General features: G+C 71.9%; 40 protein-coding genes, 1 pseudogene and 1 riboswitch (1 of these 42 running past the window's edge). Of the genes and pseudogenes, 14 read left to right on the top strand and 27 right to left on the bottom strand.

All coding sequences use genetic code 11. The features are described 5' to 3' along the window. Positions 1-509, bottom strand: the beginning of a protein-coding gene (locus ACIBJB_RS37290) for a DUF6350 family protein (protein ID WP_398937562.1). Its footprint begins 1,396 nt before the window's first position; only the first 509 of its 1,905 coding nucleotides appear in the window; the start codon lies at positions 507-509; its stop codon lies off the left edge, out of view. Between the two features lie 45 nt (positions 510-554). On the opposite strand from ACIBJB_RS37290, the gene ACIBJB_RS37285 reads away from it, so the two are divergent. Continuing rightward, entirely contained in the window at positions 555-1,445 is an 891-nt protein-coding gene (locus tag ACIBJB_RS37285) for a sigma factor-like helix-turn-helix DNA-binding protein (protein WP_398937560.1), read from the top strand. 189 nt (positions 1,446-1,634) lie between these two features. Here ACIBJB_RS37285 and sucD read toward each other — a convergent pair whose 3' ends face one another. The 7 genes from sucD to ACIBJB_RS37250 all read right to left on the bottom strand — a co-directional run bounded on the left by sucD (position 1,635) and on the right by ACIBJB_RS37250 (position 13,362). Next, positions 1,635-2,519 carry a succinate--CoA ligase subunit alpha gene (gene sucD, locus ACIBJB_RS37280; protein ID WP_046261564.1) on the bottom strand — a complete coding sequence of 295 codons (885 nt, stop codon included), beginning with the start codon at positions 2,517-2,519 and terminating at the stop codon, positions 1,635-1,637. A 21-nt stretch (positions 2,520-2,540) separates the two neighbouring features. Next, complete coding sequence (gene sucC, locus ACIBJB_RS37275; RefSeq protein ID WP_398937558.1) at positions 2,541-3,719, bottom strand: ADP-forming succinate--CoA ligase subunit beta; 1,179 nt, start codon at positions 3,717-3,719, stop codon at positions 2,541-2,543. Positions 3,720-4,177: 458 nt separating this feature from the next. Continuing rightward, positions 4,178-6,106, bottom strand: a complete 1,929-nt coding sequence (locus tag ACIBJB_RS37270) for a hypothetical protein (protein ID WP_398937556.1) — start codon at positions 6,104-6,106, stop codon at positions 4,178-4,180. A 187-nt stretch (positions 6,107-6,293) separates the two neighbouring features. Then, positions 6,294-7,322, bottom strand: a complete 1,029-nt coding sequence (locus ACIBJB_RS37265) for a hypothetical protein (protein ID WP_398937554.1) — start codon at positions 7,320-7,322, stop codon at positions 6,294-6,296. Positions 7,323-7,551: 229 nt separating this feature from the next. After that, on the bottom strand, positions 7,552-8,739 hold the full coding sequence (locus tag ACIBJB_RS37260) for a VWA domain-containing protein (protein WP_398937552.1): 1,188 nt from the start codon (positions 8,737-8,739) through the stop codon (positions 7,552-7,554). Between the two features lie 172 nt (positions 8,740-8,911). Continuing rightward, the gene (locus ACIBJB_RS37255) at positions 8,912-11,683 is read right to left on the bottom strand and encodes a DUF5682 family protein (protein WP_398937550.1); all 2,772 of its coding nucleotides are present in this window, start codon (positions 11,681-11,683) and stop codon (positions 8,912-8,914) included. A gap of 548 nt (positions 11,684-12,231) precedes the next feature. Further along, positions 12,232-13,362 (bottom strand): AAA family ATPase, encoded by a 1,131-nt coding sequence (locus ACIBJB_RS37250; protein WP_398937548.1) that lies wholly within the window; start codon positions 13,360-13,362, stop codon positions 12,232-12,234. A 157-nt stretch (positions 13,363-13,519) separates the two neighbouring features. Between ACIBJB_RS37250 and ACIBJB_RS37245 the strand changes: the two genes are divergently transcribed. Both ACIBJB_RS37245 and ACIBJB_RS37240 read left to right on the top strand, forming a co-directional pair. Further along, complete coding sequence (locus ACIBJB_RS37245) at positions 13,520-14,875, top strand: SWIM zinc finger family protein (RefSeq protein ID WP_398937546.1); 1,356 nt, start codon at positions 13,520-13,522, stop codon at positions 14,873-14,875. 41 nt (positions 14,876-14,916) lie between these two features. Further along, positions 14,917-16,527: a DUF5691 domain-containing protein gene (locus ACIBJB_RS37240; RefSeq protein ID WP_398937544.1), complete on the top strand. Its 1,611-nt coding sequence runs from the start codon at positions 14,917-14,919 to the stop codon at positions 16,525-16,527. 196 nt (positions 16,528-16,723) lie between these two features. Here the strand turns inward: ACIBJB_RS37240 and ACIBJB_RS37235 are convergent, their stop codons facing one another. Further along, positions 16,724-17,134 (bottom strand): cobalamin B12-binding domain-containing protein, encoded by a 411-nt coding sequence (locus tag ACIBJB_RS37235; protein ID WP_398937542.1) that lies wholly within the window; start codon positions 17,132-17,134, stop codon positions 16,724-16,726. Between the two features lie 554 nt (positions 17,135-17,688). Between ACIBJB_RS37235 and ACIBJB_RS37230 the strand changes: the two genes are divergently transcribed. Both ACIBJB_RS37230 and ACIBJB_RS37225 read left to right on the top strand, forming a co-directional pair. Further along, on the top strand, positions 17,689-18,558 hold the full coding sequence (locus ACIBJB_RS37230; protein WP_398937540.1) for a lipase family alpha/beta hydrolase: 870 nt from the start codon (positions 17,689-17,691) through the stop codon (positions 18,556-18,558). A gap of 269 nt (positions 18,559-18,827) precedes the next feature. After that, positions 18,828-20,381, top strand: coding sequence for a M23 family metallopeptidase (locus ACIBJB_RS37225; protein WP_398937822.1), 1,554 nt, complete (start codon positions 18,828-18,830; stop codon positions 20,379-20,381). A 27-nt stretch (positions 20,382-20,408) separates the two neighbouring features. On the opposite strand, the gene pcrA is transcribed toward ACIBJB_RS37225, so the two are convergent. Then, positions 20,409-22,889, bottom strand: a complete 2,481-nt coding sequence (gene pcrA, locus ACIBJB_RS37220; protein WP_398937538.1) for a DNA helicase PcrA — start codon at positions 22,887-22,889, stop codon at positions 20,409-20,411. Positions 22,890-23,144: 255 nt separating this feature from the next. After that, a riboswitch (cyclic di-AMP (ydaO/yuaA leader) is annotated at positions 23,145-23,306 on the top strand. 7 nt (positions 23,307-23,313) lie between these two features. On the opposite strand from pcrA, the gene ACIBJB_RS37215 reads away from it, so the two are divergent. Continuing rightward, complete coding sequence (locus tag ACIBJB_RS37215; protein WP_398937536.1) at positions 23,314-24,459, top strand: NlpC/P60 family protein; 1,146 nt, start codon at positions 23,314-23,316, stop codon at positions 24,457-24,459. A gap of 129 nt (positions 24,460-24,588) precedes the next feature. Next, positions 24,589-25,571, top strand: a pseudogene (locus ACIBJB_RS37210) (tellurite resistance/C4-dicarboxylate transporter family protein). On the opposite strand, the gene ACIBJB_RS37205 reads toward ACIBJB_RS37210, so the two are convergent. Then, entirely contained in the window at positions 25,549-25,902 is a 354-nt protein-coding gene (locus ACIBJB_RS37205) for a hypothetical protein (protein WP_398937534.1), read from the bottom strand. The pseudogene ACIBJB_RS37210 and the gene ACIBJB_RS37205 overlap by 23 nt on opposite strands. Positions 25,903-26,361: 459 nt before the next feature. Here ACIBJB_RS37205 and ACIBJB_RS37200 point away from each other — a divergent pair, with 459 nt between their 5' ends. Continuing rightward, positions 26,362-27,423, top strand: coding sequence for an NlpC/P60 family protein (locus tag ACIBJB_RS37200; RefSeq protein ID WP_398937820.1), 1,062 nt, complete (start codon positions 26,362-26,364; stop codon positions 27,421-27,423). An 18-nt stretch (positions 27,424-27,441) separates the two neighbouring features. Here the strand turns inward: ACIBJB_RS37200 and ACIBJB_RS37195 are convergent, their stop codons facing one another. Next, positions 27,442-28,167 (bottom strand): response regulator transcription factor, encoded by a 726-nt coding sequence (locus tag ACIBJB_RS37195; RefSeq protein WP_328640460.1) that lies wholly within the window; start codon positions 28,165-28,167, stop codon positions 27,442-27,444. After that, positions 28,164-29,456, bottom strand: a complete 1,293-nt coding sequence (locus ACIBJB_RS37190) for a PspC domain-containing protein (RefSeq protein ID WP_398937532.1) — start codon at positions 29,454-29,456, stop codon at positions 28,164-28,166. Before ACIBJB_RS37190 ends, ACIBJB_RS37195 begins: the two co-directional genes overlap by 4 nt. Before the next feature lie 179 nt (positions 29,457-29,635). On the opposite strand from ACIBJB_RS37190, the gene ACIBJB_RS37185 reads away from it, so the two are divergent. After that, positions 29,636-31,120 (top strand): PspC domain-containing protein, encoded by a 1,485-nt coding sequence (locus tag ACIBJB_RS37185; protein ID WP_398937530.1) that lies wholly within the window; start codon positions 29,636-29,638, stop codon positions 31,118-31,120. Further along, positions 31,107-31,364, top strand: a complete 258-nt coding sequence (locus tag ACIBJB_RS37180; protein WP_398937528.1) for a hypothetical protein — start codon at positions 31,107-31,109, stop codon at positions 31,362-31,364. The genes ACIBJB_RS37185 and ACIBJB_RS37180 overlap by 14 nt, the downstream gene beginning before the upstream one ends. Positions 31,365-31,526: 162 nt before the next feature. On the opposite strand, the gene ACIBJB_RS37175 is transcribed toward ACIBJB_RS37180, so the two are convergent. Both ACIBJB_RS37175 and ACIBJB_RS37170 read right to left on the bottom strand, forming a co-directional pair. Further along, entirely contained in the window at positions 31,527-32,057 is a 531-nt protein-coding gene (locus ACIBJB_RS37175) for a DoxX family protein (protein WP_398937526.1), read from the bottom strand. A 124-nt stretch (positions 32,058-32,181) separates the two neighbouring features. Next, positions 32,182-33,471 (bottom strand): hypothetical protein, encoded by a 1,290-nt coding sequence (locus ACIBJB_RS37170; RefSeq protein WP_398937524.1) that lies wholly within the window; start codon positions 33,469-33,471, stop codon positions 32,182-32,184. Between the two features lie 230 nt (positions 33,472-33,701). On the opposite strand from ACIBJB_RS37170, the gene ACIBJB_RS37165 reads away from it, so the two are divergent. Then, positions 33,702-34,604 (top strand): DUF4429 domain-containing protein, encoded by a 903-nt coding sequence (locus ACIBJB_RS37165; RefSeq protein ID WP_398937522.1) that lies wholly within the window; start codon positions 33,702-33,704, stop codon positions 34,602-34,604. Between the two features lie 68 nt (positions 34,605-34,672). On the opposite strand, the gene ACIBJB_RS37160 is transcribed toward ACIBJB_RS37165, so the two are convergent. Further along, positions 34,673-35,479, bottom strand: coding sequence for a class II aldolase/adducin family protein (locus ACIBJB_RS37160; RefSeq protein WP_398937520.1), 807 nt, complete (start codon positions 35,477-35,479; stop codon positions 34,673-34,675). Positions 35,480-35,619: 140 nt separating this feature from the next. Here ACIBJB_RS37160 and ACIBJB_RS37155 point away from each other — a divergent pair, with 140 nt between their 5' ends. Then, positions 35,620-36,087 carry a pyridoxamine 5'-phosphate oxidase family protein gene (locus tag ACIBJB_RS37155; protein ID WP_398937518.1) on the top strand — a complete coding sequence of 156 codons (468 nt, stop codon included), beginning with the start codon at positions 35,620-35,622 and terminating at the stop codon, positions 36,085-36,087. 18 nt (positions 36,088-36,105) lie between these two features. On the opposite strand, the gene guaA is transcribed toward ACIBJB_RS37155, so the two are convergent. Continuing rightward, on the bottom strand, positions 36,106-37,683 hold the full coding sequence (gene guaA, locus ACIBJB_RS37150; protein WP_398937515.1) for a glutamine-hydrolyzing GMP synthase: 1,578 nt from the start codon (positions 37,681-37,683) through the stop codon (positions 36,106-36,108). A 313-nt stretch (positions 37,684-37,996) separates the two neighbouring features. Between guaA and ACIBJB_RS37145 the strand changes: the two genes are divergently transcribed. Further along, on the top strand, positions 37,997-38,251 hold the full coding sequence (locus ACIBJB_RS37145) for a chorismate mutase (RefSeq protein ID WP_398937513.1): 255 nt from the start codon (positions 37,997-37,999) through the stop codon (positions 38,249-38,251). A 575-nt stretch (positions 38,252-38,826) separates the two neighbouring features. Here the strand turns inward: ACIBJB_RS37145 and ACIBJB_RS37140 are convergent. Continuing rightward, complete coding sequence (locus tag ACIBJB_RS37140; protein ID WP_398937511.1) at positions 38,827-39,930, bottom strand: hypothetical protein; 1,104 nt, start codon at positions 39,928-39,930, stop codon at positions 38,827-38,829. A 214-nt stretch (positions 39,931-40,144) separates the two neighbouring features. Here ACIBJB_RS37140 and ACIBJB_RS37135 point away from each other — a divergent pair, with 214 nt between their 5' ends. Then, the gene (locus ACIBJB_RS37135) at positions 40,145-41,179 is read left to right on the top strand and encodes an LPXTG cell wall anchor domain-containing protein (protein WP_398937508.1); all 1,035 of its coding nucleotides are present in this window, start codon (positions 40,145-40,147) and stop codon (positions 41,177-41,179) included. Positions 41,180-41,283: 104 nt separating this feature from the next. Here ACIBJB_RS37135 and ACIBJB_RS37130 read toward each other — a convergent pair whose 3' ends face one another. From ACIBJB_RS37130 to ACIBJB_RS37090, 9 genes are all read right to left on the bottom strand, one after another. Further along, positions 41,284-43,062 (bottom strand): GMC family oxidoreductase N-terminal domain-containing protein, encoded by a 1,779-nt coding sequence (locus tag ACIBJB_RS37130; RefSeq protein ID WP_398937506.1) that lies wholly within the window; start codon positions 43,060-43,062, stop codon positions 41,284-41,286. 73 nt (positions 43,063-43,135) lie between these two features. Next, the gene (locus tag ACIBJB_RS37125) at positions 43,136-44,749 is read right to left on the bottom strand and encodes a succinic semialdehyde dehydrogenase (RefSeq protein WP_398937504.1); all 1,614 of its coding nucleotides are present in this window, start codon (positions 44,747-44,749) and stop codon (positions 43,136-43,138) included. A 126-nt stretch (positions 44,750-44,875) separates the two neighbouring features. Then, on the bottom strand, positions 44,876-45,814 hold the full coding sequence (locus tag ACIBJB_RS37120; protein WP_398937502.1) for a serine/threonine-protein kinase: 939 nt from the start codon (positions 45,812-45,814) through the stop codon (positions 44,876-44,878). Between the two features lie 46 nt (positions 45,815-45,860). Further along, positions 45,861-46,793, bottom strand: coding sequence for a DUF3710 domain-containing protein (locus ACIBJB_RS37115; protein ID WP_398937500.1), 933 nt, complete (start codon positions 46,791-46,793; stop codon positions 45,861-45,863). Positions 46,794-46,852: 59 nt separating this feature from the next. Further along, on the bottom strand, positions 46,853-48,436 hold the full coding sequence (locus ACIBJB_RS37110; protein ID WP_398937498.1) for a serine/threonine-protein kinase: 1,584 nt from the start codon (positions 48,434-48,436) through the stop codon (positions 46,853-46,855). Positions 48,437-48,511: 75 nt separating this feature from the next. After that, positions 48,512-50,128, bottom strand: a complete 1,617-nt coding sequence (locus ACIBJB_RS37105; protein ID WP_398937496.1) for a protein kinase — start codon at positions 50,126-50,128, stop codon at positions 48,512-48,514. 58 nt (positions 50,129-50,186) lie between these two features. Beyond that, positions 50,187-51,944 (bottom strand): protein kinase, encoded by a 1,758-nt coding sequence (locus ACIBJB_RS37100; protein ID WP_398937818.1) that lies wholly within the window; start codon positions 51,942-51,944, stop codon positions 50,187-50,189. 152 nt (positions 51,945-52,096) lie between these two features. Next, a complete protein-coding gene (locus ACIBJB_RS37095; protein ID WP_398937494.1) occupies positions 52,097-54,886 on the bottom strand; it encodes a protein kinase in 2,790 nt (929 codons plus the stop codon). A gap of 173 nt (positions 54,887-55,059) precedes the next feature. Continuing rightward, a complete protein-coding gene (locus ACIBJB_RS37090; RefSeq protein WP_398937492.1) occupies positions 55,060-57,144 on the bottom strand; it encodes a serine/threonine-protein kinase in 2,085 nt (694 codons plus the stop codon). Positions 57,145-57,671: the final 527 nt, after the last annotated feature.

The raw sequence follows: 57,671 nt of genomic DNA, 5'->3' as shown, positions 1-57,671 counted from the left end.
ACCGGCAGGCACGCGCAGGTCCACACCCAGGAGGGCCGCAGCGCCCCGCCGGACGCGTAGAGCGCGGCGGCCGCGGCGACCGGGAGGTACCCGAGCACGACCCCCGCCCACGCGGTCCGCCCGGAAGCCGCCGGCGACTCCTCGTCCTCCGAGGCCGCGTCCCGCGCCGCCCGGTGCACCAGCCACAACGGCAGCGCCAGCAGCAGCAACGGGGTGACGCCCACAGGCGCCGGAGCCCCGGAGAGGGTGCCCGTCCGGACCAGCTCGACCCCGTGCGCGAACAGCCACAGGGCCGCGGCCACGTGCAGCGCGCCACCCGGTCCACTGTCGGGATAGGGCGAGCTGATCCACAGCATGATCACGAGCACGGCGAACGAACCGAGCCCCAGTCCGGCGGCCACCGCACCACCCAGGAGACCGGCGGCCAAGCCGGGCGTTCGATCGCGCAGACGGGCGAGCAGGGGCGGCAACGAGGTTCGGCGAGCGGTCGTCTGGATCACGACCGCCATGCTCCCAACGACACGCGCTTTCCCGTCGTAACAGGCGAAGCTCCGATGTGTCGCTCAATATACATCTATGTACTTTTTCGTACGAAGGGGCGCCTTGTGACGGTTCCTCAGCAGGAGCACGAGGAGCTCCCTGCCACCCCCCTGACACCCGCTCAGGCCTTCGACGCGCTGTACGCCTTCTGCGCTCCGGCACTCGTCCGGCAGGCCTACCTGCTCACCGGGCGCCGTGAGCTCGCCCGCGAGTCGGTCGAGCGGGCCTTTCAACTCGCCTGGCAGCGCTGGCCCGAGGTGGCGGTGGACCGGGATCCGGCGGGCTGGGTACGGATCATGACGTACGAGTACGCCCTCTCTCCCTGGCACCGTTTCCGCCCCCGCCACCGCGGCCCCGAGACACCCGTCACCGACCCGTCCGACCGCGCGCTGATGACCGTACTCATGCAACTCCCGCCGTCACAGCGGCGCACCCTCCTGCTGTACGACGGCGTAGGCCTCGATCTTCCGGAGACGGCGGCGGAGACGGAGGCGAGCACCCCGGCGACGGCGAACCGGCTGATGAACGCGCGCGCGGCGATCGCGGCACGGCTTCCCGACCTGGCGGACCCGTCCGACCTGCACGACCGCCTGGTCTCGCTGGCCTCCAGGGAGCGGTTGCGTGCCGCGCAGCCGCCCGCGGTGCGGACCGGAAGTGAACGCCGGGCACGCTTGTGGACCAGGGCCGCGATCGCGTTCACGGTCGCCCTGATCGGCACGACAGCGCTCACGGTGCGGACGGCTCCGACGCATTACGAGCCGCCGATCGCGCCGGGGGCGGAGGTGCAGGGAGTGCCGGCGCGGGTGGCGCCGGGGCCGCTGTCGGAGGCGGAGACGAAACTGCGGAAGAAGCTGCGGGAGGAGACGGCGAGCGGTCCGGAGAGGCTGGTACCGGTCGGTCGTTGACTGGGGGCACCCCTAGGTGGGTACAGCTGGACATGCGTTGACCGCACCCACCCAGGGGCGCGGGGCTGTGACATCAGCGGCTCCGCCGCGGGGCGCGACCAGCCACAACGCACCCGCACCCGCCCCCAGACGTGCTGATGGGCCCGCCCCAACCCACGGAGCGAGCCCATCAACGTACGGCTGGGTAACTCAGCCGGCCAGGATCTCCCGCGCCAGCTTCGCCGTCTCCGTCGGCGTCTTGCCGACCTTGACGCCCGCGGCCTCGAGGGCCTCCTTCTTCGCGGCGGCCGTGCCGGAGGAACCGGAGACGATGGCGCCGGCGTGGCCCATGGTCTTGCCCTCGGGCGCGGTGAAGCCCGCGACGTAGCCGACGACCGGCTTCTTCACGTTCTCCGCGATGAACGCGGCCGCACGCTCCTCGGCGTCGCCACCGATCTCACCGATCATGACGATCAGGTCGGTGTCGGGGTCGGCCTCGAACGCGGCGAGCGCGTCGATGTGCGTCGTACCGATGATCGGGTCGCCACCGATGCCGACGGCGGACGAGAAGCCGATGTCCCGCAGCTCGTACATCATCTGGTACGTCAGCGTGCCGGACTTCGAGACCAGGCCGATGCGGCCCGGCTTGGTGATGTCGCCGGGGATGATGCCGGCGTTCGACTGGCCCGGGGTGATGAGACCGGGGCAGTTCGGGCCGATGATCCGGGTCTTGTTGCCCTGCGACACGGCGTACGCGTAGAACGCCGCCGAGTCGTGGACCGCGATGCCCTCGGTGATGACGACCGCGAGGGGGATCTCGGCGTCGATGGCCTCGACGACGGCGGCCTTGGCGAAGGCCGGCGGTACGAAGAGGACGGACACGTTCGCGCCCGTCTTCTCGATCGCCTCGGCGACCGTGCCGAAGACCGGGATCTCGTTGCCGTCGATGTCGACGGACGTGCCCGCCTTACGGGGGTTCACACCGCCGACGATGTTCGTGCCGTCGGCCAGCATGAGCTTGGTGTGCTTCATGCCCGTGGCACCGGTCATGCCCTGGACGATGACCTTGCTGTCCTTGTTGAGGAAGATAGCCATGGCTGTGTCTGTCCCTCTTCCTTACTTCGCAGCCGCGAGCTCGGCGGCCTTGTCGGCCGCGCCGTCCATGGTGTCCACGCGCTGCACCAGCGGGTGGTTGGCGTCGGAGAGGATCTTGCGACCCAGCTCGGCGTTGTTGCCGTCGAGGCGGACGACGAGGGGCTTGGTGACGTCCTCGCCCTTGTCCTTGAGCAGCTGCAGCGCCTGCACGATGCCGTTGGCGACCTCGTCGCACGCGGTGATGCCGCCGAAGACGTTGACGAAGACCGACTTGACGTCGGGGTCGCCCAGGATGATCTCCAGGCCGTTCGCCATCACGGCCGCGGACGCGCCGCCGCCGATGTCGAGGAAGTTGGCGGGCTTGACGCCGCCGTGGGCCTCACCGGCGTACGCGACGACGTCCAGGGTGCTCATGACGAGACCCGCGCCGTTGCCGATGATGCCGACCTCGCCGTCGAGCTTGACGTAGTTGAGGTTCTTCTCCTTGGCGGCGGCCTCGAGCGGGTTGGCCGCGGCCTTGTCCTGGAGCACCTCGTGGTCGGGGTGGCGGAACTCGGCGTTCTCGTCCAGCGACACCTTGCCGTCGAGGGCGAGGATGTCACCGGAGGCGACCTTGGCCAGCGGGTTGACCTCGACGAGGAGCGCGTCCTCTTCGATGAAGGTCTTCCAGAGCTTGACCAGCACGTCGGCGACCTTGTCGGCGACCTCGGCCGGGAACTTCGCGGCCTCGACGATCTGGCGGGCGACGTCGGGGGTCACGCCCACGTTGGCGTCGATCGGCGTCTTGGCGACGGCCTCGGGGCGGGTCTCCGCCACCTCCTCGATCTCCATGCCGCCCTCGACGGACGCGATGGAGAGGAAGGTGCGGTTGGCACGGTCGAGGAGGAAGGAGACGTAGTACTCCTCCACGATCTCCGGAGCCATCTCGGCGAGCATCACCTTGTGGACCGTGTGGCCCTTGATGTCCATGCCGAGGATGTCCGTCGCCCGGGCGACGGCCTCGTCCGGGGTGGCGGCGAGCTTGACGCCGCCGGCCTTGCCACGGCCGCCGACCTTCACCTGGGCCTTGACGACGGACTTGCCACCGAGGCGCTCGGTGGCTGCGCGGGCCGCCTCAGGCGTGTCGATGACTTCACCGGCCAGCACCGGTACATCGTGCTTGGCGAAGAGGTCCCTCGCCTGGTACTCGAACAGGTCCACGCGCTTCCGTCCCTATCAGTGATCTCGCGGTTCGTTGTCTGCGTGGGCGTGCCGCGAGGGCAACGTGACGTCCGACCGTGTCTGTCACAAGGGAGGCGCACACGGTGTCCGAGCGCGCGGCATGTCCGTCTCGCAGGTTATCGCTGCTTGCGGGAGGCCCCTAAATCGAGGGTCACACCTGAGCGGTGATACCTGTCACATGATGCCGCGCTCACTGGCACGGCGTGCCGCGTGTGAGGGTGCCGGGACGCTTCCACGAGGCATGGGGAAGGGCCTCACCGGGTTGGGGTCGACCCGGTGAGGCCCTTTGTACAGCCCCTTTTCCAAGGGGCCTGGGCGGTCGATCCCCACCCCAATGGGGACCGCTGCGCCCCGTCCGTGAGGTTCCGGCGGGACAGACCGACGGCTTTCGGCCGTCCGGGGTCCGTCACCTCACGGAGTCGTTCGGCGGGTGACGCTCAGGCGCGGTACTGGATGTCCTGCGCGTAACCCGGCGTGAAGGACTCGGCCACGCCCTGGACGCCGGTGACGGCGTGCCCGGCGAGCGGTCCGGCGGTGTCCTGGACGGTCCCGGTCAGATTCCCGGCGAAGGGGCCGACCTGCCCGACGACGGGAGCGGCCTCCCCGACGACGCCGTACGCGAAGGGCGTGACGTCGCCCGTGACGCCGTACGCCAGCGCCGTGGCACTGTCGGCGACCGGCTCGACCGTCCGGGTCACGGTGTCGACGACCGGTTGGACGGCCCCGGTGACACCGTGCGCGAAGGACGGGACCTCACCCGTGACGCCGTACGCCAGGTCGGTGGTGTGTCCGGCGACGCCGTACGCGAGCGGCGCGACGTCGCCGACGACTCCGGTCGCGAAGGGGTGGACGTCCCCCGTGACGCCGTACGCCAGGGTGGTCGCGTCCGCGACGGCCTGCCCGGCGACCGGCACCACGCCGTGCACGGCGGTGTTCACGACCGGGGGCAGCACGGCGTCGGTGGTGTCCTGGGCGACCTGCCCGACGAGACCGGTGGCGTAGGGCGGCACGTCGGCGACGACCCCGTCGACGACCGGGAGCACGCCCGCGACCGTGCCGGTGGCGTACGCGGCCACGCCGTGCTGGATCCCCCCGACTCCGGTGACCGCGCCGCCGACGACGGGCCGCACGCCCTGCACGGCGGCGTCCACGACCGGGGACACGTCCCCGACGACTCCGTACGCCAGCGCGGTCGCGGCACCCACGGCGTGCCCGGCGCTCTGCGCGACCCCGTCCACAGCCCCTTCGGCTACCGGCGTCACGCCGCCCACCGCGCCGGTGGCGACCGGGGTCACCCCGCCCACGGTCCGTCCGACGGCGGGTGCCACCCCTTCGGCGACCGGCACGACGCCGTCCACCGCCTGCGTGGCGACGGGCACCACTCCGTGCACGGCGGCGGTCACGACGGGCGGCACGACCGCGGCGACCGTCTGGTCGACTACGGGGGTGACGGTTCCGGGGACGCCCGCGACGGTGCCGACGGCCTGCCGACGGACGCCGTCCACCGTGCCGGTGAGGTGGCTCGGGACGGAGGAGGCCGTGGCCTCGGCGGTGGCCGTGACGGCGGTGGCCTCGGCCCCGGTCGTGGCGGAGACGCCGGCGATCCGGCCCTGCGCTCCGGCGAGCGTGGCGTGCGTGGCGCCGGTCGCGCCCGCCGCGGTGCGACCCGCACCCGCGACGGTGTGCTGCTTCTTCGTCCGTACGACGCCGTCGACGCCCTGCGCGTGCGAACGGGCCGCCGACTGGACGCCCTGCAGCTTCGTCTGGGCGCCGGCCAGGGCCCGCTCCACTTCGGGGGCGAAGGCCGAGAGGGGGCCGAAGAGGTAGTCGACGCCGTGCTGGGGTGCGGTGGGTGCGCTCGGCGCGGTGGGCGCGGCGACGTCGGAGGCCTTGACGGCGGCGGCCTGCGCGGCGTTGGCCTTCGCCTCGGCCTGCGCGGCCCGGGCCGCCTTCGCGCCCTGGATGGCCGCGGCGCCCTTCACCTTGGACGCCTTGGCCCCAGCGGTCTGGGACACCTCCGGGACCGTGACCTTCGTGTCCATGTGACGGTGGGCCTGCTCGGTGGTGTCGGCGGTCGCCTTCCGCGCGGTGCCGGTGGTGTCGGCGACGGTGGTGGTGACGTCGGAGAGGACGCCGTCGACCGTGCCGTCGAGGGTGTCGGTGACGGTGGCGAGGGTGCCGGTGACGGTGGTGTTCGTGTCGGACGCGGTGTCGGTCGCGGTGTCCGTCGCCGTGTCCGTCGCCGTGTCCGTCGCGGAGAGGGAGGTGGCCGGGAGTTCGTCAGCGCTGGCCACGGCGGAACCGAGTGCCCACGCACCGGTGACACCGGCGGCTATGACGATGGAACGGCGGATGTTCTTGTTCATGAGTGCGTCAGATCCCTGGATCTTGGGGTGCTTGGGTGCCTGGAGAGGCAGGGGACATCCGGAGCCACGAGCCACGAGGCTCCAGGGGGATCCGTCCGGAGATCTAAGGAGAACTGGGGGGTCCGAACGGCTGGGGCAGACCTGTTCCGCCCCCGCGCGGCAGGTCAGCGGCGGGGGAAGGTCTGCCCTAGCCGGGGAAGACGGGGATGTCCCGGTGCCTGTCCCGGGTCCCGGCCGCGTCGACGCTCGCGGCAGCACCGGGCACGAGCCGCAGCGGCGCCCGGTTGTCGAGGGTGACGGCATGCGCGTCGCCGTGTCGCGACGAGCCGTTGTCCACTGCCGACTTGCCGCCCAGGGCTCCGCCGTGGTTGTCGGAGGGCACCTGGTGCGCGGGCGCGTGGCTGGTGGAGGGGGTGGTGCGGTGGGTGGAGGGGTGCGCGGCGGCCTCGGTCACGGTGCCGTGACCGGCGAACCGCGGCCCGTAGACGGCGCCGTCGCCCACGGAACCCTCGTCGTCGGCCGGATGCGTCGCCGCGCGATCACCTGGCTGGGGCTGCGGCGCAGAGGTGACCGGCGCGGGCGCGGGCAGAGTCCCACCCGGGATCCCGGGCAGGCCCGGCATCGTCGGGAGACCCGGCACCGTGGGCAGGGTCGGCCACGACGGGGACTCCGGGAACGACGGCAGTGTCGGCCACCCCGGCGGGGTGGACCCCGCCGGTATCCCGACTGTCTCGGTCAACCCCGTGGTCACCGTCTCGACCAGATCACCGACCGGCCGCACGACACCGCCGACCACGGCCCCGACCACGTCCTCGGCCACCGGACGGAGAACCTTGTCGCCGGCCGGGTGGATGAGGGCGTCGGCGTCGGGCTCGGGGGCAACCGGCTGCGGAGAGCTGCCCTTTGCCGTGTCCGTGAACGTGGGTGTGGCGGCGTCCTTGGGTGTGGGTGTGACGGTGTCCTTGGGTGTAGGTGTGGCGGTGTCCTTCGGTGTGGCCGTGTGCTCGGCCATCGGCTCGGCCGACGGTTTCACCAGCTGACCGGCCGCCTTCCCCGGCAACGCCCCGATGCCGTCGGCCGCATGTGCCTGCTCCCCGCAGAGGAAGCCGAGCACGAACAACCCACCCACCAGCAAGCCCACTTGCAGCGCACGCCGCCCGATCGCCGCGCGCAGCACGCGCACCGCGGCACCGGGAAAGGCTGCTGACCAGGTCAAGAGGGGGCGGGTCCTTCCGTGCGACGGAACGAAGCGAAGGGAAACGGAATGGAGCGGAACGGAGGCGAAAGGGAAAGGTCGGGAAGGGTGAAGACTATGGGGAAGCCGATCCTTGCACGGGGTGCCCGAGGTCGCGCAAGTCCCCTGTTACCGATGCGTGGTCATGTCCGTTTTGTTGGGCGAAGCCGCAGGTCACCCGGTCGACAAATCACCAACGGGCGTCCTGGGTTCACACCGGGTCGGGTATCGGAAGCGGCCGCTTCTCGATGGCCGCCGCCATCACCTCCGGGAACAGGTCGGGAGTGCAGGCGAAGGCCGGTGCGCCCAGCGCGGCGAGCGCGGCCGCGTGCTCCCGGTCGTAGGCGGGCGCCCCCTCGTCCGACAGCGCGAGCAACGTCACGAACTGCACGCCGGACGCCTTCATCGCCGCGACCCGCTTGAGCATCTCGTTGCGTATGCCGCCCTCGTAGAGGTCGCTGATCAGCACCATCACCGTCTCCGCCGGCCGGGTGATCTGCGACTGGCAGTACGCCAGCGCCCGGTTGATGTCCGTGCCGCCGCCGAGCTGGGTACCGAACAGCACGTCCACCGGGTCGTCGAGTTGGTCGGTGAGGTCGACGACCGCGGTGTCGAAGACGACGAGCCGCGTGTCGATCGACCGCATGGAGGCCAGCACCGCCCCGAACACGGACGCGTAGACGACGGACGCGGCCATCGACCCCGACTGGTCGATGCAGAGGACGACCTCCTTCTTCACCGACCGGGAGGCCCTGCCGTATCCGATCAGCCGCTCCGGCACGATCGTCCGGTACTCGGGGAGGTAGTGCTTGAGGTTGGCCGAGATCGTGCGGTTCCAGTCGATGTCGTGGTGGCGCGGCCGACTGATCCGGGCGCTGCGGTCGAGGGCACCGGTGAGCGTGGCGCGGGTGCGACTGGCGAGCCGCTTCTCCAGGTCCTCGACGACCTTGCGCACGACGGCGCGTGCCGTCTCCTTCGTCGTCTCCGGCATCGCCTTGTTGAGCGAAAGCAGCGTGCCGACCAGGTGCACGTCGGCCTCCACCGCCTCCAGCATCTCCGGCTCGAGGAGCAGGGTGGACAGCCCGAGCCGGTCGATGGCGTCCCGCTGCATGACCTGGACGACGGAGGAGGGGAAGTACGTCCGGATGTCCCCGAGCCACCGCGCCACCGACGGCGCCGAGGCCCCGAGCCCCGCCGAACGGTCCTTCCCCGCCTGCCCCTTCCCGTCCCCCCTGCCGTAGAGCGCGGTCAACGCCCCGTCCATCGCGGCATCCTGCCCACCGAGCGTGCACCCGGTCCCATCGGCCGCCTCCCCACCCAGCACAAGCCGCCAGCGCCGCAGCCGCTCGTCCGTAGGGGCTGTCTCCGGCGTCGTCAGGTCGTTCGGCTCGGTCGTCATGCCCGAGCTCCCGTCCGGAACCGCTCCCAGAGCGGGACCACGGCCACGCTCGCCACCGGGCCGTGTTCGGCCCGGAACCCGGCCCTGTGCCCGGGCGCGTCTCCGCGCCCGCCCCCGACAGCGGTGGCCGTCCTGTCGCCCCCGCCTCCCGGAGTCCCGGATACCTCGGTCATCATCCCGCCACCCCCGCAAGGTCGTTGTCGTCGGCGTTCGCCACATCGTCGTCGTAGTCGTCGTGGTCGTCGTGGTCGTCGTCCAGGCCGAGCAGCAGCCGCATCACCGGCAGCACGGCGTCCGCCCGGTCGCCGTCGAGGTCGGCCCCGAAGCCCGGTATCCCGGCCCCCGCCCCGGCTGCCCTCCCCCGCTGTCCCGGCCCTCGCCGGACCAGCTCGCCCAGCGTCCGGCGTACTCCCGGCTCGTACGCCGAGAACGTGCGCCGCAGCAGCGGCAGCACATCGGTGAACGCCTCCGCCGGAACCCCGGTCAGCCAGGCGTCGACAAGTCCGAGCAGCCGCTCGTCGTGCAAGAGAAGCATCCCGCCGCCGGACCCACCACCGACGAAGCCCTCGATCCACGCGGCCGCGTCCCCCGGCGCCGTCCCCGGCGAGAGCACGAGACCCATGAGCCGCGCCGCCTCGTCCTGCGCCAACTCCCCGTCGTCCAGCAGCAGCCGCACGGCCCGTCCCCGAAGGACACCGGGCACGGTGTCCCGCAGGGACAACACCTTGAGCACGGCCTGCCAACGGCCACGGAGGCCGCGGTGGGCCGGGGGCGGGGCCGGGGCGTCCTCCCTGTCGTCCGGCCCGGGCACGGCGGTGGCAGCCGGAAGGCCCTGTCCCGGTACGGCCGACGTGCCGCCCCGGCCGTCCTTCCCCGTTACGGTCGCTGAAGGGCCACTCGCGTCGCCGCCACCCTGCCCTGAAGTCCCCGGCGGGTCCTGTCCCGGGGCCGCCACCTCGCCCAGCAGCCCCACCGATACATGGACGGCGTCCACATGACGTCGCATCTCCTCCGCCGCCTCCGCGTCCAGCGCGACACAGGCCGGGGGCAGGCCGACGAAGACCCGCTCGGCGAGACCTGCCGCGACCTCCGTCAGCGCGCCGGTGCCGGTGCCGCGCACATCGCCGTAGCGCAGGGAACGGACGAGGGCCGGCAGTGCCTGGGCGAGATGGCCGACGTCCGCGTCCAGCGCGGCACGGTCGGCGAGGATCTGCATCACCGTGGGCAGGGCGTCCGGGAGTTCGGCCAGCAGGCAGCGCTCGGCGAGAGCGGTGACATCGGCGAGCCCGGACGCGGAGACGGCGTCCGCCTCCGCCTTGGCCGTCGCGGCGGAGAGGACGGTGGTGCCCCACACCCCCGCCTCGGCGATCCGCACCGACAGCTCCGGCTCCCACCGCAGCCGCCATGTCTCCCGGAACGTGCCCGTACTCCCCCGCGAGGCCGCCGGCTCACCCCACGCCACGCCCAGCAGCCGCAGCCGGTGCAGCAGCCTGCTGCGTTCGGCGTCGTTCTCCTTGCGCAGATCGAGCTCCAACTCCCGCTCCAGCGCCTCCGGTTTGAGCCGGAGCCGCCGCTGGATCCGGTCGAGGTCGCGCTGCAACGGGACCGCGGGCGCCGCCTGCGGCACCTCCCCCAGGACGTCCCCCACCACCAGCCGGTCGTGCACCAGCGCCAACGGCACGTCCGAGCCCTCGCACATCACCGCCCGCACCGCGTCGGTCGTCTCGCTCAGGCCGGGCAGGGGACGGCCACGCATCGCCGCCAGCGTCTCGGCCAGCCGCACGGCCTCGATGACGTGTGCCGAGGACACGGGCCGGTCCTCGTCCCGCAGCAGCCCCGCCACCTTGGTCAGCCACCGCTCGACGGGCCGGTCCGGTGCGCCGAACAGGTGCCCGTACCAGCCGGGCGAGTCGATCCCCGCGCCGTAGCCGCTGTGCCGCGAGAGCCTGCGGTACGTCCACGGCACCCACGTCATGTCCGCCTTGACCTTGGGGAGCCCCTTCAACAGCGCCTTGTCGGCGGCGACCGTGCTCTTCCGCCGCAGCGCGGGCACGTGCCAGGCCCCGCACACCACGGCCACGTCGTCCCCGAACTCCCGCTGCGCCGCCCGCATCTGGAGCCGCATGTACGCCTCGCGCACGAGGTCCCGGTCGTGTCCGCCGGTTCCGTACGTCTCCCGCAGCACCCCCATCGCCTCTTCCAGCACGGTGAACGGCTCGAACACGTCCCCCTGCCCCGTCCCCCGGTGCTCCACGACGTCCTCCCACCACCGCTCGGGATCGTCGTATCCGGCGGCCTCGGCGAGCACGCCGAGCGGATCGACACGGACGGCGACGTGAACGGCGGGCTCGTCCTGCGCAGCGTCATCGCCGGACGGGCCGGTGCCGTGAACATCCGAGGGGTCGGGACCGCTCGCGTCCGACGCCGCGGTACCTGTCTTCACCGTCCCGTCCGTGCCCTCCCCACCAGGCGCCTCGGACCGACTCGCCTCCGGCATCCCGTCGGCGGGGTCGTCCGGTCGGCCCGCCCGGCCTTCGTCCCCCTCGTCCCTCCCCCACGCCAACGTGTGCGTCGCCGGCAGGTCGATGAAACGGGCCGGGACCTCGTGGTCCAGCGCCCAGCGGATCGCCACCCACTCCGGGGAGAACTCGGCGAGCGGCCAGAACGCGGAACGGCCGGGCTCGTCCACGGCATGGGCGAGGAGAGCCACCGGCGGTCGCATGTCCTCCTCGGCGGCCAGCGGGATCAACGCGTCGGCCTCGGGCGGCCCCTCGATCAACACGACCCGGGGCCGGGCCGCGTCCAACGCCGCCCGCACGGACCGCGCCGACCCGGGCCCGTGATGCCGCACCCCGAGCAGCAACGGCCCCGCACCGGCCTCCCGGCTCCCGTGAACACGGGCACCGGTCACACCTCCGCTCCCGGACACACCGCCTCCGTCCATTCCCTCTCGGGCTGATGCGCGAGAGCCCCTCCACCCTTCGCTCCCCGACACACCGCCTCGAACCACACCCCCACTTCCCGACTGGCCGCCACCAGCCGTGCCCGCACTCCGGAACCCCCCGGAGCCACTCGCTTCCCCGCTCCCGAAGGTTCCGGGGCCTACAACCCCTCCGCTACCGAGCCCCCCGGGGTCGGCAGTCCCCCCGCTTCCGATCTCACCCACGCGCGTCACACCGTCCCCCTCCCCTCCGAGGCCATTTGGAGTCGTCCTCGACGACCGTCCCGATCCCGCTCTCGCCGCCGTCCCGCTCAAGCTCTGTCACACCCGTCCCCCTTGCCTCCGCGGCCCCGCAGTCCGAACCGACGCCCTCGCGACCACCTCCGGAGTCCGAACCGAGGCCCCGCCACCATTCCCGGCAGCCCGAGCCGAAGCCCCGCCACCCTTCCCAACACCCCGTACGCCCGCGAATGACGAGTCGCCACCCGCCCCCATCACCCCATGGCATCCGCCTGGCTCTCCGCCCGTACGGCCCCGCCCCCGCTCCTCTTTCACGCGCTCACTTCCCGGCAGGCCCGGTAGAAGTCCTTCCAGCCGTCCCGCTCGCGGACGACCGCCTCCAGGTACTCCTGCCAGATGACCCGGTCGGCCGCCGGATCGCGGACGACGGCGCCGAGGATGCCCGCGGCGACGTCTCCGGCCCGCAGGACGCCGTCGCCGAAGTGGGCGGCGAGGGCGAGGCCGTTGGTGACGACGGAGATGGCCTCGGCCGTCGACAGCGTGCCGCTGGGCGACTTGAGCTTCGTACGGCCGTCGGACGTCATCCCGTCGCGCAGCTCGCGGAAGACCGTCACGACGCGACGGATCTCCGCGACGCCGTCGGGCGCGGCCGGCAGGTCGAGGGAGCGGCCGATCTGGTCGACGCGGCGCGAGACGATGTCGACCTCGGCCTCGACACTCTCCGGCAGCGGCAGCACGACCGTGTTGAAACGGCGGCGCAGGGCGCTGGAGAGGTCGTTGACCCCACGGTCGCGGTCGTTGGCCGTGGCGATGAGGTTGAATCCGCGGACCGCCTGCACCTCCTGGCCCAGCTCCGGTATCGGCAGCGTCTTCTCGGACAGGATGGTGATCAGCGAGTCCTGCACGTCGGCCGGGATACGGGTCAGCTCCTCCACCCGGGCCGTCATCCCCTCCGCCATGGCCCGCATCACGGGGCTGGGCACGAGGGCGTCGCGGCTCGGGCCGTTGGCCAGCAGTTGGGCGTAGTTCCAGCCGTAGCGGATCGCCTCCTCCGGGGTGCCCGCCGTGCCCTGCACGAGCAGGGTCGAGTCGCCGCTGACCGCCGCGGCCAGGTGCTCGGAGACCCAGGTCTTCGCGGTGCCGGGCACGCCCAGCAGGAGCAGGGCGCGGTCGGTGGCGAGGGTGGTGACGGCGACCTCGACGAGCCGGCGCGGGCCCACGTACTTCGGAGTGATCACCGTGCCGTCCGGCAGGGTGCCGCCGAGCAGATACGTCGCCACCGCCCACGGCGACAGCTTCCAGCGGGCCGGGCGCGGGCGGTCGTCCTGCGCGGCCAGCGCGGCGAGTTCACCGGCGAAGGCGTCCTCGGCATGCGGCCGCAACGCCTCGTCCGGTTCCCCCCGCTTCGGTTCCACGGACGTCGGTTCAACAGACACAGTCATGGCTGAGGCCCCCTCCAGCTCGGCCGGTTCGGATCTGTCACCAACCGTGCACCACGCCACTGACAATGCGATCCGACCTGCGGAAACGTGCTCACGGGGGTCGGAGCGGACGTCGGCCGGCGGCCGATTGTCAGTGGGGGGATCTACCTTCGATGTCATGACTCAGCAGGGGGTGCGCTGGACGGCGGATCAGGTGCTGGCACTGGCGCCTGACGCCGCGTCACGCAAAGCGGGAAGCAAACTCGGCGCGGCCGGGCCATGGTCCGAGGCGGGGAGTTCCGACGAGGGGACGGTGTGGGGGCTGTGCAAGGGCAGTGGCAGCAAGCCGTATCAGACGGTCATCGACATCGCGGACGCCGCGGGGCCGGCGTACAAGTGCAGTTGCCCGAGCCGCAAGTTCCCGTGCAAGCACGCGCTCGGGCTGCTGCTGCTCTGGGCGGGCGGGGAGGGAGCGGTGCCGCCGGGGCCGACGCCGGACTGGGCGGAGCAGTGGATAGAGGGGAGAAGGCAGCGCGCGCAGGAGAAGCGATCGGCGGGCGCGGCCGGTTCCGCCGACGGGTCCGGTGATCCGGAGGCGGCGCGGCGAAGGGCGGAGCGCCGGGCCGTGCGGATCACTGCGGGTGCGACGGAGCTGGAGCAGCGGCTGGCGGACCTGCTGCGCGGCGGCCTGGCGGGGACGGAGCAGGCGGGGTACGGCATGTGGGAGGAGACGGCCGCCCGCATGGTCGACGCGCAGGCACCGGGACTCGCCGCCCGGGTGCGGGAGTTGGGCGCAATCCCCTCGTCCGGTCCGGGCTGGCCGGTGCGGCTGCTGGAGGAGTGCGCCCTCATCCACCTCCTCGACCAGGGCTGGCTGCGCCGCGAGCGGCTGCCCGACGGCCTCGCGTCGACGGTCCGTTCCCGGATCGGCCTGCCCGCCTCGGCGGACGGCCCCGCGATACGGGACCGCTGGCTGGTCCTCGCCCAGTACGACACGGCGGACACCCGTCTGACGACCCGCCGGATCTGGGTGCACGGCACTGACTCGGGCCGCACGGCGCTGCTCCTCTCCTACGGCGCCGCCGGCCGCGCTCCCGAACTGGCGCTGCCCGTGGGTCTTGAGCTGGAGGCGGAGGTGTCCGCCTATCCCGGTACAGGTCAGTTGCGGGCGGCGCTCGGCGAGCAGTTCGCACCGCCGGTGCCCACGGCGACCCGCCCGCCGGGAGTGACGACCGAACAGGCGGCCGCCCGTTACGGCGAGGCACTGCGGGACGACCCGTGGCTGGACTCCATCCCCGTGACGCTGGACGGGGTGATACCGGCCCCGGACGGTGAATCCTGGCAACTGGCGGACGCCGAGGGCGACTCGGCCCTGCCGCTCACCGCCTCCGCCCGTTCCCGCCCGGGCCTGTGGCGTCTGGTCGCGCTCTCGGGCGGCGCCCCGGTCAAGGTCTTCGGCGAGTGCGGTCACCGCGGCTTCACCCCGCTGACGGCCTGGCCGGAGGGGGCGGGCGAGGCGGTGCCGCTGTGCTGAACGGAACGGACCGAGCACCCGACCGGACGGAAAGGAACCCCATGGACAAGATCTCCGCTCCCGCGCCGGACGCCTGGGAGGAGCTCGTCACCTCGGCGCTGCTCGGCACCGCACGCCGTACGCCGCCCTGCGTCGCGCCCGGTCCCGAGGCACCGGTGGCATTGCTGGACGCGGCGGCCGTGGAGACCGTACGGCGGCGGGCCGGGCTGCGGCCCGCGCGCGCGGCACAGCGGCCGCAGCCGGCGCCCGAGGACACGCGCCCTCCGCTGCCCGCGGCGGCGGCCCGCAGACTCGCAATGCTGCTCGCCGACCGGCCGGGCACGGGCGGCGGCGGCCGCAGGGGTACGGCACCGGATCTGATGGAGCTGCTGCCGCAGTGGCTGGCGACGGCGAACGCCCGCGGTTACGCGGCGCCCCCGCAGCTGCTGCCCGCCCTGCTGGACGCGGCCCGGGGGCGTACGGATCTGCGGCCGGCGGCGCTGGCGTTCGCGGGTTCGCGTGCCACCTGGCTCGCCCGGCTGAACCCGGACTGGCGGTTCGCCCTGCGAGCGACACCCGGCGGCGGAACAGCCCTGCCGTCGCCGCAGGACACCGCGGGCGTCCGACGGCTCTGGGAGGAAGGGCTGTTCGCCGAGCGGGTGGCCCTCCTTTCGGCGATACGTGCCCGGGAGCCCGCCGCCGCGCGCGAGTTGCTCGCGACGACCTGGGCGACCGAGCGGGCCGAGGACCGGCTGATGTTCCTCGACTCGTTGCGGACCGGTCTGGGGGCGGACGACGAGCCGTTCCTGGAGCAGGCGCTGGCCGACCGGAGCCGCAACGTACGGGCCACGGCGGCGGAGTTGCTGTCTGCGCTGCCGGATTCGGCGCTGGCGGCGCGGATGGCGGTCAGGGCCGGGGCGTGCGTGGCCGTCGACCACACCCTGGACAGGCCGACGATCGTCGTGGAGGCGCCGCACGAGTGCGACTCTGGCATGGAGCGCGACGGCGTCGTAGCGAAGGCGCCCTCGGGGCGGGGGGAACGTTCGTGGTGGTTCGGGCAGTTGGTGGAGGCGGCGCCGCTGGGGGTGTGGCCGGGGCGGCTCGGTGGGCGGACGCCCGAGGAGATCGTGTCGCTGCCGGTCGCGGACGACTGGCGGAACGAACTGCATGCGGCGTGGTGCCGGGCAGCCGTACGCCAGCGGGACGCCGGGTGGGCACGGGCGCTGCTCGGGACACCCGCGGCGCCGGAGGCCGGGGGCCCGGGGGCGGTGTCACTGGCCGAGCGGGCCAGGCTGCTGAGCACGCTGGGCTCCGCCGAACGGGCCGAGTGGGTCGCGGCGTTCATCGCGACCCACGGATTGTCCGAGGCGTTCCAGCTGCTCGGGGTGTGCGGGGTGCCGTGGGCCGCGCCGCTCGGACGGGCGGTGGTCGACGCGCTCAACATCGCACGGGACGCGGGGAGTTATCCGTGGAGTTTCAGCGGGGTGATGGGCCTGGCGGAGCGGTGTCTCGATCCGGCCGAGGCGGGACGGCTGGAGGGACTGATGGCGGTACCGGACGAGGGGGAGGACGCGAGTCCCGGGGCGGGCGGCTACTGGGCGGAGGCGTTCCAGCGCCTGGTGACAACCTTGCGGCTGCGGGCGGCGATGGCGGAGGAGCTGGGGGCGGCGTAGCACCGGTGGACAGCGGACAGCGGACAGCGGCCGAGACTACCTAGGGGCGCGGGGAACTGCGCGACCAGCCACAACGCACCTGCACCCGACAACACACCTCGAACCACTCGTCCCCCGAAGCCGAGCGCAGCGGCTACGCACCTGCACCCGACAACGCACCCAGAACCACTCGTCCCGCTCAAGCCAAGCGCAGCGGCTACACAGGCTGCCGCACGTTCTCCCGGACCCAGTCCACGATCGACCGAGTCGTCGCCCCCGGCGTGAAGATCTCGGCGACGCCCTTCTCCTTCAGCGGAGGGATGTCCGCCTCCGGGATGATCCCGCCGCCGAACACCAGGATGTCCTCGGCCTCCCGCTCCTTGAGCAGGTCGATCACCGCGGCGAACAACGTGTTGTGGGCCCCGGAGAGGATGGAGAGGCCGATCGCGTCGGCGTCCTCCTGGATCGCGGTGTGGACGATCTGCTCCGGGGTCTGGTGGAGGCCGGTGTAGATGACCTCCATGCCCGCGTCGCGCAGCGCTCTCGCGATCACCTTGGCTCCACGATCGTGACCGTCGAGCCCCGGCTTGGCCACCACCACGCGGATCGGACCGGCTGGCACACCCATCACTGCCTCCATGAAGCGACTGCGTCCGTTCCTCTGCCCATTCCTACCGACTAGTACCGCACAGACCGGGAATGTGAACGAACGTTATCGCCACCATCACGCACCGTGCAGTTTCGCGGCGGGCGCCGAGGGGGAAAATCACACGTGGGACACGTTCGGGAGCCGCAACGAGGTCGCCGCACCGCCGCGCCGCAGGCCGCGCGCCACGGTGGTGCGGCGCGCCGGCGACGGCACGAAGGGCACGTAGGACAGGTAAGGCACGACAGCGGGGAGCCTCGTCGCCACACCGACAGGGCGGCTCGTCACGTCACCGGCGCAGCACCATCATCATCACTACTCACATCTGCGACATCACCAGCACTACCGGTTCCATCCGTTCCACCCGTTCCGTCGGCTTCGCCAGCATCGGCAGCCGTCCCGGAACCTCGCGCCGCCCGCCGCACCCATCCCCCGCGCCCCACTCGTGCCGCGTCGACGACGACCTCCGCCGCGCCTTCCCATGAGCGCACACGGGGGACGGAGCTGTCCTCCCGTGTGCCGACAGGAGGTCGGCCATGAAGGTCACCAAGGCGCCGCTGCCGTTTCTCCCGCTCTGCCAGCGTCTGCTTCCCGGCAGGCTGGCGGGACTCTCCCTGGCCCTCCTGAAGGCGACCGCGCTCGAGCTGGCGATCCTCGCGGGGCATCTCCTCCTCTATCCCTCCGGCATCGCCCAGGAGCGCCGCTCCCCCCTCCCCCCGCTACCCTCGCCCGAGGACGGCGCGGCACAGCTGCCGACGGAGGCGAAGCCGCCGGTCGTGCTGCTGCACGGTTTCATCGACAACCGCTCGGTCTTCGTGCTCCTGCGCCGCAGCCTCGCCCAGCACGGCAGGCAGCAGGTCGAGTCGCTCAACTACTCCCCGCTCACCTGCGACATCCGTGCCGCGGCGGAGCTGCTCGGCCGGCACATAGAGGGCATCTGCGAGCGCACGGGCAGCGAGCGGGTCGACATCGTCGGGCACAGCCTCGGCGGCCTGATCGCGCGGTACTACGTGCAGCGCCTCGGCGGCGACTCCCGGGTCCGCACGCTGGTGACGCTCGGCACCCCGCACTCCGGCACCCGGGTGGCGCCACTGGCGAACGCGCACCCGATCGTGCGCCAGATGCGCCCCGGCTCGGATCTGCTCGAGGAGCTCACCCGTCCGGCCCCGGGCTGCCGTACGCACTTCGTCAGTTTCTGGAGCGACCTCGACCACCTGATGGACCCGCTGGAGACCGCCTGCATCGACCACGCGGACCTGATGGCGCAGAACGTCCGGGTGAGCGGGATCGGACATCTCGCCCTGCCCGTGCACCCCGCCGTGGCGACCGGCATACGGCAGGTGCTCGACACCGCGCGGGCCGGGGAGGAGACGGCCGGCCGGGCCGGGGGACTGACCGTGGCGTAACGGTCGTATCGACCACCGGACACAGGCCGCCAACAGTTCCTCGACAGCCGTCGGACCGCGAACCGACATCGAACAATCTTCGAACACAAGGCCAAGGTCACGCCCACAGTCCCCCGAATCACGGCCGAATGCCCGTTTCCTGCGCGCCCGAAACCAGTTGAAGATTGTCGCGCCCGCATACCGCCGGGTACAGTCACCGCACTGCTCTGGCAGCCCCTGTTGTCGAGGCGAAAGAGAAGTTGGTGAACGACCGTCATCCGTCGGGGACCATGACCACCCCGACTCCGGCTTCCGACGCCGACTCGTCGCACTACGCGTCGTACGGCACCCAGGAAGCCCAGCACGGCGACTTCACCACGTACGGCGGCTATGACGCCACTGGTTTCGACGCCACAGGCGCCGCGGGCACCGCCGACGCGCACGCCACCGGCAGCTTCGAGACCGACCCGCTCTTCGGCGACATGCCGGGCGACGGCACCGGTTCGTACGACGCCTCGACGTGGACCACGGGCGGCCATCAGACCCTGAACTACGACATGTACGCGGCCCAGCACCACGCCGCCTACGACACCGGCGCGTACGACGCCACACAGTGGGGCGGCGCGGACCACCAGCTGCTCTCCGTGATCCCTCCGCAGTCGGGCAGCACCGACCACAGCGGACAGTGGGACGCGAACACCTGGAACCAGCCGGACCGGTCCGCGGGCCCGGCCGACCAGACCCAGCAATGGGAATGGGGCACGCAGGCCTTCGACACCGGGGCGTACGACGCCACCCAGTGGAACTCCGAGGGCACGGCGGCCGATCCGCAGGCGACGGCCACGTTCGAGCAGGTCGCGTACGGCGAGAACCACACCTACGACGAGGCTCACGCGTACGGCGAGAACCACGCGTACGGCGAGGCGAATCCGCACGGCGACGCCTACGCCGAACACGCCCCGCACGACGGCGAGTCGACGGCCACCACGGCCACCGGCGAGATGCCCGCCGTCCACGACGCCGACGCCCCCCTCCTCGACGACCAGGAAGAGGCCGGTCCGGCGCCGATCCCCGCCCAGGGCTCCCGCGTGGCCGCGCGCAACGCCAATCGCTCCCGCCGCCGTATGCCCGCCAAGCGCTCCGCGCTGCTGACGATCGCCGTCCCCTCGGCGTGTGTCATGGGGGTCGCCGGGATCGCCGCAGCCTCGGTCGGCACGCTGACCGGCGATGGCCAGGAGACCTCGACGACCCTCGCGGACCCGACCGCCGTCAAGCCGGCCATCGCGAACAACAAGCTGGACACCCAGCTCAAGAGCCTCTCGGCCGGTGCCGACGACTTCGCCGATCGGGCCAGCCGCACGCAGGAGCGCATCGACCTCAAGGCCCAGCAGGTGGCCGAGAAGAGGAAGGCGGCGGAGGAGGCGGCCCGCAAGGAGCGGCTGCGCCCGAAGTTCGCCCTTCCGGTCGAGCAGCGGGGTCTCAGCGCCTACTTCGGTCAGGCCGGCATCAACTGGATGTCCGTCCACACCGGCATCGACTTCCCGGTGTCGTACGGCACGACGGTGATGGCCGCGACCGACGGCACCGTCCGGACGCAGTGGAACAGCGCGTACGGCAACATGATGGTCGTGACGGCGAAGGACGGCACCGAGACGTGGTACTGCCACCTCTCCAGCTACCGCGTCGCCTCCGGTACGACGGTCAAGGCCGGCGACCCGATCGCGTACTCCGGCAATTCCGGCAACTCGACCGGCCCCCATCTGCACTTCGAGGTGCACCCGGCGGGCGGTTCGGCCATAGACCCGCTTCCGTGGCTGCGCAGCCACGGGCTGGACCCGACGTAACCCTTCGGGCCCAGCCCCCTTCCGGGGCTACAGCTTCTCCACCGGCGCGTACCGCAGCAGCAGCCGCTTCGGCTTCGCTTCCCCGAAGTCGATCGTCGCCTCGGCGTTCGCCCCCGTGCCCTTCACCCCGACCACCGTGCCGAGCCCGAACTGGTCGTGGGTGACACGGTCGCCGACGGCCAGCGCCACCACCGGCTTCTCCGAGGTCCTGCGCGTCGCGAAACCGGACGCGCCCGACGCCGAGGAGCGGGAACGGGAAGACGACAACGAGGCGGCGACCCCCGAGACCGGTCCCGCGGGAGCACCGGCCGCCCCTGTGCGCTTCCAGTCCACATGCTGTGCCGGGATCTCCTCCAGGAAGCGGGAGGGCGGGTTGTACGACGGCTGCCCCCACGCGCTGCGCAGGGCGGACCGGGTCAGATACAGCCGCTCACGCGCGCGCGTGATGCCGACGTAGGCGAGGCGCCGCTCCTCCTCCAGCTCCTTGGGCTGGCCGAGGGCGCGCATGTGCGGGAAGACGCCGTCCTCCATGCCGGTGAGGAAGACGACCGGGAACTCCAGGCCCTTGGCGGTGTGCAGGGTCATCAGGGTGATGACGCCGGAGCCGTCCTGGTCCTCGTCGGGGATCTGGTCGGAGTCCGCGACGAGCGCGACCCGCTCCAGGAATGCGGCGAGCCCGGCCGGGGCCTCGCCCTCGCCGGTCTCCTGCTCGAACTCCAGGGCCACGGCGGCGAGTTCCTGGAGGTTCTCGATGCGGGTCTCGTCCTGGGGGTCGGTGGAGGCCTGCAACTCGGCGAGATAGCCGGTGCGTTCGAGGACCGCCTCCAGGACGGTCGCCGGGCCCGCGCCGGACTCGACGATGGTCCGGAGCTCCTCCATCAGCACGTTGAACCGTTTCACGGCGTTGGTGGAGCGCGCGGCCATGCCGTACGCCTCGTCGACGCGCTTGAGTGCCTGCGGGAAGCTGATCTTCTCGCGCTGGGACAGGGCGTCGATCATCGCCTCGGCACGGTCGCCGATGCCGCGCTTGGGGACGTTGAGGATCCGGCGCAGCGGCACGGAGTCCTCCGGGTTGGCGAGGACGCGCAGGTAGGCCAGGACGTCCCGGACCTCCTTGCGCTCGTAGAAGCGGACGCCGCCGACGACCTTGTAGGGCAGGCCGACGCGGATGAAGACCTCTTCGAAGACACGGGACTGGGCGTTCGTACGGTAGAAGACGGCCACGTCACCGGCCTTCGCGTCGCCCGCGTCGGTGAGACGGTCTATCTCGTCGGCGACGAACTGCGCCTCGTCGTGCTCGGTGTCGGCGACATAGCCGGTGATGCGCGCACCCGCGCCCGCGTTGGTCCACAGGTTCTTGGGGCGGCGGGACTCGTTGCGCTCGATGACGGCGTTGGCGGCGGTGAGGATCGTCTGGGTGGAGCGGTAGTTCTGCTCGAGGAGGATCGTCGTCGCGTCCGGGTAGTCCTCCTCGAACTGGAGGATGTTGCGGATGGTCGCGCCGCGGAAGGCGTAGATCGACTGGTCGGCGTCGCCCACGACGCAGAGTTCGGCGGGCGGCAGGTCGTGCTCGCTCGGCGGTACGTCCACCGGGTGCTCGGAGGTCCCGACCAGCTCCCTGACCAGCGCGTACTGCGCGTGGTTGGTGTCCTGGTACTCGTCGACGAGGACGTGCCGGAAGCGGCGGCGGTAGTGCTCGGCGACATCGGGGAACGCCCGGAGCAGGTTGACCGTGGTCATGATCAGGTCGTCGAAGTCGAGGGCGTTCGCCTCGCGCAGCCGCGACTGGTACATGGCATAGGCCTGGGCGAGGGTCTTCTCGAAACCGTCGGTGGCCTGGGCGGCGAAGTCCTCCTCGTCGATCAGCTCGTTCTTCAGGTTGCTGATCTTGGCGCTGAAGGACTTCGGCGGGTAGCGCTTGGGGTCGAGGTCCAGGTCGCGGCAGACCAGAGCCATCAGGCGCTTGCTGTCGGCGGCGTCGTAGATCGAGAAGGAGGAGGTGAAGCCGAGCTTCTTCGACTCCCTGCGCAGGATCCGCACGCATGCGCTGTGGAAGGTCATCACCCACATCGCGTTCGCGCGCGGGCCGACGAGGTGTTCGACGCGCTCCTTCATCTCGCCCGCGGCCTTGTTGGTGAAGGTGATCGCGAGGATCTGGCCCGGGTGGACGTGGCGCTCGCCGAGGAGATGGGCGATGCGGTGGGTGAGCACCCGGGTCTTGCCGGAGCCGGCGCCGGCCACGATGAGCAGCGGGGTGCCGGAGTGCACCACGGCCGCGCGCTGGTTCTCGTTCAGCCCGTCCAGGAGCGCGGCGGGGTCCACCACCGGGCGGGGGGCGCCGTCGCGGTAGTACGCGTCCCGGTCCGGGGGCGCGTCGAACTTCCCACCGAACAGGTCGTCCGGAACGGGTTCCGGTACGTGCTCGTCCTCGGGCGGCGGCGGTTCTTCCCCGTGGGCCCTAGGGGCCTGGAGGTCCGCCAGGAAGCTGTCGTCAAAGAGGCTGCTCATCGCTCTCCGAGTCTAGGGTGCCCCACTGACACACCGCCGCCGCCCTGAGAACATCCCCTCGGATCAGAACCCGATGATCTTCCAGACCTGCAAGTCGTCACAGATCACACCGGATGGGCCACGCGGAGCGACACCCGAGTCCAGGGTCACGAAAATGTATCGGGCATATCGAACATCAACCTTCACAGAGGCCACACCCGTTGGCTACCGTTCCGGGCAGGCCGTACGACCCCCTCCGGCGAACGTCGCCGGGCCGCACGGCCTCCGCCGAGTCCGCAGCGCCGCCGCGCGCCCGGAGCCGGGGACCCACCGACCTTGGGGTGAATCGGCCGACTCCCGCCCACGGGAGCGCCGTAGGGCAACCCTTCCCGCCCGAACCCGACAGCTAACTCGGTAGGCGGAGCATTGGAAGGAGTCGCCTCCCTTGGCGTCGCACCGCAAGTCGCGTCCCGTGGGTACGCGCGTAGCAGGCATACGGACCCCGGCCCTCGCGACGGCCGCCCTCACCTCCGTGGCCCTGCTGTCCCAGTCGGCGAACGCCGCGCCGGCCGATGACAAGCCGAGTCTCGAAGAGGTGGAGAAGAAGGTCGACGACCTCTACCGCCAGGCCGAGTCGGCGACCGACACCTACAACGCCGCCAAGGAGAAGACGGCCAAGCAGCGCAAGCAGGTCGACACGCTCCTCGACGACGTCGCCCGGCGCACGGAGCAGCTCAACGAGGCGCGGGAAGAGCTCGGTTCCTTCGCCGCCGCCCAGTACCGCACCGGCGCCGGGGCCTCCGGCACGGCGACCTTCCTGCTCGCCGACACTCCGCAGGACTACTTCGACCAGACACAGTTGATGGGGCGTCTGACGAACCGCCAGAAGGGCGCGGTCGACGACTACGTCTCCGAGCAGTCCGCCACGATGAAGAAGCGCCAGGAGGCCTCCCAGAGCCTCCAGACGCTCACCGAGACGCAGAGCGACCTGAAGACGGCCAAGGCGACCGTCCAGAAGAAGCTCGCCGACGCGCGCGAGATGCTGTCGGAGCTGACGGCCCAGGAGAAGGCGCGCCTCGCGGCGATCGAGAAGCGCAAGCAGGAGGAGGCGGCCCGCAAGGCGGCCGAGCTGGCGCGGCAGCAGGCGGCTGCTGAGAAGGCCGCGCAGGAGGCGGCTCAGGAGACCGCCGCCCCGCAGGAGAGCACGTCGACGGCGACCGACTCCTCGTACGCCACCAAGGCCGCCAAAGCCCTCGCCTTCGTCCGCGCCCAGATCGGCAAGCCGTACGTCTGGGGTGCCACCGGGCCCGACTCCTACGACTGCTCAGGCCTCACCCAGGCCGCCTGGAAGGCCGCCGGCGTCGACCTCCCCCGCGTCACCTACGACCAGGTCAACGCCGGCACCACGGTCTCCCTCGCCGACGCCCAGCCCGGTGACCTGGTCTTCTTCTACGACGACATCAGCCACGTCGGCCTCTACATCGGCAACGGCATGATGATCCACGCCCCCAAGCCGGGCGCGTACGTCCGCGAGGAGTCGATCTACTACGACGGCGAGTCGGCGATCCACAGCGTCGTGCGCCCCGCCTGAGGCACCGCCGGTCACCAGCGCGCGGGCGGGACTCGTTCGCCCGCGCGTATTTCCGCGATTTCCGCGATTTCCGCACGCGCGCGTGCGCGCCCCGCCGGCCGGGCACGCGGAGCTTCCTAGCATCGGCACATGTCCGGTACCTCCCCGCACTCTCCCCTGCGCGTCTGGTGGACGCGGCGCCCGCCCGCGGCCGGGGCCGCCGTGATGGCGACCGGCATCGTGTCGGTCGGGCTCCAGCTTGCCGGCCACGAGACGCTGTCCCGGATCGCCCTGGTGATCGGTTGCGCGGCCTGGCTGGGGGTGGCCGCCGGTTTCGCCGTACGACTGCTGCGGGAGCGCGCGCGATGGTTCGCCGACGACGGGAGACCGGGCGCCCTGACGGCCGTGGCGGCGACCACCGTCCTCGGCACCCGCTTCTCCGCGCTCGGCCGGCAGCCCCTCGCCGAGGCGCTGCTGGCACTGTCCGCGCTGCTGTGGCCGGTGCTGATCGTGCCCGTCGTCGGGAACGGGAAGCGGCGGAGGCCCGGCGAGGTGTTCCTCGGCTGTGTGGCCACCCAGGGCCTCGCGGTCCTCGGCGCCACGCTCGCCGCGGCCGAGTCGGCGGCATGGCTCGCGCACACGGCGCTCGTCCTGTTCTGGCTCGGCCTGGTCCTCTACGGCGTCGCGCTCTACCGCTTCGACCTGCGCCAGGTGATGGAGGGACCGGGCGACCAGTGGATCGCGGGCGGCGCGCTCGCCCTCTCGGCGCTCGCCGGCTCGCAGCTGATCACTGCCGACAGCGCGCGCCTGTACCTGTGGAACGACGACGACCACGGCGTCCTGCGGGCGGTGACCGTCGCCCTGCTGGTGCTGGGCCTGCCTGGTACGCCGTACTGCTGGTGGCCGAGTTCGTGCGCCCGCGCCCGCGCTACGACGTGCGCCGCTGGGTCACCGTGTTCCCCATGGGCGTGACCGCGGTGGCGACCCTGTCGGTCGCCGCCACCGTGGATGTCCCGTGGCTCGAGACCCCGGGTGAGGTGCTGCTGTGGCTCTCGGTGGCGGCCTGGTCGGCCGTCGCCGCGGGGGCGGTCGAGTCCGCCCGGGCCGCCGTCAGGTCCACAGCACCGCGATGAAGACGTTGGCCGTGGTCAGCGCGCCGACCAGGCCGAACAGGCTCTTGTCCACTTTCTCGTCGTCCCGCTTCACATAGACGAGGCCGAGGATCACGATCAGCAGGGCGAGCTTCACGCCGATCTTGATGTTGTTGACGTGCTGGTCGTCGGCCTGGTTGAGACCGACCAGGATCACCCCGGTGACCAGCATCGTCGCGGCACCGTGCAGCATCGCGGGGACGAACCGGGCGGTGCCCCGGCCCATCGCCTTCATCTGCGTGAGGAAGCCGCCGAGCAGCGCGGCGATGCCGATGATGTGCAGGCCGACGAAGAGATGGATGAGTACGTCCATGAGGCCGGAGCCTATTCCGGGCCGCGAGGGGGACCTGCACCGGCCCCTTGAGAGATCTTGCATATATGCGGCCCATAGCACTCGGCACCCGCCAGGGATCCCGGAATCCCGACTTCGGTCAGCGCACCGCGCGAAGTCGACGGAGCCGGGCCGCGATCACGGTCACCTTCGGTCAACCGGCGGTCCCCTGGCGGCAGTTCCGCACAACGCGTTACCTCCCCGTCACGGTCGGGTTTAGCGTCCTCCACCAGGTGACCGGCTCCCCACCGCCGCCCGGGCCAGGGGCGGCAGTCGGCCACCACCGCCGAGAAGGTCCGGCGGCGGCCAGCTCCCCCTGTGCAGGCCGTCGCCGGACGCGCACACCGCCCCGGGCGGGTCGTACGGCCGCTCCCCCTGGCGTTCGTACGTCCGTGAAGCCCGGGGCGGGCGGGCGGTCGAGGAAAGGACGTGCAAGTCCACGTGGCAGCGCACCGCAAGTCCCGCAGGAGCTCGGCCGGCGGCCACACGGTCCGTACGGCAGCGACGATCGCCCTCGCGGGGGCGGCGACGGCGACGGGCTTCGACGGGACCGGACACGCCGAGCCGCAGCTCACACCGACGCAGGTCAAGGCGAAGGTGGACCAGCTGTACCAGGAGGCCGAGGCCGCCACCGAGAAGTACAACGGCGCCAAAGAGAAGGCGGAGGCGGCCGAGACCCGGCTGGGCACCCTGCGGGACGAGGCGGCCCGCAGGACGGAGCAGCTCAACGAGGCACGTGACGCACTGGGGACGATCGCCGCGGCGCAGTACCGCGGCGGCGGCCTCGACCCCGCGATGCAGCTCGCGTTCACCGACGACCCCGATCGGTACCTGGACAGCGCCGAGTTCGTCGAACGGGCCGGTACCCGGCAGGCCGCCTCCGTGGCGAACGTACGCCGGCAGCTGCGGGAGATCGAGCAGTTGCGCGGGGCCGCGCACATCGAGCTGGCATCGCTGAAGTCGCGTCAGGCGGAGCTGAAACGCCACAAGAAGACGATCACCGGCAAACTGGGCGCGGCCCGCCGGCTGATGTCCCAGCTGCCGGCCGAGGAACGGGCGGGGTCGCAGGCGGGCGGGGACCGCGCCTCCCGGGCCACGACGGGCGCCCGCGAGGAACTGACGGCCTCCGGCGCGGCCACCGAGGGAGCCCCCAACTCCCGTGCCGCAGCGGCCGTTTCCTACGCCTACGCCAAACTGGGCAGCCCCTATGTCTGGGGCGCCACCGGCCCGGACGCCTTCGACTGCTCGGGCCTCGTCCAGGCCGCGTACCGCTCCGCGGGCATCTCCCTGCCCCGCACGACCTACGCCCAGATCGGTGCCGGCCAACGCGTCTCCCGCTCCGAACTCCTCCCGGGCGACCTGGTGTTCTTCTACTCGGGCATCACTCACGTCGGTCTCTACATCGGCGACGGGCGGATGATCCACGCCCCGAACCCGTCGGCGCCGGTGCGGGTGGCACCGATCGACGAGATGCCGTTCGCGGGCGCCACGCGGGTGGTGTGAGCGTGCGTGGCCTTCGGGTCAGACCAGCCGCCGTGCCGTCGCCCACCGGGTCAGCTCGTGACGGTTGGACAGCTGCAGCTTCCGCAGCACCGCCGAGACATGGGACTCGACCGTCTTCACCGAGATGAACAGCTGCTTGGCGATCTCCTTGTAGGCGTAACCGCGCGCGATAAGCCTCAGCACCTCCCGCTCGCGCTGGGTGAGGCGGTCCATGTCCTCGTCGACCGGCGGGGCGTCGGTGGAGGCGAAGGCGTCCAGGACGAACCCGGCCAGGCGCGGGGAGAAGACGGCGTCGCCCTCCTGGACGCGGAAGACGGAGTCGACGAGGTCCGTGCCGGTGATCGTCTTCGTCACATAGCCGCGCGCACCGCCCCGGATCACTCCGATCACGTCCTCGGCCGCGTCCGAGACGGACAGGGCGAGGAAGCGGACGGGCTGTTCGGCGTCGGCCATCAACGGGGCGCAGCGACGCAGCACTTCGACCCCGCCGCCGCCCGGGAGGTGGACGTCCAGCAGGACGACCTCGGGGCGGGTAGCGGTGATGACGGTGACGGCCTGGTCGACGTCCGCGGCCTCGCCGACCACCTCGACGCCGGTCTCCTCGGTCCGGCCGATCTCGGCCTGGACGCCCGTACGGAACATGCGGTGGTCGTCGACGAGGACCACGCGCACGTGCCGCTCGCCCGCGCCGCCGGCCGGCGTCGGCTCTACGGGGTCCGTGTTCGCCCCGGTGGGGTCACTCATGACGTCTTCTCCGCCCTCTCCATCTCCAGCTCGACCTCCGTGCCGCCGCCCGGCACCGCACGCAGCCGGGCCGTGCCGCCATGGCGCTCCATGCGGCCGATGATCGATTCTCTGACACCCATCCGGTCGGCGGGTATCGAGTCGAAGTCGAAGCCGGGGCCCCGGTCCCGGACGGACACGAAGACCGTCCGGCCCTCGACTTCGGCGTAGACCTGTACGGCGCCGCCCTCGCCACCGTACTTGGCGGCGTTGACCATCGCCTCGCGCGCGGCCTGCATCTGCGCGCCGGTTCTCTCGTCGAGCGGGCAGTCGCCGACGACCACGACCTCTATGGGGACGCCGTGCTTGTCCTCGACCTCGGCGGCATTGCGCCGCACGGCGTCGGCGAGGTCGGTGGGTTCGTCGGCCTCGTCCTTGCCGGTGCCCTCGGGTTTGTACAGCCAGGTGCGCAGGTCGCGCTCCTGGGCGCGGGCGAGGCGGCGCACTTCGTTCGCGTTCTCCGCGCTGCGCTGGATCAGGGTCAGGGTGTGCAGTACCGAGTCATGCACGTGGGCGGCGACCTCCGCGCGCTCCTGGGCACGGATGCGCATCAGGCGCTCCTCGGAGAGGTCCTGGGTCATGCGGACGAGATACGGCCCCGCGAGGAGCGTTATCCCGACGAGGACCGCGAGGGCCGCCTGGAGGACGGACCCGAGGTGGGCGGCGGAGCCCTGCAGGACGAAGACCCCGGAGACACCGGCGGTGACGAGGAGGACTCCGCCCGCGGCACGCAGCAGTGTCAGGGTGCGCCGGCGGCGGCCCACCTCCATCCAGCGGGCCCGTCGGGCGTTGTCCGCCTGGCGCCAGACGAGGGCGACCCCCGCGCCGACGAGGACGACCGGCCAGAGGTAGGCCTTGGCACCATTGCCCACATTGACATTGCCGACGAAGACCATGGCCACGACGACCATGAGGAGCAGGGCCACGATCTGGCCCTTGTCGGGGCGGCGGGCGACGAGTCTGCGGCGGCCGTCGGGCGAGGTCTCGGTGGACACCAGGGACGGGGGCCGCTGGCCGCCGACCCCGCCCACGCCGAGCGGCACGAAGAACCAGAACGCGGCATACAGCAACGCACCGAGCCCGTCCGCCATGAACAGGCCCACGAAGACGAGCCGCACCCAGATCACGGGCAGCCCGAGATGCCCGGCGAGCCCCCGCGCCACACCACCCAGCCAGCGTCCGTCACTGCTGCGGTAGAGCTTGCGCGGCGGCCGCGGTTCGACGAGTGGCGCTGTGGCGGCTTCCGGCATGCCATCGATGGTCACACGGCCGGGGTGCGGGAGCATCAGGGTTGGCCCCCGAGACTCCCCTGATCTTCGATCGGCGTGCCGCCCGAACGCTTCCCTCCCCCCTTCTCAGGGCCGATATCAGGGTCCGGCCAGGGTCGTTCCGACTCCCGCCGCGGCCCCGCGACCGTCACCATGGACACATGACAGATCACCAGCACGCCGCGGGCGCCGGATCCGGCGGAGGTCCGGACCCGGGCACCAGCCCCGGCGCGGGCGCGGGCACGCGGAAGGAAAAAGAAGGAGGCACACCGGCGGGCACCCACACCGAGCCCCTCCGGGGCCGGACCACGACAGACGCCCCCGCCCCGCCCACCACCCCCCGGGACACACCCCCCTCCGAGGACGCGCCCACCGCCCCCCTCCGCTTCCGGCGGGACCGCCGGCACAAGTTGCTCGCCGGGGTGTGCGCCGGGCTCGGGCGGCAGTACGACATGGATCCGGTGATCTTCCGGATCACGCTCACCGTGCTGTCGGCGACCGGCGGCATCGGCCTCATCTTCTACGGCTTCGCCTGGCTCCTCGTCCCCTACGACGACGAGGACGAGAACGAGGTGCGCAAGCTGCTCACCGGCCGGGTGGACGGCCAGGCCCTGACCGGCGTGCTGTTCGCCCTGGTCGGCTGCGGGGTGTTCCTCACCATGCTGAGCAACACCGGCGTGCTGACCTTCGCCGTGGTCCTCTCCCTGCTCCTCGCGGGCGCCGGGTACTGGTCCCGCCACCGCGGCACCCCCGACCCCGACCCACTTTCCGCACAGGCCGTCGCCGACGCCCCGCCGGAGGCCCAGGCCCCGCCGGTGCCCGCCGGCTACCCGTCCTGGTGGCGCGACCCCATCGTCAAGGACGGCACCCACGTCGGCGGCACGGGCTATCTGTGGGGGCCGGGGGACTCCCGCGACCGCGACATCGCGGCGGCCGTCAACATCGGCCTGGGCGCCCCCTGGAGCCGACGCGAGGATCTCCGCGTGGCCCGCACCCAGGGGCCGAAGCCGCGCGGCCCCCGCTGGATCGGCGGCTGGGTCTTCCTGCTCGCCCTGCTGGCGGGCGGCCTCGGCACCGGAGCGACCTGGGAGGACCACGCCCTGGGCACCAGCCTGCAGACCGGTCTGTCCTGCGCGCTGATCGTCCTGGGCCTGGGCATAGCGATCAGCTCGTTCCTGGGCCGCACAGGAGCGGGCTCGGTCTTCCTGGCGATCGTCACGGCGGGGCTGCTCGCCACCGCGGCCGCTCTCCCGAAGGACATCACCACCCACTGGGTCCGCACGAACTGGACCCCGGCAGCCGTGCGTGACATCCGTCCGGAGTACGAACTCGGCACCGGTGTGGGCACCCTGGACCTGTCCCACCTCGATTTCACGAAGGGCCGGACGGTGACGACCGGGGCCGACGTCGGAGTGGGCCGGCTGGTGGTGATCGTGCCGGCCGACGTGACCGTGCGGGCGGTCCTCGACGTGGGCGTGGGCGACATCCAGTTGCCGGGCGACGACCAGGAGGACGTGGACGTGGCACCGGGCAAGCGCAAGGAGGTCACCCTGACACCGGCCTCGGGCGCCAAGAACAGCGCCACCCTCGACCTCGATCTGCGGGTCGGCATCGGCCAGGCGGAGGTGAGCCGTGCTGCGTCATGAGTTCCGGCCGGGAAAGCTGGTCGCCGGATTCTTCCTGACCCTCGCGGGCATCACCTACGCCGGTGACGCGGGCGACGCCTGGGACACCCCGTGGTTCGCGGTGATCCCCATGGTCGTGGGCGGCCTGTGCCTGGCAGGCGTGGTGGGCCTGCTGACCCGGGCCATCCGCAACCGACGCGACAGCCGCCGTACGAACACACCACCGGAGGTCGACCAGACGCCCCAGCCGCCCATATCCCACTGATCACGAGCGAAACGGCCACGGATCACGAGCGGAACGTCCACGATCACGAGCGGGACGGCCGATCACGCGCGGAACGGCTGATCAAGACGCCTCCCCGGTACGGAGACACCCCGCACCGGGCCACCGCCGCTCCCCGTCAACCGGTAGCCCCGCCGACCGGAGCTACCGGTAACCTCCCGCCCGCTGCCGTCGTCGGGCCCGCAAGGCGGCGTCCACGGAGAACACGGAGGCGCCCGCGAGGACGAGGGGCAGCCAGGCCATCAGGTAGGCGAGGTCGTTGCCGTAGTAGTAGGGGTCGGAGGCCCAGCTCACGGTCAGCCACAGGCTGAGCGAGATCAGCGCACCGCCCAGAGCGGCCAGGCGGGCGAGGATGCCGAGCAGGGTGCCGATACCGACGGCGAGCTCACCGAAGGCGATGGCATAGCCGAAGCCGACGGGGTTCTTCAGGGACAGGTCGACCAGTGCGGGGATGGCCGAGGAGTCCCGGACACTGCGCATCATGTCGCCGACGGAACCCGAGCCGGAGCTCTTCATGAAGGCACTGTCGGTCAGCTTGTCCAGGCCCGCGTAGATGAAGGTGACACCGAGGAAAATGCGCAGTGGCACCAGGGCGTACTGGCTGATGCTGTCCCGCCAGGACCGTTCTTCGCCGTAGTAGGGGGCGTGCGTGTCCGTACGAAAACTGTGAGTCATCGCTCCGAGCCGCCTCTCACCAGCATGCCGAGACCCCTCACCAGACGATACGCACGAAGGGGCCTGCGGTGCTCAATGCGCTGTCGAGTTTCTTCGCGCCCCGGACCCCGCGAACCCTCGCCGCTCAGTCCGTCACATCGATCGCGTACCGATTCGTCTCCGCCCCCGCGGCCGTCACCACCTGCACCTCCACCCGTCCCGGCTCCACATCCGCCGGCACCGGCACGGTCAGCACCTCGTCCGTGGGGTTGCTGAAGCCCCCGGCCACCGGCACCAACGGCACGTGCACGTTCACCGGCCCGATCCGTACCACCATCCGGGACAGCCGATCCGCCCGCTGGGCCCCCGGCGGCACGAACCCGGCGCCCCGGATCTCGATGTCGTCGCCGGTACGGATCGGCCCGTCCAGATCCCCGGCCTCCCGCGACCGCACCACGGACAGGATCACCGGCCGCCCGCCCTCGGCATACTTCCCCGCCACGTAGGTGGCGGCGGACACCAGCACCACCACCGCCAGCCCCCAGGGCAGATCCGGCAACTGATCCGGCCGCCGGGCCAGTCGCACACCCGCGAACAGCAGAGCGACCGCGCCGATCACGACGTACTGGATGTCGGCGAAGGTCCCCCGCCCGGAGTCGTCCGTCAGCAGGTCGGCGGCGCGGGGCCGATCCGCCCGCACCTTCTGCAACCGCTGCCCGAGCACCCGCAGCCCGACCACCCGCCGCACCAGCACGGCGATCCCGCAGACCACGGCCAGCACGGTCACGACACCCGCGCCGCGGGCCAGTTCGAGTCCGGAGATCAGCGCATCCCGCTCACGGCCGTCGGAGGCCGCGGCCAGCCGACCCACCAGCACCAGCACCGCGTAGGCGACGAACAGCACCCACGCCACCGCGACGGCCCGCGAGGTGGACAGCCGGTTGTCCTCACCGATGACCGGCGCGAGCACCCCGCCCCGCGCCCGGTGGAACCAGGACGCCGCGGTCAGCGACCCCGCCACCACGAGCGCCGCGACCAGCCCGGCCGTGCGCGCCGCGGTCCACCCCGCTCCGATGGCCGTCAGCGCCTGGACGAGGAGCAGCACCACGACGGAGGCCCACACCCCGTACGCGGTACGCCGCCACAGTCGCGCGAGCCAGGCGGCCCCCTCCGCCCGCCCCCGCTCGGCCACGGCCTCCGCGGACTGGGTCAGTTCCTCCGAGACCCACTGCCGGGAGGCCGACGCGGAGTGCGCCACGGCCGCGGGCAGCCCCTGCCCGGCCGCGAACCCGTCCCGCATCAGGAGGAATTCGGCCACCGCGCGCCGATGCCCGGCCCGTGCCCCGTGCGGACAGTCCCCACAGGTGCAGCCGCCCTCGTGCGCACCCCGGGGCTCGCCCCCGTCCGCGCCCTGTCTCGCTTCCTGCACCGCCACGCCCGACGCCTGCCTTCCCACGACCCTCGTGACCCTCTGACCTGACCCTCTGACCCCACATGACCTCGCGGCCGGACCGACCGCACGATCCAACAACCCTCACGAAGAACCCGGACAACTCCCCGGCGACAGCGAATTGTGCCCTACGGCACACCATCCCCGTCCGGCAGGTCTGGTCAGCGTGGGTGAAGCGGGGCCCGCCGTGTTGACCCGGCTGCGAGAATTTCCGTATGGCCGAGATCATCCAGCGTGACGGGACCTGGGCCTTCGACGGCACAACGGTCAGAATCACGCCGGGACTCCACCGCTCCGTGCCGCTGTTCCGGCAGACGTACGGCGAGGTCGCCGTGCCCCTGGAGGCCATTTCGGGTGTGGCGTTCGAGCCGGAACGCAGGCGCGGCCGGTTGCGGATGCGGCTGCGCGAGGGCGCGGACCCGCTTCTGCACGCGACCGGCGGACGCCTGCCGGACCCGGCGGATCCCTATCGGCTGATCGTGGACGTCGACCGCGCCGGGGTCGCCGAGTACGTGGCCGAGGAGATCCGCCGCGCCCTGCTCCTCGACCAGATCCCCAAGGAGCCGACGAAGACGTATCTGCTGCCCGGCCCACCGGTCCCGGTCTCGGTGCGGTCCTCCGACGGCACGGTCTCCTTCGACGGCACCCAGGTCCGCATCGACTGGGCCGACACCTCCGACCGCGTCAAGCGCGCGACCGGTCCGCGGATCATCGACGTGGGGGACCTGGTCCAGGTCGAGTGGCTGCCCAACTCCGGTTACGAGGACGGTTTCATGCGGTTCGTGACCCGCGAGACGTCCTTCTCGAAACTGCCGCCGGAGAAGGACCCGTACGCCCTCGACCTGTGGGGCAGCACCCGCCGCGATCTGCTCACCGCCCTCGTCGCGACGGCGGTCACCGCCCGGCTGCCGCACCCGTCCACCCGCGGCGACCTGGCGGACGAGGACGAACGCGGCCACCGTCCCCGGCGGCTCGCCGCGTCCGCCGTTCCCCCGTCGGCCGACCATCACGACGTACTCCTGCGCAGACTGCGGGAGTTGGGCGAGCTGCACCGGGACGGGGTGCTCACGGACGAGGAGTTCGCGATGACGAAGGCCGCCGTACTGCGAGGCTTCTAGCTCATGCGAGGCTTCTAGCTCATGCGAGGCTTCTAGCTCGTGCGGGGTGACTGGCTCATGCGGGGTTTCTAGCTCAGCAGGTCCGGCTCGCTGCGACTGATGTCCTGCCACATCGGCTGGTAGTTGATCCACGCCACCAGATCTCCGCCCAGTTGCTCCCGGGTCGCCACCGCCGCCCGGTGGTCGATGAACACCGGGCGTCCCGCCGCTCGGGCGAGCAGCTGCACCTGGCTGGACCGTTCCATCGACAGGAACCACCAGGCCGCCGCGTCCACCGAGTCCCCGACGGTCAGCAGCCCGTGGTTGCGCAGCACCAGCGCCTTCCGGGACCCGAGCGCGGCGGCGATCCGGCGGCCCTCGTCGGCGTCGACGGCGACCCCGGTGTAGGACTCGTACAGCGCGTGGTCCTCGTAGAAGGCGCAGCTCTCCTGGGTGAGGGGGTCCAGGAGCTCACCGAGCGTGGACAGCGCCCGACCGTGCACGGAGTGGCAGTGGGCGACGGCGACGACGTCGGGGCGGGCGGCGTGCACCTGGGAGTGCACGGTGAAGGCCGCCTGGTTGACGTGGTAGCGGCCGTCGAGCACCTGCCCGTCGGAGTTGGCGAGCACGAGGTCGCTCACGGTGACGTGCTTGAACGGCATGCCGAAGGGGTTGACCCAGAAGCAGTCGGTGAACTCCGGGTCGCGTGCGGTGATGTGCCCGGAGACCCCGTCCTCGAAGCCGAGCCGGCCGAAGATCCGCAGCGCGCCGGCGAGCCGCTCCTTGCGGTGCCGGCGTTCCTCCTCGACGGAGTCGTGCATCGGCGGCATCGCGAACTGCAGCTTCTCGGTGGGCAGCGGCATCGGCGGAGTGGGCCCGAGGGGCGTCTCGTGCATGTGCTCCTCCAGCACTGGGTTGCTTTACGGGGCGGAAGTTACCGTCGGTCAGCGCAAGAGAACAGGGGTGGTTTGTAAAGATGACGCACACAGCGGATACCTGACAGCAGATGTCGGGTATCGGCGGAACACTGACCGGTATGAACTGGGCTGCTTTCACCTCCGCGGAACCCGACCTGGCCAAGACCGCCGAGGCCCGCTTCGGCGCCTTCACCCACCACGTCCTCGCCACGCTCCGCAAGGACGGCTCCCCCCGCACGACGGGCCTGGAGGTCCGCTTCCTCCACGGCGAGCTCTGGCTCGGCATGATGCCGGACTCACTGAAGGCGCGGGACCTGCACCGCGACTCCCGCTTCTGTCTCCAGGCGAACCCCGGCGAGGGCCAGACCATGGGCGGTGGGGACGTCCGGATCAGCGGTCACGCGAGAGAGGTCACCGACCCCGACACCAAAGCCGCATACAGCGAAGAGGTGGAACCGCCGGAGCCGTTCCACCTCTTCCGCACCGAGCTGACGGAGGTCGTCAGGACCTACGTCGAGGACGAGAAGTACCTGGTCCTGCAGATCTGGAAGCCCGGTCAGCCCTTGCGCACGATCAAGCGGACCTGACCCTCAGAAACCGGAGCCCTACTCCCACTCGATCGTCCCCGGCGGCTTCGACGTCACGTCGAGCACCACGCGGTTGACGTCGGCCACCTCGTTGGTGATCCGCGTCGAGATCTTCGCGAGGACGTCGTACGGCAGCCTCGACCAGTCGGCGGTCATGGCGTCCTCGCTCGACACCGGGCGAAGGACGATCGGGTGGCCGTAGGTCCGGCCGTCGCCCTGGACACCGACCGAGCGGACGTCCGCGAGCAGGACCACCGGGCACTGCCAGATGTCGCGGTCGAGGCCGGCCGCGGTCAGCTCCTCGCGGGCGATGGCGTCGGCGTCGCGGAGGAGGTCCAGGCGCTCCTTCGTCACCTCGCCGACGATGCGGATGCCGAGGCCGGGGCCGGGGAACGGCTGGCGCTGGACGATCTCGTCCGGGAGCCCCAGCTCCTGGCCGACCATCCGCACCTCGTCCTTGAACAGCTTGCGCAGCGGCTCGACGAGCTGGAACTCGAGGTCCTCGGGGAGCCCGCCCACGTTGTGGTGGGACTTGATGTTGGCGGTGCCGGTGCCGCCACCGGACTCGACCACGTCCGGGTAGAGCGTGCCCTGGACCAGGAAGGCCACCTCGGGGCCCGCGTCCGCGATGATGTCTGCCTGGGCCTGCTCGAAGACCCGGATGAACTCCCGGCCGATGATCTTCCGCTTCTCCTCGGGGTCGGAGACCCCCTTGAGCGCGGTCAGGAAACGCTCCTCCGCGTCGACGACGACCAGCTTCACGCCGGTCGCGGCCACGAAGTCCTTCTCGACCTGCTCGGTCTCGCCCTTGCGCATCAGGCCGTGGTCGACGTACACACAGGTCAGCTGGTCGCCGATGGCACGCGCGACCAGGGCCGCGGCCACCGCGGAGTCCACCCCGCCGGACAGGCCGCAGATCGCACGCTTGTCGCCGACCTGCTCGCGGATCGCGGCGACCTGCTCCTCGATGACGTTGCCGGTGGTCCAGTCCGGCTTCAGGCCCGCGCCCCGGTACAGGAAGTGCTCGAGGACCAGCTGGCCGTGCGTGGAGTGCATGACCTCGGGGTGGTACTGGACGCCGTAGAGCTTCTTCTCGTCGTTCTCGAAGGCGGCGACCGGGACGACGTCCGTGGACGCGGTCACGGTGAAGCCCTCGGGGGCGGCGGAGCAGGCGTCGCCGTGCGACATCCACACCGACTGCTCGTCCGGGGTGCCCTCGAAGAGGGTCGAGCCGGACTTCGAGACGTGGAGAGGGGTGCGGCCGTACTCGCGGGCGCCGGTGTTGTCGACGGTGCCGCCGAGGGTGGTGGCCATCAGCTGGAAGCCGTAGCACATGCCGAAGACCGGGACGCCGGCCTCGAACAGCTCGCGGTCCAGGCGCGGGGCGCCCTCCGCGTACACCGACGAGGGGCCGCCGGAGAGGATGATCGCCGCCGGGTTCTTGGCGAGCATCTCCGCGACCGGCATGGTGCTCGGCACGATCTCGCTGTAGACCCGGGCCTCGCGGACACGACGGGCGATGAGCTGGGCGTACTGCGCACCGAAGTCGACGACCAGGACGGTGTCGGGGGCGGCGGCGGGGTTCGCTGATGACACGGGTTGCCTTCCGGCGGTGAGCGAGGTGTGTGTGGGGCCGAGTCTACCGGGAGCCGCGGGAGCAGACCGGGGCCGAGTTCCGTCTCAGGATGCGAACCGGGTTGGACACTCAAGGCGGGCCCGGCATACTGCTGCCATGCTCACGCAGACGACCTTCTTTACCTATGGCACCCGGCCCGCCGGCTGCCATGGTCGTGCTGCTTGAGCAACTGACAAGCGACTTCCCAGGCGCCCCGGGCCGACAAGGTCCGGGGCGCCTGGTGTTTTCCGGACCTTGCCGCTCCGGGGCACCCACCCCACCCAGGAGCCCTACGTGACCACCACACCGGAAGCGACCATCGCCGACGCCCGTGAGCGCATCGACGCGCTCGACGACCGGATCATCGGTCTGATCCAGGAACGGATGGCCGTCTCGTCCGTCGTCCAGCGGACCCGTATCGCCTCCGGCGGCCGACGGGTCCACCTCTCCCGCGAGATGGAGATCCTCGGCCGCTACCGCGAGGCGCTCGGGAGGCCGGGCACCTCCCTCGCCATGACGCTGCTCGAACTGTGCAGGGGTCGCATCTGAGTTCGGGCCCGGTCTCACCCGTACGGCGCGTGACCGCGCCCCGAGGCGCTTCGTTGGTGGTGGTGTCCGTGCCAGCCAGGGGCGGGCCCGCCAGAACCACGCGTGGCTCGCTGGAGCGATGAGACGTACGGATCTTGCCGTGCGTCGTGGGACCTCGCTCCAGGAAGTGACCGGACGGCAGGGGACAGCAGCCCGGTCACCAAGAGAACGGCCGGCTCCGGGGACGCCCGGGGCCGACCGGCGGGACAAGTACCGGCACAAGGCTGGGTCAAACGGTTGCGGAGGCCGCGTCCATCCAGCACGATGCCTAGAAAGCCCCCAAGTCCCTCCGCAGACAACTGCATTCGCATTGCATCCACGTACTGCCAGAGGTCCAGACCATTCGCGCGCCCCTTGTGCGCCGGGGCGCCGACCCGGGGCACGGCAGGCGGCAACGACGCAGTGCACACCCTCATGGAGAGCAAGCGGCGCAACCCCCCGGCGCCGCTCCCAGGCACCGGCGCAGCCCTGACGTCGGTGCTGACGAAAGAAGGGCCCCACGGATCCGTCCCGTGGGGCCCTTCGCCTGGGTGGACTCAGACCCGGGACACCGTGCCGCAGGCTTCGTCGCGGTGCGCGTCGAGGGTCCGGCTGCGGTCGTACGGGTCCGTCGTCGGTCCCGAGGGGGACGGGCCGGTCGGCTCGGACGACGCGAAGTGCGGGTGCAGATAGCCGTCGTGGACATCGCAGGCGGAGTTGTTGATGTCCTGATCCCATTTCACGACCGAGAGCTTGCCCGGGGTCACCTGGTACCTGGCCGGGTCGGAGATCTCGACGTCGAGGACCCGGCGGATGATCGTGCGGGTGACCTCCGTGGAACCGTTGGTCTGCACGACCGGGTAGACGAAGGTGTAGTCGGCGTGCACGGCGACCGAGGCGTGATCACCGGCCTTGAACGTCATCCGGCCGCGCGTCTTCACGACGTCGCCGACCAGCCGGACCTCCTCGGGGTCGAAGCGGCTGAACATCCACAGCGGGTCGTGCTTCTTGTCCGGCTTGATCAGGGCGGTCTCCAGGAGCCCGCGGACGTTCTTCTGCACCGGGTCCAGGACGTCGAGCGCCGCCTTCGGGCGTTCGCCGTGCAGCGTGCCCGCGTCGAGGTTGGACTCGACCAGGAGCTTCCTGGTCAGCTCCAGTGCCTGCTCGGTCGTCGCCTTGGAACGGCCGCCGACGGCCTTCGCCTCCGGTACGGCGATCCCGGCGGCGCCGTCGGCCCAGCGCTTGGCGGGCGACCCGGCGAACGGGTCGTCCAGGGTGGGGATCGCGGAGGCCTCGGCGGACGGCGCGGCGGTCGGCGCCGCCGTCTCCTCGGGCAGCGGGGAGGACGCGGCCTCGGAGGAGGTTCCCCCGCCGAAGGGGTCGCCCGGCACCAGCGAGGGCTTCACCGCCACGACGGCCACCACGACCGCGACGGCGACACCGAGGACGCCCCACAGGCCGCGCCGGCTCTTCTGTTGCCGGGCCGGTCCGGTACGCCAGCCCTCCGGCAGTTCGCCGCGCGCTTCCTGCCGCCGCAGACGCTCCGTCACCTCGCGGGCCCGCGCGGACGGTTCCTTGGGCGCGGAGTCTCGGATGTCCCGCTCTGAGTCACGGGCGAACCGTTCCCAGACGTCGTCGGGGATCTTGGGGTCTTCTGACACGTGGGTCAGTTCTAGGGCCTGGGAAAGCCCTTCCACAAGAAGAACTTACGTGTGACTCAGCCCACATAAGTTTTCTGTGAATGCCCGCACAACCATTCACAGGGTTCGCGGATCAAACCTCACGTACCACGGGCCCCACCCGCGCCCCACACGCGGAGGCCTCTCCCTGACGCGTGCTGCGGGAAGCGCGGCACACCTGACTTCCGAGGTCTTCATGAAGCTTCGCCGTGCACTGGCCGCCGCGGCCGCGACCGCCGCGATAGCACCGCTGGCCCTGTTCGCCGCGCCGACCGCGTTCGCGGACACCACCACCCCCACGCCGACCGCGCCGGAGAGCACTCCCGCGGACCCGGCCTCGACCCCGGCGGACCCGGCGAGCACTCCCGCGGACCCGGCGTCGACCCCGGCGGACCCGGCGAGCACTCCCGCGGACCCGGCGTCGACGCCTGCGGACCCGGCGAGCACGCCCGCCACCGGCTCCGCCTCCCCGACTCCGTCCGGCTCGACCAGCGCCAGCAGCAGCCCCTCGCCGAGCGAGAGCGACGAGCCCGTCGACGAGTGCGAGGTCGACGAGGACGGCGCCCCGGTCATCAACGACAGCGACGCGCTGCACAGCTCGCTGACCGGTCTGCCCGAGAGCATCGTGGCGGGCAGCGGCTGGACGAACTTCAAGTTCAACGTCGACAACTCCGGCGACGACACGATCAAGGACATCCAGCCCTTCGTCGGCGTCGGGGCGGTCGACTGGGACTTCGAGACGGACTACAGCGACCTGGTCACCGTGCAGGTGAAGAAGGGCGGCGCCTGGGTGGACGTCGCCACGCAGTTCGGCGAGGGCGGCTCGTTCAACGCCTTCGACCTCGACGGCGGCGACTCCCTCAGCTACCAGCTCCGAGTGAAGGTCGACCGTGAGGTCCCGAGCGCGATCGGCATCGCCATCGGTCTCGCCGAGTACTCGGACGACAAGGGCTGCTGGGTCTCCGACGACGAGAACGCCGGCATCTACTACTTCGAGGTCCTGAAGGCCGGCTCCGACCCCGGCAAGCCGAACGACGCCAAGCCGCAGACCGGCGGCAAGAGCGCCATCTCCGACGTCAACGACGTCGACGTGGACGGTGCGCTCGCCGAGACCGGTTCCAGCTCGGCCCTGCCGGTCCTCGGCCTGGTCGGCGGCTTCGCCGTCGTCGCCGGTACCGGTGTGGTCTTCGCGGTGAAGCGGCGCAAGGGTGCGACCGGCGCCCACGCCTGAGTCGTAGGGCCGTGAAGGCCGTACACACGGCTTGACGGCAAGAAAAAGAGAAGGACCTGTGCTCGGAGGGGGGTGCAGGTCCTTCTCTTTGGCGTTTTCGGGCGCTACGACTTCTTCGGCACCGCCGGCATCCCCAGGAACGGCAGCTTCAGCGCGCCGAAGGCCTCCGCCGGGACGGCCGGTGACCTGGGCTCGACGGGGTTCAGACGCTCGTACGCCTCGCCCTGGGCCGGACGCGGATCCGGCTCGCCCTTGTTGGGCCAGTACGACATCGCCCGCTCCGCCTGCGCGGTGATCGTCAGCGAGGGGTTCACACCGAGGTTGGCGGAGACGGCGGCGCCGTCCACGACCGAGATCCCGGGGTGGCCGTAGAGCCGGTGGTACGGGTCGATGACGCCGGTCTCACGGGAGGAGCCGATCGGGCAGCCGCCGAGGAAGTGGGCGGTGAGCGGGGCGCCCATCAGCTCGCCGACGTTGGAGCCGGCGAAGCCATTGATGTCGGCGGCAATCGCGGATGCGGCCTCGGAAGCGGCCCTGATCTGCTTGGGGTTGGGGGCGCCGTGGCCCTGGCGGGCGGTGAGCAGTCCCTTGCCGGCGCCGTCCGGTTTGAGGTACGTCGTCAGGGAGTTGTCCAGTGACTGCATGACCAGGCCGATGATGGTCTTCTCCGACCAGCGGCGGTTGGAGAGGGAGCGCAGGACCAGCAGCGGGTGGCGGGCCGCGTTCGCCAGCCAGGCCATGACCCTCGACGAGCCCTCGGCGTACGGCACCTGGAGGATCGACAGGCCGCCCATCGAGTTGGAGCCCTTGCCGTAGCGGACCGGCTCGATGTGGGTGTTCTCGTCCGGGTGGATGGACGAGGTGATGGCGACGCCCTGGGTGAAGTCGACCTTCGGCGCGCCCGTGGCCCTGCGGTAGCGGCGGTTGTCGGTCTGGGCGCCGACCAGGGCCTCGGAGTTGGTGCGGGTGAGCTCGCCCAACCGATCCGAGATGTACGGCAGTTGGCGGCCCGCCTTCATGCGGTGCAGGAGGGTCTGGGTGCCGTAGGTGCCGGCGGCGATGACGACCTGGCGGGCCTTGAAGGTGCGGCCCTTCGCCTTGCGGCGCTGGTCGGTGGGGAGGGTCGCGACCGCGTAGCCGCCCCGGGAGTCGTCGGTGACCGACACGACGGAGGTGAGGGGGTGCACGACCGCGCCCGCCTTCTCGGCGAGGTAGAGGTAGTTCTCGTTCAAGGTGTTCTTGGCGCCGTGCCGGCAGCCGGTCATGCACTCGCCGCACTCGGTGCAGGCCTTGCGGGCGGGGCCCGCGCCGCCGAAGTAGGGGTCGTCCACCTGCTCACCGGGGTCGGCCTTGGAGGCGCCGTCCGCGTCCTCGCCGTCCCCGAAGAACACGCCGACCGGGGCCATGTGGAAGGTGTCGCCGACGCCCATCCGCTCGGCGGCCGCCTTGAGGTGGACGTCGGAGGGGGTCATCGTCGGGTTGAGCCGTACGCCGAGCATGCGGCGGGCCTGGTCGTAGTACGGCGTCAACTCCTCCTGCCAGTCCGTGATGTCACGCCACTGGGGGTCCTCGAAGAAGGGCTTCGGGGGGACGTAGAGGGTGTTGGCGTAGTTGAGGGAGCCGCCGCCGACACCCGCCCCCGCGAGGACCATGACGTTGCCCAGGAGGTGGATGCGCTGGATGCCGAACATGCCGAGTTTCGGCGCCCAGAGGTAGTTCTTCAGGTCCCAGGAGTTCCTGGGGAGGGTCTCGCGGGTGAAACGGCGGCCGGCTTCCAGGACACCTACGCGGTAGCCCTTCTCGGTGAGGCGAAGGGCGGTGACGCTGCCGCCGAAGCCGGAGCCGACGACCAGTACGTCGTAGTCATAGGTGTCCTGAGGCACGTGTGCTCCTCGTTGAGTGTCCGTGCGGGTGATCCGTGGTTGCTCGCGCAGTTCCCCGCGCCCCTGAATGCCCTTACCTGAACCGGAAAGCCTTCATCAGCCTCAGGCTCCGGCTCATGAACTGCGCGTACTTCTCGTCGTCCATCCCCAGCGAGGGCGCCATCGGCAGCAGCCGCTGCTGGGCGACCGTCTGGGCCTCGGTGTACTTGAGGATGCCCTCGGAGCCGTGCCGGCGGCCGAGGCCGGAGTCCTTCATGCCGCCCATCGGGGACTGGACGCTGCCGTAGGCGGAGGCGTATCCCTCGTTGACGTTGACCGTGCCGGCCCGCACCCGGGAGGCGATCTCGCGGCCGCGCCTGCCGTCCTTCGTCCACACCGAGGAATTCAGGCCGTACGGCGTGGAGTTGGCGAGCTCGACCGCCTCGTCCTCGGTCTTGAAACGGTAGAGGGAGACGACCGGGCCGAAGGTCTCCTCGGCGCACACGGCCATCGGCTCGGTGACGCCGTCGAGGATGGTCGGCTCGAAGAAGTAGGGGCCGACGTCGGGGCGGGCGACGCCACCGGCGACGACCTTGGCCCCCTTGGACACGGCCTCCTCGACATGCCGGGTGACCGTCTCCAGCTGCCGCTCCCCCACCAGCGACCCCATGTCGGCGCCGTAGGCGAGTGACGTGCCGAGTCGCATCGCCTTGGTGCGGGCGGCGAAGCGCTCCAGGAAGGCGTCCGCGATCGACTCGTGGACGTACAACCGCTCGATGGAGATGCAGAGTTGGCCGGCCGAGGAGAAGCAGGCGCGGACGGCACCGGCGGCGGCCTTCTCGATGTCGGCGTCCTCCAGGACCAGCATGGCGTTCTTGCCGCCGAGTTCGAGGGAGACACCGACCAGGCGGGCGGCGGCACCCTGGGCGACCTCGCGCCCGGTGCGGGTGGAGCCGGTGAAGGAGACGTAGTCGGCGTGCCGGACGACCTCGGGGCCGACGACGGGACCCTCGCCGAGGACGACCTGGAAGACCTCGGCGGGCAGGCCGGCCTCGACGAGCAGGTCGCGGGCCCACAGGGCGGTCAGGCAGGTCTCGGTGTCCGGCTTCATGACGACGGCGTTGCCCGCGACGAAGGCGGGGAGCGCGTCGCCGACGGACAGCTCCAGCGGGTAGTTCCAGGGGGCGATCTGGCCGACGACCCCGCGCGGGTGGCGCAGCTCGGTGACCTTGGTGAGGGTCGGCACGGCGCCGGTGTGCCGCTTCGGCCTGAGATAGGCGGGCGCTTTACGGCCGTAGTGCCGCGCCGCCACGGCGACCGCCTGCACCTCCTCGTGGGCGTGCAGCCGGGCCTTGCCGGTCTCCAGCTGGATGAGGTCGAGGACCTCGGCCTGGCGTTCGAGGATCAGATCGTGGAAGCGGAGCAGGACGGCGGCGCGCTGCCGTACCGGGGTCCGCTCCCACACGGCCTGCGCCGTGCGGGCCGCCTCGAAGGCCTTCTCCACGTCCTCGGGCGTCGACTCGGGCAGGTCGGCCAGCTTCTCGCCGGTGAACGGCGTGTGGTTGGCGGTACGACCGGACCCGGTCACGCCCTTGGTGAGCTGGGCGACCAGCTCCGGGGTGACCACGTCGGCCGCGGTACGGGCGCCCTCCGGGGCGGGGGCGAGAGGGTTCGTGCCGGTCTTGGCCGGGGCCTGCGCGTCGGTCATGAGCCGCAGGGTATTCGGGAGCGGAGGCTTTGGGTACCCGTCGGTAACGGGCGTTCACGGAGTACACACACCTTGCCAGTGATGACTGGCGGTGAATGCGCTGATCAGGAGGTTGGACGGGGATGATCAGCCGCGTTCGGGTTTTTTCTGGAGCAGGAGGCCGAGGGCGGACAGGGCCGTGAGCCGACGGGGTTCATGGGTCGCGGTGGTCGGGCCGGAGGCGTCGGCGGGGGGCAGCACGGCGGTGGGTGGCGGGGCTTCCACGGCCGGAGGTGGAGCGAGCACTTCCGCGGCCCACTTCGGCAGGCTCGTCCCAGCGACCCCGGCCAGCACCTCGGCGGCCTCCGCCGCCGTCGGCCGCGCCTCGGGTTCGGCGGCGAGGAGCCCTTCCAGCAGCCGCCCGAGGGAACCGGTCTCCGCGATCTCGCCGCCCGCCACGGCCGAGCGGAGCAGCGCACCCAGTGACCACAGGTCGGAGGCGGGACCCGCGCCCCGCCCCGAGACGCACTCCGGGGCGACGAAACCGACGGCGGCCTCCTCGGCGGTGCTCTGCCGGGTGGCGCCGATGCCGAAGTCGGTGACGACGACACGCTCGCCGCCGGCTTCGAGAAGGACGTTGGACGGCTTCAGGTCGCGGTGGACGATGCCGACGCGGTGAGCGGCGTGCAGCGCGCCGAGGACGGCGAGCCCGATCCGGGCGGCCTCGGCGTCCGCCAGCGGCCCCCGTCCGGCGAGAGCGGCCTCCAGCGACTCACCCTCCACCAACTCCATGACGATCCAGGGCAGTTCGTCTTCGAGGAGTACGTCGTGAATGGCGACGGCCGCCGGATGGTCGACCCGCGCGGCGGCACGGGCCTCGTGCGGCAGCCGGTGCGCGGCCCGCCGCCGCTCCTCGTCCTCCGGATCCCCGGTCAGCAGCGGTTCCTTGACGGCGACATACCGCTCGTCCTGCTCGTCCCGAGCCCTCCACACCGTGCCGTTCGGCCCGGAACCGACCCGCTCGACAAGCCGGTAACGCCCACCGATCAGACGTCCGCCGGACGAGTGTTCGCCGTCTTCGCTCATGGCACATGAGTACCGTGCGCATCATGCCGTTGTCGAAGTGACGGGGTCAGAGGCCCGTCAGCCCACGCCCCGGGCTCAGGACGATCAGCGTGTCGGTGCGCGGCGGCGCAGAGGACGTGCGTACGACGGCCCCCTGGAAGGTGTCGTAGGGCCACTCCTCCTTGCTGTCGGCCTCTGCCCCGACTCCCGACACGAAGCCGCGGAGAATCCAGCCCGGGCCGTCGAAACCGAGGACCCGCACTGTCTGTCGGTCCTTGCCGGGAGGGCCCTGGATCCGCACGACGGCCTGGAGTTCGGTTCCCGCACGGCCGACGCGTTCCTCGACGGAACCACCGTGACCGCGTATCGACCGGGCCAGCTGCTCACGGATGGTCGCCCAGGAGGTGTCCGCGAGCACGCGGAACGCCTGGAGCTGGATCGCCGTCCGGCCTCGGATGACGGTGACGGCCACGGGGGAGCCGTCACGGGATGTCATCAACTCCATCCTCACTCCGGGCCCGGTCGGCACCAACAGGCCCCCGAGATCGACCAGTTCGCCGCCCCGCGACCGATGGGCGTCACTCTCGTCCCACGGTCCGACGGCACGGCAGCTCTCCTCCGCGGCCTCCAGCAGGACGTCGAGCTCCTCCTCGGACATCGACTCCTCGGCGATCACGGAGGCCAGCAGCCCCAGCAGCCGGTCGAGGGTGATCAGACCGCGCCGTGAGGTCTCCGGAGCCGCCGTCGCGTCCCCCAGCAGGGTCCTGACCATCAGCCCCGCTTCCTCCCCGTCCAGTCCGGGCACCGGGCGGCCGAGGTCGGTCCGACCGTCCTCCTCACGCAGTGTGAGGAGTATCCGAAGAGCGACGAGCAGGACCCGACCCGCGGTCAACCGGTCCCAGACCTCGAACTCGACACGTTCCCCGCTCTCCGGTGCGACGAACCCGTCGCGCCTGAACTGCGCGACCACGGAACGTGCCGCGTCACGTGCCTCGCCCATTCCCACGTCTCCCGAGGGCCCGCCTGCCGATCCGGGTGGTCGCGACCTCGACGGTGGCGTCAGAGCCTGTCCACCCCCAGATTCGCGATCGCCGTCCGCGCCACCTCCCGCCCCCGCCCGGTGAAGTCCCCCTTGCCGGGATAGCTGACGGTGAGTTTGTACATGTCGCCGGTGGACGTCCGGTAGTAGAAGATCTGGAGTTCGCGCGGGCGGGGGTTCTGCGTGTCCGTGGTCCTGTAGGTGACGGTGTTCTTGGCGGCCTTCCGGCCCTGGTACGTCTGGTCCTCCGGCCGGGTCTTCGCGTTGGCCGGCATGCTGAGGTCGTACTCGCCGCTCTCCTTGAACCGACTGTCGTCGTCGTACATCTCGGCGGCCGCGGACCCCGCGATGTCGTGGGAGGTGTCCTCGGCCTTCCGGTCCAGGGTCAGTCCGATCCAGATGCTGCCGCTGTAGTCGGCGTACGTGATCCAGTGGGTCTTGTCCGTCTTCCGGTCGGGCGTGGTGGGCTGGTAGTCCGCGGGCACCGCAAGCGTCGCGGCGACGTCCTTGGTGTGCTTCTTGGTCCAGCCGTCCGGCAGCGGTCCCGCGAACGGGTCCGCGATCACCAGATACGCCGCCACCGCGGCCGCGACGACCGCCGCGCCCAGCCCGATCGCGAGCCTGAGCCACGCCTTGCGGCCCAGCCGGAGGCCGCCGCCCACCGGCACCTCCACGGTCCGCACGATCTGCGTGGGCTCGGGGACGGGTGGGTGGGCGGTGGCCTCCAGGAGCGCCCTGACCTGCGCGGCGTTCGGGCGGCGCGCCGGGTCCTTCTGGAGGAGGCCGTTGATGGCGTCGGCGAGCGGGCCGTGCGCGGCGGCGGGCGGCGCGGGCGTGGCGTTGAGGACGGACTGGAGCGTCGCGGGGGTGTTGCTGCGGCGGAACGGCGACACTCCTTCCGTCGCCGCGTACAGGACCACGCCGAGGGACCAGAGGTCGGAGGCGGGGCCGGGACGCTGGCCCAACACCCGTTCGGGGGCGATGAACTCGGGCGAGCCGACGAAGCCGCCGGTGTCGGTCAGGTTGGTCTCGCCCTCGATCTGGGCGATGCCGAAGTCGGTGAGGACGACCCGGTCGTACCGGCCGAGCAGCACGTTGTCCGGTTTCACATCCCTGTGCAGGATGCCCGCCGCGTGCGCGGCCTCCAGCGCGCCGAGCACCTCGAGGCCGATTCTCGCCGCTTCCCGCGCCCCGAGGGTGCCCTCCTGCAACGCGTCGCCCAGCGAACGGCCCTGCACCAGCTCCATCACGATCCACGGCCGGCCGTCCACGACCGCCACGTCATGCACGTTCACGACGGAGGGATGGTCGAGGCGGGCCGCGGCGCGTGCCTCACGACGCATCCGCTCGAAGGCGTTTCCTTGTTCACGTTCGGGAAGGTGATCCGGGACGCGGGGTTCCTTGACGGCCACCTCGCGGTCCACCGTCTCGTCCTTGGCCCGCCACACCGTGCCCATGCCACCGTGCCCGAGCTTGGCGAGCAGCCGGTACCGGCCCGCGATGAGCCGGCCGACGCCCGGCTCCGGCTGAGGGGGCCTGGGAGGTTGCAGAACATAACTCGTCGTCTCGTCGGACTCGTGGCCGACTCCCCCGCTGCTGCTCATGGGTTCATCCATATCGCGCCAGGCCCGCACGCATCCAGAGGTGACGCGTTCCGGTCACACACCCGTGACGTATCCCTACGGCACGGTGAACGTGTCGACCGCCACGTCGAAGTACTCCTTGGCCTCCCGCGCCTTCCCCATCGGCGCCGACACCCATACGTCGTACAGCCGACCGTCCTCCTCCCAGCACACGTCGTAGGTGTGCCGGGCGCCCTCGGCCGCGCTGAAGCCGTCCCAGGTGAACTCCCAGAACGCGGCGGGCCGTCCGCGGTGCGTGACCGAGGTGACCCGGCCGTCCCGGTAACCGGGGTTGGTCTCCGGGCCCTTGGCGGCCGCGCGCCGCATCACGCCCACCGGGCCACCGGGTTGGGGGTCGGTCACCTTGATGCCGAGCCGGAAGGTCTCCCCGGACGACAGGTAGAAGACCCGTTCCCCCTGCGGCTCACGGGTGAACCCGTCGGGCACGGCGAGCGCGAACCCGGCGGGGTCCTCGGCGACGCGGTAACCGGAGGGGGCGGAGGGGAGGGTCACGGTGGGCGCGGGCTTCGCCGTTCCGGTCGGGCTGCTCGTGGGGGTTCCGGGCACCGGACTACCGGCGGTCGTACGGCCGTCACCCCCGCCCCGGTCCATCAGCAGCACCGCCGCCGACACCCCCGCCCCCGCCGTCACGGCGGCCAGCAGCACCGCCACGAGCACGCCCCGCCGCCATCGCACCGGCGCCATGAGCCCACCGCGCCCGGCCCGCTCCGGCGCCATGAGTCCACCGCGCCCGGCCCGCTCCGGCGCCGGGGACCGCCGTAGCGGAAGATCCCGCTGGGTCGGTGTGTACGCCCGCTCGGGTGCCCGGCGCGGCGGCGTGCGGCCCGTCTCCACGAAGGCCCGCAGCATCCGCTCCGCCTCCACCGCGTCCAGCCGCCGCTCGGGATCCCGCTCCAGCAGTCCCCGTACGACGGGAAGGAGCGGCGCCGCCTGCGCGGGTGGCCGGATCTCGTCGATGACGACAGCGTGCAGAATGCCGCCCAACGAATCCCGCCTGAACGGCGATTCACCGCTCAGGGCCGTGCACAGCAACGCGCCCAGGGACCACAGGTCGGCCTCCGGGCCGGTTCTGGCCCCGGACATCCGCTCGGGCGCGGTGTACTCGGGCGAGCCGACGAAGGAGCCGGTCTCGGTGAGGGTGGTGGCGCCCGCGACCTGGGCGATGCCGAAGTCGGTGAGCACGACCCGGCCGGTGCCGGACTCGACGAGTACGTTGGCGGGCTTGATGTCCCGGTGCAGCACCCCGGCGGTGTGCGCCGCGCGCAACGCGCTCAACAGGTCGGCGCCGATCCGGGCGGCCTCGGCGGCGTCGACCGGGCCGTGTGCGGAGATCCGGTCGGCGAGGGAGCCGCCGTCGATCAACTCCATGACGATGTACGGCCGTTCGTCCTGCTCGACGACGTCGTGGACCACGATGATGTGCGGGTGGGACAGCCGGGCCACCGCACCGGCCTCGCGCAGGGTCCGGTCGCGCTGGAGCCGGGCGTCCTCGGCGGAGAGTGTCTCGTCGAGGGGGATCTCCTTGACGGCCACCTGCCGGCCGAGCAGTTGGTCGGTCGCCCGCCACACCACGCCCATGCCGCCGCGCCCGATCCTCGCCTCCAGGCGATAACGGCCCGCGATCACACGGAAGGTGTCCCCCTCGGTCCCCATGCGCCCCATCATGCCGCAGCGGACGGATGCCCTCCGGGGCGGTGACCGGCCAACTCCATCAGCTGTTCGGCTCTTTCCAGCCCTGGAGCACCCTCGTGAACTGCTTGCTGGTGGTCGGCCAGTCCTTCGCGGGCGCCGACATGTAGATCACGTACTCGACGCCGTCCCGGGACATGTACGTCTCCTCCACGGCCCGGCGCGGCCCTGGGAAGGCGATGTCCTTGCGTAGCGCGGTCCAGGTGTACTCCCACCGGGCGCCCGGCCGGTCCCGGTAGGTGTTCCTGACCATGCCCACGCGGTGGTAGTCCTTGAGCCCGTCGATCTGCACTTCCAGGTTGCGCTGGTGGGAGAGGGGATCCAGGAAGTCCGGCGAGGTGTCCACGGCGATCCGGACGAAGTGCTTGCCCTCGTCCGGCGAGTAGTCGATCTGGGTCAGGCCGTCGGCGGGGGTCCCGTAGACCGACCGCTCCCAGCCCCGGGGCAGATACACGCTGAAGCCCACGGGATCGGGATACTGCTTCCAGCCGTCCGTGGCGCCTCCCCCGGTCCGCGGGCTCGGCGAGGGACTGGGCGACGCACTCGACGTACCGCCCGAGTCCCGCCCCTCGTCCCACTTCTGCAGGCCGAACGCGGTTCCGGCGCTCACGATCGCCGCGAGCGCCACCACGAGCACGAAGGACCGCAGCCGGCGGCGCCTGGGCGGGGCGGCGGAGGTCATGGGGCCGGTGCCGGTGTGGGGCGGGGGACCGATGGTCGTGGGCCCGGTCGCCTGGGGATACGGCGCACCGGTGCCCGCGTGGTACGTCGGGCCCGAGCCCGGGGAGTACGACGGTCCCGCGCCCGAGGAGTACGGCGCTCCCGCGGCCGGGGCATACGACGTACCGCTGACCGGTGTGCCCGTCGTCGGTGTGCCGAGCCCACTGTGGGACCCGCTGTGCGCCCCCGGCTCATGGCGGGAACGCACATGTTGCGTCGGCACATACGCCTGTGCCGCGCTCGGCCGCCGTCCCTCCGCCGCCTCGGCGAGCATCTGCTCGGCCTCGGCCGCCTCGGGCCGCACGGCGGGATCCTTGTGCAGCAGGGCGGCGATGACGGGCCCGAGCGGGCCGGCGTGGCGCGGCTCGGCGGGTTCCTCGTCGACGACGGCCTGCATGGTGGTCAGCGGGGTCGTACGGCGGAACGGCGAGCGTCCCTCGACCGCCGTGTACAGGGTGGCGCCCAGCGCCCACAGGTCGGCGGACGGGCCGGGGTCGGCGCCGCGCACCCGCTCGGGGGCGAGGTAGTCGACCGAGCCGACGACCTCTCCGGTGCGGGTGATGGTGGTGTCGCCCTCGATCTGGGCGATGCCGAAGTCGGTGAGCAGGACGCGGCCGTCCTGCGCGAGAAGGACGTTGCCGGGCTTGATGTCCCGGTGCAGCACCCCGGCGGAGTGCGCGGCACGCAGGGCCCGCAGCACCCACAGCCCGATCCGGGCCGCCTCGCGCGCCTCGATCCGGCCGTCCTCCTTGACGGCGTCCGCCAGCGAGCGGCCCTCGACCAGCTCCATCACGATCCAGGGCCGGCCGTCGTGATCGAGCACGTCGTGCACGGTGACGACGGCCGAGTGGTTGATCCGGGCGGCCGCGCGCGCCTCGGCGCGGGTCCGGGCGAGCAGCACGGCCTGGTCGCTCTCGGAAACGTAGAGCGCGGCGGTCAACTCCTTGATCGCCACGGCCCGGTGCAGCACCTCGTCATGGGCACGCCAGACCCGGCCCATGCCGCCCGTGCCTATCGGGTCGGCGAGCCGGTAACGCCCCGCGAGGAGCAGGCCCTGCATCTGATTCACGTTTCCCCGCAATGCTCTTGACGCAGTCAGACTAAGGACCGGCCCGCACCGAGGGGAACAAGGGGGGCGTCAAGGAGACCTCACTGTGACGGTTGTCGCTTCCGCGAAGTACGAGTGAACCTGCGACACCGGTACGGCGTCCGTCAGCCGGTCACCTGATACGTGGCCGACGCCTGCTCGTACAGCCGGGTCACCTCGTCCCGCTCCGCCTCCGGGCCGCGCACCTGGACGATGTGGTACTTCCCGCCGATCAGGATCGCGACATTGCGCACGTACAGCTCGCGCCCGTCGTCGCCGGTCCAGGTGAACTGCCCCTCGGCCATGCTCCGCGTGCCCACCTGGATCGACTTGAGCCCGGTGGCGGTGGCCCAGCTGGAGTCGCGGTACGGCTGGAGCTCGGGCTCCTTCTCCCGCTGGTAGGCCATGGGATCGTCGCCGTTCGCGGCCGCGGTGTCCCGCCCGGGGACGACGATCAGCTCGAAGTTGCCCTGCGAGTAGACCACTTGACCGCGGCCGTTCCTCGGGGTGCGGTCCCAGCCGCCCGCCACCGCGACCTTGAAGCCCTCGGGGTCCGTGCGCAGGGTGAAGCCGTCGGCGACCTCGGGCCCGGCGGTCTGGGTCTCGGCGGCCCCGCTGGACCGCGACGGCTCGGGGGTCGTCTGCTCGGGCCGCGGCTCACTGCTGGTCGACGGGGACTGCGCGGGACCGGCCTGACGGGTGGAACCGGTCTCCTGGGCGGCGCCGTCGTCGGGGTCCGCCTTCGGCATGAAGTACATGGCGTACACGATCGCCGCGGCCATCACCAGCAGGATGATCAGCAGCAGGTTGCGGCCCAGGCGGCGCGGCGAGGAGGCGGCCTCCTCCCGGGCCCGCTTGTGCCGTCCGTGCGTCGCGGGCAGCCCGGCGCGCCGCCTGCGCACCAACTCGCCCCGGCGCCGCACGATCGGCAGCCGGCTCGCGTCCACGGGCGGCGCGGCGATGACATGGGCGCCGGCCTCCGGCTCGGGCGCGGACCGCACCAGCGACCGCAGCCAGCCGCGCAGTTCCTCGAAGTCCAGCCGCTCGGTCGGGTCCTGCCGCAGCAGCGACTCCACGACCGGCCTGAGCGGCCCGCACTCCTCCGCGAAGGCGGGCGGCTCGGCACACACCAACTGCACCAGCTCGGCCGTCGACTCCTCGGGATAGGGCGCATGCCCCTGGACGGCCCGGAACAGCAACGCCCCGAGAGCCCACAGATCGGTCGCGGGCCCGATGGGCGCGGCGAGCTGCCAGTTCTCGTGCACCGGCCCGGCCTGCTCCGGCGCCCACCGCTCGGTGACGGGCCCCACCACGGCCATCCGGGCCTGCCGCGCCCGCTCGGCGGCGAGCGCGGTGGCAGGGCCACGGCGGGCGGGGGCATCCGCAGGGGGGGCATCGGCAGCGGGGAGGTCCTCCCAGCGGGTGGGCGCGGGCGCCTGGTCAACGGCGGGCACCGCGTCAAAAGCGGGCACGTCACCCACGGGCGCCGCACCCCCGCCGCGCGGCACGGCACCGTGCCAGGGAGCCGGGCGCGCTCCGTAGGGGTCGGCCATCTGCCCCGGAGCCCCGGCTCCGGACGCCTGCTCGATGCCGTTCACCGTCGGATGCGGGGCCTGTGCAAGGCCGTTGGCCGAGGGATACGGCGGCTCGGTCACGCCATTGCCCGACGGATACGGCGGCTGCGTCACGCCGTCGGTCTGTACGGCGGGGTCGGCGCCGGGTGTTCGTGCGGCGGGGCCGGCCTCCGGTGCCGGGCGGGCTCCGGGCAGGGCGGCCCTGCTGTTCTGCGCCTCCTGGACCCGGGCCGCGGCCCGGGCTCCCGCGCGATACGCGGCGATCGCGCCGGCTCGCGCCGCGCGGATGTCCGTACCGCCGTCGGGCTCCCGGCGGACGAGCTCGGCCGAAGCCCCGGACCCGTTGACCGCCTCCACCCCGGCACTGGGCAGACCACGGGCCTCCCGCGCCTCGATCGCGGCCCGCCGCGCGGCCTCGGGATCGCCCCCACCGAAGGTAACCGCACCACCCGGGCCCGGCCCGGCGCCTCGGGCGTCCAGCCCGAAGGCCGCACCGCCGCCGTTTCCGCGAGCCGTACGAGCTCCACCCACCCCACCGGCCGGACCGGTCGACTGCCCGGGAACCCCGTGTCCACCAGGTCCCCCACGCCCGTCGGCGCCACCGAACCCGCCACCCGGGCCCGCGCCAGACGCACGCGGTCCCGCACCCGCACGTCCACCGCCCGGCCCGTCATCCGGCCCGGCCCCGGACTCCCCGCCTCCGGCGCCCCAGTCACCCGCCTCGACCGGCACCGGGTCGTACCCGCACAGTGCCTCCTCGGCCGCGCCGACCGCGAGGCCGGTCAGCATGACCCGGCCGTCGTCGCAGACGAGCACCGTACGAGCGGTGATGTTGCGGTGCACCCAGCCGTGCGCGTGCAGCACCCGCAGCGCCATGAGCACGTCCGAGGCGACCTCGGCCGCCCGGTACGGCGTCAGCGGCTTCTCCGCTAGCAGTGCCGCGAGCGGCCGCGCGGGCACCAACTCGCTGACGATCCACAGCGAGCCGCCCTCGGCGAACACGTCGAAGACCTGGTCGAGCCGTGGATGGTCGGGTATCCGGGCGGCGGCCTGCGCCGCCTCGACGGCCCGCCGCACGGCAGGCTCAGTGGGCCGGCGGGTACCGCCCCGCCCCGAGGTCCGCCGCGCACCCCGGGGGTCCCGTGCGGTGAACCCGTCGGGCAGCCCCTCCGCGTCGAGCACCTCCGCCTCGACGACCTCGGGCAACGGCACCTGCCTGACCAGGACTTCCTGCCCGCTGTATGTGTCGAAGGCGCGCGTCTCGGTGAGTTCGTACTCGTCGGACGGAGGCAGCGGCAGGCGGTAGCGGTCGGCGAGCACCCGACCCGCATAGTCGTCCACGTTGCCTCCCCCGGCCGCCCGGTTGGTCAATTCCGTTCGCCTTGCGGCCCGTTCATACCCATACCTGGATGCGGACGGTCCACAAACACTCACGATACGTGCCGGAGGCAACCCGCAAAGAGGGGATTCCAGATCTCAGGGTCCAAACACCTGACCGCTTACCGAAGAGCGCGTCACGACTTCGGTTCGAAGGTACGAGCGAGCGTGTGCCATGTGTCCTTGCGCAGCTCAGTGCCCCAGTTCGCGGCTTTCGCGGTGTACATCAAGGCATATCCGAGATGGCCGTTCACGACGAATCCACGGTCGATCGTCCGGTACTTCGTGCCGCCGTCCACATAGGTGAACTCCCAGTCGGCCGCGTTCCAGCCCCGGTAGCCCACCTTCTCTATTCGGATCTTGGTGTACTGCGAGCGGCGCATGCTCTGCTCCTGGTTCTCCCAGTCCGCCACCGGGTCGCCCTTGGGCGTGGTGGTCCAGGCGACGAGCAGTTTCTGCCCGTCGGGCCCGCTGAACCGGTCGCCCGCGGAACTGCTGGTCTGGAACTTCCACCCCTCCGGCAGCCCGATCGAGTAGCCCTGGCCCCCCTGGTACGTCGAGGCCACCGCACCGTCGCCGGCGGAACCCCCCGAACCCGAGGACCCTTCCGAACTCCGGCCGCTCTCCTCGGTACTCGGCGTGTTCCCGGCCCCCGCACCGGCCTCCGGCGAGGCGGACCCGCTGGTGGCCCCGTCGCTCCGGGTGCCCCCGCTCTCGTCCTCCTTGGTGTCGGCACTGGCGCTCGCGCTCGCCGTCACCTTGGCGGAGCCGCCGCCCTTCGCCCCGTCGTTGTCGTCCCCGCCGAGCGTGAGGGCCAGCACGGTACCGATCACCGCGAGCGCCACGACCACCGCGATGATGACCAGAGTCCGCCGCGGCACCACATCGGTCAGCGGCGCCCTGGGCACCGGCCTCGGCGCCAGGTCCGGCGGTGGCGTCATCACGGGCCATCCCGAACTCCGCCCGTCCGAGACCGCGTTGGCCTGCTGTGTCTTCCCGTCCCGGACCCCGGCCGCCCCGCTCGAAGCCGACGTCGAATCCGACCCGGACGGTGCACTCGCCGCGCCCTTCCCCTGCGACGCGGAAGGAGCCGAGGCGGCGGGAGAGGCCGAGGCAGCCGGAGCGGCCGTGGCCGCCGACTTAGCCTCGGAAGCCTGGGCCGGCACCTTTCCGCCACCCGAACCGGCAGTACCGCTCCCGGACTTGGTCCGTGTCGCGGCCGCGGAGGTCGCAGCGGCCCCGGCGGCCTTGCGCACGGAACGCAGGGCCCCGCGCAGCCCCTCCCCGCCCGCACGCTCCTGCGGCTGTGCCGGCAACGGCACCACCCGGGTCGCGTCCCCTGCGGGCTCCGGCTCGGCCGGCTTCGGCTCGGGCGCGTGGATCACCGCGGTGAGCATGGCCCGGGCACGGCTGTCGTCGAGCCGCTGGGCGGGGTCCTTGGTGAGCAGGCCGTAGATGACGTCCTTGAGCGGTCCCGCGTTCTTCGGCTCCTCCAGCGGTTCGGTCATCACCGCCGTGAGCGTCGCGATCGCGGACCCCTTGTCGTACGGCGGGGCGCCCTCGACCGCCGCGTACAGCAGCCCGCCGAGCGACCACAGGTCGGCCGCGGGACCCGGCTTGTGCCCACGGGCCCGCTCCGGGGAGATGTAGGAGGGGGCGCCGACGAGCATGCCGGTGGAGGTGATGGACGGGTCGCCCTCGACCTGGGCGATGCCGAAGTCGGTGAGCACGACCCGGCCGTCCTCGGAGATCAGCACGTTGGACGGCTTCACGTCCCGGTGCAGGATGCCCTCGCGGTGCGCGGACCTGAGCACGTCGAGTACCGCGAGGCCCACCTCCGCCGCACGCTTCGGCTCCAGCAGGCCGTCCTCCCGGATGGCCTCGGCGAGCGACTTGCCCTCGACGAGCTCCATCACGATCCAGGGCCGGTCGTCCTCGTCGACCACGTCGTACACGGTCACCGCGCTGGTGTTGCGGATCCGCGCGATCGCCTTGGCCTCACGCAGCGTGCGTGTGATCAGCCGCCGCTTCTCGTCCTCGTCGATGCTGGACGGGAACCGCAGTTCCTTGACGGCCACCGTCCTGCCCAGGGTCTCGTCCTCGGCACGCCACACCGTGCCCATGCCTCCGCGGCCGAGAACTTCTCCCAGCCGGTACCGCCCGGCGAGGAGACGGCCGTTCTCGTCCTGCCGGGATGCTCCCGCCCGCTCCGCGTCCGACATGCGTCCCCTCATGAACCCGCCCTGACAGAGCCTCCATTGTCCCTCACCCGACAAGTGCCCGACGCCCAGGGGTGCGGGGTGAGGCTGTCGGGCGGCTGCGGGCCGGTGGGGGCCGGTCGCGCAGTTCCCCGCGCCCCTGGGGAGCTGCAGTCACCGGCGCCACGACGGTCCGTTCTCCACCTCGCGCGCCACAGGGGCTTGGGCCGGGCGCCCACGGGGGTGCCGCGTCGGGTTGTCAGGCGGCTGCGGGCCGGTGGGGGCTGGCCGCGCAGTTCCCCGCGCCCCTGGGGAGTTGCAGTCCCCTGCGCCACGACGGACCGATCCTCACCCCCCGGCACTACGACGGACCGTTCGCTGCACCGCGCGCCACGACGGGCCGTTAGCCGCACCGCGCGCCACGACGGGCCGTTCGCCGCGTACGGCGCGCAGGGGACGGGGTGGGGGGTGTCCGCCCGCAGCGGCCGGCGTCCGTTACCGAGCCACCCCTCAAGGAACCGAGCCGCCGGACCGAGGACGGACACCCCCCA

Origin of the sequence: Streptomyces sp. NPDC050759, assembly GCF_044456945.1 — a bacterium.
Lineage (GTDB): Bacteria > Actinomycetota > Actinomycetes > Streptomycetales > Streptomycetaceae > Streptomyces.
The sequence above is the reverse complement of the archived record's forward strand: the minus strand, read 5'-3'. Positions and strand labels throughout refer to the sequence as shown.

What these genes read in the sequence shown, in the direction of transcription:
- pcrA (WP_398937538.1), bottom strand. Translation starts at nt 22,889, where the DNA reads ATGAGCAGCCTCTTTGACGACAGCTTCCTGGCGGACCTCCAGGCCCCT.
- ACIBJB_RS37125 (WP_398937504.1), bottom strand. Translation starts at nt 44,749, where the DNA reads ATGACCGACGCGCAGGCCCCGGCCAAGACCGGCACGAACCCTCTCGCC.
- ACIBJB_RS37270 (WP_398937556.1), bottom strand. Translation starts at nt 6,106, where the DNA reads ATGAACAAGAACATCCGCCGTTCCATCGTCATAGCCGCCGGTGTCACC.
- ACIBJB_RS37260 (WP_398937552.1), bottom strand. Translation starts at nt 8,739, where the DNA reads ATGACGACCGAGCCGAACGACCTGACGACGCCGGAGACAGCCCCTACG.
- ACIBJB_RS37255 (WP_398937550.1), bottom strand. Translation starts at nt 11,683, where the DNA reads ATGGACGGAGGCGGTGTGTCCGGGAGCGGAGGTGTGACCGGTGCCCGT.
- ACIBJB_RS37225 (WP_398937822.1), top strand. Translation starts at nt 18,828, where the DNA reads ATGACCACCCCGACTCCGGCTTCCGACGCCGACTCGTCGCACTACGCG.
- ACIBJB_RS37165 (WP_398937522.1), top strand. Translation starts at nt 33,702, where the DNA reads ATGGCCGAGATCATCCAGCGTGACGGGACCTGGGCCTTCGACGGCACA.
- ACIBJB_RS37160 (WP_398937520.1), bottom strand. Translation starts at nt 35,479, where the DNA reads ATGCACGAGACGCCCCTCGGGCCCACTCCGCCGATGCCGCTGCCCACC.
- ACIBJB_RS37090 (WP_398937492.1), bottom strand. Translation starts at nt 57,144, where the DNA reads ATGTCGGACGCGGAGCGGGCGGGAGCATCCCGGCAGGACGAGAACGGC.
- ACIBJB_RS37175 (WP_398937526.1), bottom strand. Translation starts at nt 32,057, where the DNA reads ATGACTCACAGTTTTCGTACGGACACGCACGCCCCCTACTACGGCGAA.
- ACIBJB_RS37230 (WP_398937540.1), top strand. Translation starts at nt 17,689, where the DNA reads ATGAAGGTCACCAAGGCGCCGCTGCCGTTTCTCCCGCTCTGCCAGCGT.
- ACIBJB_RS37155 (WP_398937518.1), top strand. Translation starts at nt 35,620, where the DNA reads ATGAACTGGGCTGCTTTCACCTCCGCGGAACCCGACCTGGCCAAGACC.
- ACIBJB_RS37245 (WP_398937546.1), top strand. Translation starts at nt 13,520, where the DNA reads ATGACTCAGCAGGGGGTGCGCTGGACGGCGGATCAGGTGCTGGCACTG.
- ACIBJB_RS37110 (WP_398937498.1), bottom strand. Translation starts at nt 48,436, where the DNA reads ATGAGCAGCAGCGGGGGAGTCGGCCACGAGTCCGACGAGACGACGAGT.
- ACIBJB_RS37100 (WP_398937818.1), bottom strand. Translation starts at nt 51,944, where the DNA reads ATGCAGGGCCTGCTCCTCGCGGGGCGTTACCGGCTCGCCGACCCGATA.
- ACIBJB_RS37115 (WP_398937500.1), bottom strand. Translation starts at nt 46,793, where the DNA reads ATGGGCGAGGCACGTGACGCGGCACGTTCCGTGGTCGCGCAGTTCAGG.
- ACIBJB_RS37235 (WP_398937542.1), bottom strand. Translation starts at nt 17,134, where the DNA reads ATGGGTGTGCCAGCCGGTCCGATCCGCGTGGTGGTGGCCAAGCCGGGG.
- ACIBJB_RS37120 (WP_398937502.1), bottom strand. Translation starts at nt 45,814, where the DNA reads ATGAGCGAAGACGGCGAACACTCGTCCGGCGGACGTCTGATCGGTGGG.
- ACIBJB_RS37285 (WP_398937560.1), top strand. Translation starts at nt 555, where the DNA reads ATGTGTCGCTCAATATACATCTATGTACTTTTTCGTACGAAGGGGCGC.
- ACIBJB_RS37190 (WP_398937532.1), bottom strand. Translation starts at nt 29,456, where the DNA reads ATGCCGGAAGCCGCCACAGCGCCACTCGTCGAACCGCGGCCGCCGCGC.
- sucD (WP_046261564.1), bottom strand. Translation starts at nt 2,519, where the DNA reads ATGGCTATCTTCCTCAACAAGGACAGCAAGGTCATCGTCCAGGGCATG.
- ACIBJB_RS37205 (WP_398937534.1), bottom strand. Translation starts at nt 25,902, where the DNA reads ATGGACGTACTCATCCATCTCTTCGTCGGCCTGCACATCATCGGCATC.
- ACIBJB_RS37105 (WP_398937496.1), bottom strand. Translation starts at nt 50,128, where the DNA reads ATGGGGACCGAGGGGGACACCTTCCGTGTGATCGCGGGCCGTTATCGC.
- ACIBJB_RS37240 (WP_398937544.1), top strand. Translation starts at nt 14,917, where the DNA reads ATGGACAAGATCTCCGCTCCCGCGCCGGACGCCTGGGAGGAGCTCGTC.
- ACIBJB_RS37250 (WP_398937548.1), bottom strand. Translation starts at nt 13,362, where the DNA reads ATGACTGTGTCTGTTGAACCGACGTCCGTGGAACCGAAGCGGGGGGAA.
- ACIBJB_RS37195 (WP_328640460.1), bottom strand. Translation starts at nt 28,167, where the DNA reads ATGAGTGACCCCACCGGGGCGAACACGGACCCCGTAGAGCCGACGCCG.
- ACIBJB_RS37185 (WP_398937530.1), top strand. Translation starts at nt 29,636, where the DNA reads ATGACAGATCACCAGCACGCCGCGGGCGCCGGATCCGGCGGAGGTCCG.
- ACIBJB_RS37135 (WP_398937508.1), top strand. Translation starts at nt 40,145, where the DNA reads ATGAAGCTTCGCCGTGCACTGGCCGCCGCGGCCGCGACCGCCGCGATA.